This is a genomic window from Mycobacterium neglectum (assembly GCF_002591975.1).
In the GTDB taxonomy this organism is placed as follows: domain Bacteria; phylum Actinomycetota; class Actinomycetes; order Mycobacteriales; family Mycobacteriaceae; genus Mycobacterium; species Mycobacterium neglectum.
In genome coordinates this window covers 1-56821 of the sequence record NZ_NVQE01000018.1, presented here as the reverse complement: position 1 = coordinate 56821, position 56821 = coordinate 1, and the positions used below count along the sequence as shown (strand labels likewise).

The window sequence follows — 56821 nt, the reverse complement described above, 5'->3', positions numbered from 1 at the left end:
AAGAGGCCGTCGCCCGGCTGCAGCGAACAACGCTCAGTGCCGGTGACCGGGCAAAGATCGCCCACGCCAACGCCGAACGCATCCTCGCGATCTCAGCCCGTTGAGCCGCACCTATCCATCCAAGACGGTCGCGGCACAACAGCGTCGGGTTGGCCGTGGCGTCGCTGCCGATCCGAACCAGCCTCTCGGGTGGGGCCGCCCTGCCGGCGAGCTGACGTCGACTGAGTCGCAGGCTGCTGGCTGATCAGCGCCGTCGCGCCTATGGGTTGCGCCGGTAAGCACTGACGTGCCCGAGCGCCATGTTCAGGGCGAGTTCGACGGGGCGGGCGCTGCGCATGGTCTGCGCCATCAGCAGACCGCCTTGCAGCGCGCTCATCATTGTCAACGCGAGCTCGGCCGGGTCGGCCTCGGCGGCCAGTTCGCCGTTGTCGCGCATGGCCACAAAGCCCGCGGACAGATACGATTCCCATTCGGCAAAGCACTGCGCGAGCACGTGTCGCGCAGTCTCGGATCGCTCAGCGAGTTCACCGACCAGCGAGCCAAGGGGGCAGCCGCCGACACCCTGCCTCGCGCGGGTCATGGCAACGAGGTGATCACACCAGCGCTGCAGACCCTCCCACGACGAGACCTCGCGAAGGTCGGGCTCCTGGGCGGCGATCACGCGGCCGAGCTGGATGGTGATCACCTCGCGAATGAGCGCGTCCTTGTTGGCGAAGTAGTGATACAGCTGCGACTTGCTGGTGGCGGTGACGGCCATGACATCGTCCAGGCTGGTTCCGGCCACCCCGTGCTCCTGCACCAGCGACGCCGCCGCCGCGACGATGCGGGCTCTAGTCGCCGCGCCGCGAGCCGTCAGCCGCGAACCAGCAGGGCCCTCCGTTGACACCATGACCGCAGCCTACCGACACTGGACTTGCCAGTCCACTCCTATGTCATCATGATGGACCGAGTAGTCCACCCAACCCCTCGGAAGGATGCCGATGTCCCGACTCGATTATGGTCAGCTGTTTCCCCGGATCGAGGTTCCCGCCGTCGGCGGCGCCACGATCTCCCTGCCCGGCGATCTCGCCGGGTCCTACGGCGTCATCTTGATCTACCGCGGGTCGTGGTGCCCATACTGCAATGCCCAGCTGGCCGGGTTCTCCCGCGCGCTCGACACGCTCAGTGAACTCAACGTCAAGGTGATCGCCTTGTCGGTGGATGATGAGCAGACCTCGGCTGCGCTGGTCGCCAAGCACAAGCTGCGTTTCCCGGTTGGCCATAGCGCCGACGCCGACGCGATCGCTGCGGCGACGGGTGCCTACGTCAACGACCATCCCCGTTATCTGCAATCGACGGGCTTCGTGCTGGCACCTGATGGGACGGTGCGGCTCGCGGTGTACTCGAGCGGGGCCATCGGGCGGCTGGTTGCCGACGACGTCATCGGTTTCGTCCGGTACCTGTCCGAGCACCCCGACGCGCGATGAGCAACGCCGCACACCGCTGCAGGCCGCTGCCGTGCCGCCAGACCAGCCCGACGGAACACATGCAGCCGAGCCGCCTGGTGCCCGCCGCCTCTTCCCCGGCCAAGCGGCGCGGGCGGTGAGGATGTCGAGCCCGATCCCGGCCAGCATCCGGGTGCTTATTGACGGACCGAATTACGCGCACCTGTCCACAGTTTCGGCCGGCGGTCATCCCCGCAATTGGGTGGTGTGGGTCGCGCGCGAGGACGACAACGTCCTGATCTGCACCCATGCCAAGGCCCCGAAGGCCAAGGACATGCGCCGCGACCCTCGCGTCGGCCTGTCGATCACCGCGTTCGACAACCCCTACCGGATGGCCGCCCTGCAGGGCAGGGTCATCGCAGTCCGCGACGACGCCGCCTGCCACTACATGGACCCGATCTCAATCAAATACACCGGCGCCGCCTTCCCGAGCCGCGGCCCCGGACGCGTGTGCTTTGTCATCGCGATCGACAACGCCAACCAGCACACGCTGGACTTCACCCACAACCCAACGGAAGCCGGATGAGCACCGCAACCAAAGCAACACATCGGGGCAAGACACATCGAAGTGCGGTGTGGCCCTAGCGGAAAGGGGCCGGGTCCGAACGTGGTCGACGACGACGACGCGGGCGTGGACCCTCCGGCCCCCCAACGAACTCCCCGCCCGGCACACTACGAGCCGACGAGGCGAGTGAACGCCCGCCGGCACCGAATTGATCGTCGACGGTGGGCATCTGCTCGCCCGACCTGACCATCGGCCCATCAGTAGAAGGAGATCATCATGGCCCGCACGGCCCCAGCACGATCCAAGCGCGTCACTGTCGGCGAGCAGTTCCCCACCCTGCTGCTTAGGGGACTCAACGACGAACCCGTACAGATTCCCGACCCCACGGGCGCGCTAACGCACCTGCAGTTCCGGCGTTTCGCAGGCTGCCCGGTATGCAATCTGCACCTGCGCTCGATCAGCGGACGAATCGAGGAGATCAACACCGCAGGCATCCGCGAAGTGGTGGTGTTCCACTCCACCGCCGCCGAGCTGCGCAAATACCAAGACGATATGCCCTTTGCGGTGGTCGGCGACCCCGACAAGGATCTCTACCGCCGATTCGGGGTGGAAGCCTCGACAAAAGCCCTCAGACTCGCGGCCTGGCGCGCGCTGCCCGGCGGATACTGGCACGCCATCAAGACCGCGATCGCCAAACGCCGCTCACCACTGCCCGCCTCACCGACCAACGGCAACCTCGGACTGCCCGCCGATCTGCTCATCGGGCCCGATGGACGAATCCTCGCCGCCAAGTACGGCAGCCACGCCTACGACCAATGGACGGTGGACGAAATACTCGCCACCGCACGCCAACAGTGATCGCCATCAACAACGCCCACCGGGCGCGCAGGACTTCACCCACAACCCCAAGGAAACGCGATGAGCACCCAAGCCGACACTTCGCCACGCTTCAGCGTCACACGCACCACCCCTGCACTGTGGCGGGTCACGTTCGACAACCCGCCCATCAACCTCGTCGACCCGCTGATGGTCGTCGAACTTCACCAACTCCTCACCGAAATCGAACAAGACCACCACGTTGCCGTCATCGTGTTCGAAAGCGCCAACCCCGACTTCTTCCTTAACCACGTTGACGTCGCAGCCGACCCCTCACCACTCACGGCGCTGCCCACCGCGCCCTCGCCGTTTCATCACTGGACCAATCTGCTGATCCGGATCAGCAAATTGCCAGCCGTGACGATCAGCGCCATCCGCGGCCGAGCGCGTGCCGCCGGCAGCGAGCTAGCGCTGGCCACCGACATCCGCTTCGCCAGCCGCGAACGGGCGATCCTCGGACAATTCGAAGTCGGCTTCGCCGCCATCCCAGGCGGTGGTCCATCCAGCCGGCTACCCACGATAGTCGGCCGCGGACGGGCCCTGGAGATCCTCCTCGGCGGCCACGATTTCACCGGTGAGCTGGCCGAGCGCTACGGATACGTCAACAGGGCCATCCCCGATGCCGAATTCGACGCATTCGTCGACGCATTCGCACATCGGGTGTCACGCTTCGACCTGCTCGCCCTCGCCGACATCAAACGGTTCGTGAACAACGCGTCACTACCTGCCGACGCGACCCTGCTCTCCGAAATGGACACACTCATCGGGGCCTTTGCGCGCCCCGCCGCCGCATCGATCATCGCCCAAGCACTCAAAGACGGCTTCCAACAGCCCGGCCCACTCGAGCTCACACTCGGCGACTACATCAACGACGTCCGCGCCGCGCCGGGCACACTGCCAACCCGGTGACCTGTAAGCTCCCAGCGGAGATCGAGCATCGCGGCGGGCAGCTTGGGGCTGAGGGTGAAGTCGAAGTCTTCGAAGGTGTTGTGCTGTTCGAAGCGAGCGCGACCGACTCGCCGTGCCAGGGCCGCGGTCATAGGACTCGGGTGCAAAGGTTTAATCAATAGTGGAGTACGAAAAGGAGCCGTGACGAGGAGCTATGTGACGGCGAGGCCGCCGTCCACGGCGAGAACTTGACCGGTGACCCAGTCCGAACCGGGATCGGTCAGCTTGATGATCCAGGCTGCGACGTCGTCGGGGACGCCGCGCCGCCCCAGCGGAATGGTTGCCGTCTCCAGGGCTTTGACTTCCTTTATCGCGTCCTCGCTGAGTCCCATCCTTTCCTTTAGAAATGCCGTTTCGACAGGCCCCGATGCGATCGCATTCACCCGGATGCCTGTGGAGGCCAGTTCAAGCGCCCAGCAGCGCGTGAGATGCTCGACCGCGGCTTTACTTGCCGCATAGTGAGACAAGCCAGCAGCAGGTTTCGACCCGTATGTACTGGACACATTGATGATGCTGCCGTGTGATCGGGCCAGATGCGGAAGGGCCGCCTTAGCCATGAGAGTAGGGCCGATCACGTTGATTCGGAATGTGTTGAATATTGCTTCGATCGAAACGTCGGCGAGCGCGGCGAGGACGCCCGCTCCGGCGTTGTTCACGATGACGTCTAGGCGCCCCCACCGCGCCATCGCGAAATCGATGGTCCGATAAACGTCGTCAGCATCGCCAGCATCGGCGACGAGCCCCACGATGGCTCGGTCATCGCGTGCGATGTCGTCGAGTCTGTCCTGTCGGCGGCCGGTGATAAGAACGTTGGCCCCCTGGGCGGCGTATAGTTTAGCAGCGGCGAGACCGATGCCCGCGGCGCCACCCGTGATGATCACAGTCTTCTCGGAGAATTTCGGCATAATACTTTCCCATACTTTCGAAAGTGCAAGTCCAACAACAGACCAAGCGCTGACCCCATGGTCGCGACCCGCGCGGTCGACGAGGTGATGAATGATTCAGTGACCGCAACGTTCTCGCCAGGGGTCGGCACATGCCTAACCGACCATCGGTTCCTCCATTCCGCACCGTCGACGGATCACGCATTAAGTCGAGCGTCCATGGCTCGAGATATCTGATCGACATCGAGTTCCCCGGGTTGGGAAGGATCCTGGTGGTTCATGCTCCTCCATGACGATGTTGCGGAGCTCGCTTTCCTTCTTCTTGGTGTGCTCACGCAACGGGAACGCGGTGTTGTCATACAGGCTCATCGAACCGAACAGCGCGCCGTCCTGGAACATGACGCCGAACAGTGTGCGGATGTCGTAGAGCTCCTTGGCCGAGCACTCGATGATGTTGGTGCCGTCGACGATGATCTTGCCGCGCTCGGGGCGCAGCAGACCGATCAAAGACTTCAAGTACACCGATTTACCGGTACCCGAGCCCAGCAGGACGCTGACCTCACCGGCGGGGATCTCCATCGTGACGTCTTCCCAAATTCGCTGGGCCCCAAACGACTTCGTCAACCCCTCAACCGAAACATCAATACCCACCGGACATCCCTTCGTGCATGGCGCCTATCCTCAACCGCCTTACCACCAGTTGCCTTGTGTGCTCACCCGTGAGCCACATCGGCGATGCCGATGGTGTCGCCGATCCGGGGACGACCACCGGCATATGTGGCTCTTCCTGAGTCAGATCCACGTCGTCCTCCAGTTCCGGAACGATTGGTATGAACTGGCACAAGAACGTCGCCGCCAACGAACACGGATTATCGGTGTCGGCGCGTGCCGTAGACGGCGCCGCGCATGTGAGAATCGTGGCGAGCGCACCTGCGGTAGTGGCGGCCGGAGTTCGTCCGCGCCGGAGTACTTGGGCCGCCCGGTTGCGATCGATGGTCATCGGATGGTAGCGGTCATGTCGGGGGCCATGGCTGCCAGCTGGGGAGCCCAGCTGTTCCAGTCGTGTTGCCCACCCTGGGCAATGTCAAAGTGCCCGTTGCGTCCGCCTGCGCTGCGGTAGTGGTTATAAAAGGATCGATTCGAGCCCTGCGCCTGATCGCAATGGCCGATCATCGCCGCCGGATCACTGCATGTCAGAGTGGATGGGCTGTAGACCCACAACCGGGTGTCATTGTCGACAAGCAGCGGTACGTGCACGTCAGGGTCATGCCACTTCCAACGACCTAACTGCGCGGCCCCCCACATGGCCTGGTGTTGGACGTCTCGTCAGGTGATGACGGTGGAGGGGTTTCTCGTCACTTGTGCTGAGGATGTGGTGGGAGAGGGGGCGACCCTCAAACCCGCGTTGGACAAACTCAACGGCGTACTGGCGACGCTGGACAACCGAAAAGCTGAGATCCAGCAGTCGATCAAGGGACTGAACTCCTATGCGATGAGTTTCGGCGAGGTGTTGTCCGGGGGGCCCTTCTTCAAGGCCTACATCGCCAATCTCATTCCAGGCCAATTCATTCAGCCATTTGTCGACTCCGCATTCTCCGACCTCGGGTTGGACCCCAACGTCCTGCTGCCGTCGCAACGCACCGACCCGCAGACGGGTCAGCCGGGAACCCCGGCTCTTCCGGCGCCCTACCCGCGCACCGGGCAGGCTGGCGAACCGCGGATGACGCTGCCCGACGCGATCACCGGAAACCCCGGCGACCAGGCATGTGGTCCGCCCGCAATTGCGCTACCTGGTCCCGGCTGCTATCCCTACCGGGAGCCGTCACCCGCGCCTGCGCCTGGCGGTCCACCTCCCGGTCCACCGGCGAAGCAGGTACCCGATCCCAACGCATCAACGCCGCCGACGCCAAGCCCGGTGTTCGTACCCGCACCCGGCGAACCGACGGCCTCCAGTGAGGCGGGCAATGATCAATAACCGCAGAGTCAAGGCAGCGCTGACGGCGGCGCTGGTCGTCCTCGTCGTGGTCGGGGGATACGTTGTCGTGCAATTCATTCGAGCTTCGAATCGCACGCATGTCGTTGCCTATTTCGACAACAGCAACGGCATCTTCCCCGGTGACGATGTCCGCATCCGTGGTGTCAACGTCGGCAAGATCGACAAGATCGAGCCAGAACCCACCCGGGTGAAAATCAGCTTCTGGCTGGACAGCGAGTACGCGGTTCCCGCCGACGCCAAGGCCGTGATCGTATCGCCGACGTTGGTGACCGCACGTGCCGTCCAACTCACCCCGCCCTACACCGGCGGCGCCACCCTGCAGAACGACGCGGTCATCCCCCAGGAGCGCACCGCGGTTCCGGTGGAATGGGACGACGTCCGCGTTCAGCTTGAACGCCTCACCCAGGCGTTGCAGCCCACCGAGCCTGGCGGCAGCAGCACCTTGGGAGCGTTGGTTCACACCGCCGCGGACAATCTCCGCGGTCAGGGCCCAGCGATCCGGGACGCGGTCATCAAACTGTCCCAGGCACTTTCGGCGCTCGGCGATCACAGCGGCGACATCTTCACCAGCGTCAAGAACATCGCAACGCTGGTGACCGCGCTGAAGGACAGCGCCGGACTGCTCGAGACCCTCAACGGAAACCTCGCTTCGGTCACCGGACTGCTCGCGGACGAGCCCGGCGAGGTCGCCGGCGCCGTCAAAGACCTCAATGATGTGGTCGGCAAGGTCAGCAGTTTCGTTGCAGACAACCGCGAAGCGCTGGGCACCACCTCCGACAAACTCGCATCGGTTTCGACTGCTCTGAACGAGAGCCTGGACGACATCAAACAGCTCCTGCATATCCTGCCGACGACGGCGGCCAACGCCGCCAACCTCTATCAGCCCGCACAAGGCAGCCTCACCGGCATCGCCGCGGTCAACAACTTCGCCGACCCCATCAATTTCCTGTGCGGCGCCATTCAGGCGGCATCACGCCTGGGTGCCGAACAGTCGGCGAAGCTGTGCGTGCAGTACCTGGCGCCGATCGTGAAAAACCGCCAGTACAACTTCCCGCCGCTTGGCTTCAACCCGTTCGTCGGCGCCACGGCACGCCCGAACGAGATCTCCTACAGCGAGGACTGGATGCGCCCGGATTACGTTCCGCCGCAACCGGCTCCAGCTGCGCCGCCCGCCCCACCCGGCCCCCCGTTGGCCGCCGAACAGGCAGCACCCACAGATGCGGCGGCCATAGTCGGCGGGCCGGCGCCGCAGACCACCGACCCGGCAGCCGGGCTGGCGGGAATGATGCTGCCTGCGGGGACGGGGTCATGACGATGCGCAGCTGGCGACGGATACCGGCCGCTGTCCTGACGTGCATCCTGGCGGCCACCGCGGTCGCAGGCTGTGGGTGGCGAGGGCTGAATTCCCTGCCACTCCCCGGAACCGAAGGCGGTGGGCCCGGGGCTTACACCATCCAGGCGCAGATGCCTGATGTGAACAACATCCAGCCCAATTCACGCGTGCGCGTCGGTGACGTCACGGTGGGCACAGTCACCAAAATCGAGCGCCAGGATTGGCACGCGCTGGTGACCATGAAGCTCAACGGCGATGTCACGCTACCCGCCAATTCGACAGTGACACTGGGCCAGACGGCATTGCTGGGATCGCTGCACATCGAGCTGGCGCCGCCGACCGACGAAGCGCCTGAGGGCAGGCTTCATCAGGGCTCGCTGATACCGCTGTCATCGGGAAAGGCCTACCCATCGACCGAGCAGACACTGGCGACCGCCTCGTTGCTGCTCAATGGCGGAGGTATCGCCAAGGTACAGGACATCACCACCGCGCTGAGCACCGCGTTATCCGGGCGGGAGGGAGACCTCCGCAGCCTGATGGATCAGTTGAACACATTCGTCACCCGGGTCAACGATCAAACCGGCGACATCATCGCGGCCAGCGACAGTCTCAACCGCCTGCTGGGCCAATTCGCCGAGCAGAAGCCGGTTCTCGACAAGGGCCTTGACACAATCCCCGACGCCCTGGCGGTGGTCAATCGAGAACGGGAGAATCTCATCGACGCGGTCGACCAGTTGGGCAAATTCAGCGCGCTGGCTGCCGATTCGGTCAACAAGACCAAAGCACCGTTGGTCCAGGAACTCAAAGACCTTGGGCCGGTGCTGGAATCACTGGCCAACGCCGGCCCGGCGCTGACACATGCGTTGGACCTGATACCCACGTTCCCGTTCCCGAAATCCACCTTGACCAAGTGGTTCCGCGGCGACTACGCCAACGTGAGTCTGGTCGTCGACCTGACGCTGAGCCGGATCGACAGCTCCATCTTCACCGGAACCAGATGGGAATGCGATCTGACATGGCTGGAGATGCAGTGGGGCCGAACCATTGGCCAGCTGCCCAGTCCGTGCACCAACAGTGCGCCGCCCAACGGCGCCGGTAACCCCCTACTGGCGCCCTACCGCTACAACCAGGGACCGTAACCGTGTATCTCAGCAAGCTGGTCAGACGCCAACTGTCGGTCTTCTCCGTCGTCGCAGTCGTCGCCGGAGGCACGATGGCCATCGGATACCTCGACCTGCCCAAGGCGCTGTTCGGAATCGGCCACTACCAGGTGACGGTGAACCTGCCATCGTCTGGGGGGCTGTACAAAGACGGCAACGTCACCTACCGCGGGGTTGAAGTCGGCCGCGTTGAGGACGTTCGGCTCAACGGCGGCGGAGTCGACGCGGTGCTGTCATTGAAGTCTGACACCAAGATTCCCGCCAACGTCGACGCCAATGTGCACAGTCAGACAGCTGTCGGCGAGTTGTTCATCGAGCTCGTCCCCCGCTCCGGCGACGGCCCCAAGCTCAAGGACGGTGACGTCATACCTGCCGACCACGCAACGCTGCCCCCCGATATCAACACCCTGCTGGCTCAGACCAACGCCGGACTGCAAGCCATCCCCCACGGCGATCTCAAGACTGTGATCGACGAGTCCTACACGGCGATAGGAGGATTAGGGCCAGAACTGGCGCGCATCGTCAAGGGGGCAACTACCCTTGCCGCCGATGCGCGCGCAAACCTCGACTCGCTGACCACCGTGATCGATCAATCCAAGCCCGTGCTGGACAGTCAGATCAACTCCTCGGACTCGATCCGGGCCTGGGCGGCCAACGTCGCTGAGGTCACCCGCCAACTGCAAGAACAGGATCCCGCGCTGAAAGGCGTGCTGGACAGAGGGCCTGCCGCAACAACCGAAGCACGCCAGCTGATTGACCGGCTCAAACCCACGCTGCCCGTGGTCCTGGCCAACCTCGTCAACCTCGAACAGGTGGCAGTCACCTACCAACCCAGTCTCGAACAGATCCTTGTCCTGTTCCCCAAGGACATCGAAATGCTCCAGGCGGCCCAACTCGCCAACCGCGATACCAAGCAGGACTACAAGGGACTGTTCCTGTCGTTCAACCTCAACGCCAACCTCCCTCCGCCGTGCACCACCGGTTTCCTCCCCGCTCAACAGGTACGCTCGCCCAGCGAAGTGGACTATCCCGAACGGCCGGCGGGCGACATGTACTGCCGGGTGCCGCAAGACTCGGCGTTGGACGTGCGCGGTGCGCGTAACGCCCCATGCATCACACGCCCAGGCAAGCGTGCACCCACCGTCAAGTTGTGCGAGAGCGACGAGGACTATGTGCCTCTCAACGACGGCTACAACTGGAAGGGCGACCCGAATGCCACGCTGTCCGGCCAGTCGGTACCCCAGCAGCCGCCGGGGACGCCGCCACCAGCCGGTCCCCCCGCACCGCCACCCATCGCGGTCGCCCAGTATGACCCCGCAACCGGCACGTACACCGGGCCCGACGGTAAGCAGTACACGCAGACCGATCTCGCTCGGGACGGGCGGCCGCGCGCGTGGCAGGACTTGCTCATCCCACGCGGTGGTGACTGATCGATCCGACGTGGAGCGCAGCGCATGCGAGCTACACCAATGTTCTAGGTAAAAACGTGAGATGTGTTGATGGGCATTAATACCCAATCGGTCGAAGACGCTCTTTGGACGCCGGAGGTGGCTAACCGATTGCAGGTCGAAACCCTGACCGGCACCCCTCGTCTAAACCTACGGCCACATCAATCCCACACGATTCCAGATCGGGTAACCCCTTGAAAAGGACGAGTAAACCATGAGCTATGTCGCCGCGGCCGGCGAATTCAATCGCGACACCAACTACATCAGCAGCCGCATCACCGCTGACGGCCGCGACGGCTATCCCGTCGAACCAGGCCGCTACCGCCTGATCGTCGCGCGGGCCTGTCCGTGGGCCAACCGCACGATCATTGTGCGACGACTGCTCGGCCTGGAAAAGGTTCTGTCTATTGGCTTTTGCGGACCAACGCACGATACACGCAGCTGGACCTTCGACCTCGACCCAGGTGGCCTCGACCCAGTGCTGAAGATCCATTTCTTACGCGACGCATACAACAAGCGCATACCGGACTATCCGAAGGGAGTCACGGTGCCCGCGATCGTGGACGCGCCGACGGGCGCAGTGGTCACCAACGACTTCGCCCAAATGACCGTGGACTTCTCGACGCAGTGGACCCATTTCCATCGCGAGGGCGCCCCCCAGCTCTATCCCGAGCGACGGCGCGACGAGATCGACGACGTCGCTCAGCGCATCTACACCGAGGTCAACGACGGCGTCTACCAATGCGGGTTCGCGAGCTCACAGGATGCATACGACAGAGCCTACGACCGATTATTCAGCGCACTCGATTGGCTTTCTGAGCGCCTACAGACCCAACGCTATCTCGTAGGCGACACCATCACCGAGGCAGACATCCGGCTGTTCACCACACTGGCCCGATTTGACTCCGTATATCACGGCCACTTCAAATGCAATCGGTCGAAACTCACAGAGATGCCGACGCTGTGGGCCTACGCGCGGGATCTGTTCCAGACACCGGGCTTTGGCGACACCATCGACTTCGTGCAGACCAAGCAGCACTACTACATCGTGCACACGGATATCAATCCGACACAAGTCGTGCCGAAGGGTCCTGACCTGTCAAACTGGCTCACGCCGCACGGCCGGGAAGAGTTAGGCGGTAGGCCGTTTGGAGACGGCACACCACCTGAGTCGACTCCCGAGGGGGAACACATGCCCGACGGGCCCGAAGCCCGATAGTGTCAGACGGTCTCGACACACCAGACAGCACGGCGTACCTGCTCCAGCTCACAGACCTCGTCCTCGCACATACAGTCCTCGCGGCCGCGCATTCGAGCTGTCTGAGTCGCGGTCATAGCGCTTCACTGCCACCACACACTCCTCGGGCGTGGTATGCCAGCCACCGTAAAGCGTTAAATCCCAGAGCCCACCCGCGAATGGGATGCTCTTGATCCGAATGGGATGCTCTTGATGTTGTCGGCGTTCCAGTCCTTGGCTACCTCATCGGCCCTGACCAGTCGGGTGACACCGGGCTCCACCGAGAAGTTGACGATGTCGGCGGGCTTGCGGTCGACAACGGCGCGCGGCTGATCACCCGAGGCGCCGTAGTAGAACGTGGTCACGGCCACTCCCCTGCCCTCCGGCGTGGCGGCGAAGGCGTGGATGGTCTTGCTCCAGCCGGGCTTCGGCGCGGCGTGGGCACCACGCGTAGCGTCGTCTCACCGGTCGGCCGCTTGTCGCCACCGGCGACATCACCTGGCGGCCCCCCGCCGTATCCCGCGAGCAGGGTTGCGGTAACGGCCAATGCGGCTGCGCTGCCCCATGACTTGCTGATGTGCCTCATGAACCGCTCGATGTGGTTTAACGGCAGCGGCCGCCCGCCGCGTCGCGTGCCCGACAGCAGCAAGGTTATTCGGGGTAGGGCAGTGATTCGGCGGCACGTTCGATCTGCAGCAGGCTGCGGCTGGTTGTCATGCGAGTCGATTCCTCACTGCTGAGCGCGCGCACGGTTTCGATCTGCACCTGCACGACCACTCCCTCCTCGGCGGCCAGCCGCGCGGCGGCGGCGAGGGTGTCGGGGTCGCTGACGTTGACCGCCAGAGGGGTTTTGGTGCCTGACGGGGTGAGGTATAGGCTGCCGAGGCTGCGGCGGAAACCGTCGATGGTGCCGATCGCCCATCCGCGTTCGCTGTCGTAGTTGTAGTTTTTCAGTTCGCTGCCAAGCAGCGCGGCTCCGGCCTGGGTGAAGGCGACTTCGGTAGATCCGAGGCCGCGCTGGCGTATCTGTCCGGCGATGTCCCATCCAGCTGTTCTCATTGCGGATGTGGAGCGCAGCAGGCCTCGTCGCGCTTTGATCGGTAGGTCACGCACGTCGCTGCCGACTCCGGCGGCACTGGAGCTAGCGTTGGTGAACAGCCGGGCGATTGTGCGCAGCGCCTCCGAATCGGGGCTTGAGGCGAATTGGCTTGTGCCGCCGAGTGGTACATGCTTCGCATCTCCGTCAAGTGGGGCGTCGGCGCGCAGCACAACCCGCACCGAGCCGGGACCGAGCCCGTGTATGAGAAGGTTTCGATTCAGCGCGTTCAGTTGAAGTCTCTCTCGAACGATCGCTTTGGTGGCGTCGTTGACTCCGGCGACGAAGGTTGCGAGTTTGTCCGCGCGGGTGGCATGGCCCCGCACCCCGGCGCCCTCCAAGTGCAGGTCGAGCTCGACTTGTTCAGGCGCGGTTTCTTCGGCCCAGACGCGTTCTGCGGCCGGATCACCTTGTACCGTGCCCGAATACAGCTGGCCGAGTGCGAAATCCGCGGTGTCGGGGAAATGCTCGTATTCATAGCGGATGGCGGCTCGAAGCAGGTCGTCGTCGCTGAGGCCGGAGAGGTGGCCGAGACCGGTCATTGATCGATCACCTCCACGAAGCCCTTTGTCGCACTGTCGATTATCTCACCATCGGGGCCGATCACCCGTGACCACCACCGGCGTTGCCGCTCAACGGCATATGGGTTGTCGCGGTTCACCACCAGGGCGTCGGTGAGCCCGCCCATGCAATGCAGCTTGTCTGTCTGCACAACCAGGTCACTGTGCCCGAGGGTGCCGGTGACCGAGCCGAGAGTCCACAGCGGCAGTGCGGCATCACCGTGTACCTGCTCCAACGCGTGAGCTGGCACCAGACAGGCGAAATCGCCGTCGCCGGGCGTGTCGTCTTTATAGGTGCAGAAGCCGCCGCTGAGCCAAATCGTGATCTCGTGACGATAGAACAACTGTCTGACAAGGGTGATGTGAATCCGGATCGCATCCAGAATCAAGCCACGCCGCTCGCGCGTGTGATCGGCAGCGTCATCGACGAATCGAGAGCGTACCTCGTCCAACGTCGCCCGATGGATGCCCGGCGGTAGTGTTCCGTGCTCGCCCATGCAGCGCGGAAGCATGTCTACCCCCCGTCGACGTCGATCCGCTCCTTCGTCCTGGTGCGAATGTACGCAGGCCAGGGGTCCCCGGCCGCGGCGGCCTCGTCCAGTTCGGCGTCGGTCATCTCCTCCGGCGGCTTGCCGTGCCAGGACGGAGGCATCGCGCTGGTGTTGCTCAAAATGTCCAGCGTCTCGTCGATGCAGCGCATCGCATCCTGTGCGGCGGCCACGAGTTGGCCCGTCGCGGGCTGAGCAACGTCGACCGCGCTCAACGCGGCCCCAAGCCGTTGCCGCGCATCGACGAGGTTGGTCAGGTCGCTGCGGGTCGCCACCGCGCCGGTGTCGTCGGCGATGAATGCCCGAATCAGCTCGTCGATCGCCTTGCACTGGCGGGTGTTCATGCGCTGGGCCTCAGACGGCGGCTCATACCCCACCGCACCCGGCGCCCTCACCCCAGCCGCCGCGAACGCGGTATTCTCCGACACGTCGGCCAGGTAGGCGATCGCCCGAATCGACGCATCCGAGGGCCGGGTGGCATACGTGCCCTGCCGCAGCCGGTTCAGCGTCGCGTGCGAAATGTCATGCCCGCCGTGTTGCGCCAGCTCGGCTAGCCTGCGCCCGGACGCCCCACCGTAACGTTGCGCGGCGACGTCGATCAAATCGATCAGCGATCTGCTGGTCTTACCCATAGTCAGCCCACCGCCCATTAGCTCGGTCTGTTGACGCGTCTGTATGTTCGCGCGACACCTAGTGTTCTGCCACTTGTAACGTGAGTCAAGCGCAACACACCGCATCGGCGGGCCTGCAATCGAACTACAACCCTGTAACCTGCCTCACGTGTCAGACGCCACTCGCCTTTCGGGTGGTCGCTCGGTGCTTGGAGCGGGGGCGGCTTTGCACGTCGTCACGTTCGGGCCACAGCCGTCGGCCCAGGGCCTGTTCCAGGCGGGCCAGGGAGCCGATGTCGCAGAGCACGGTGCCGGCCAGGATCCGTCCGATGGTGGTGTGGGCCACTCCGCTGGTCGCCGCGAGTGCTCGCTGGCCGGTGGCGGTCTCGGTCATGGCTGCGCGCAATGCACGCGCGAGCTGCTGCGCGGCAGGTGCCGACGGTGGCGCGTCGGGGTCCAGGTCGGCGTCCGGCCAGAACCCCCGCAAGACGTATGCGCTCGGTGGGCGGTCACCATTGCTGCGCGACACAGGCCCACGATATCCCGCCCCACCGTCGCCGCAGGCCGACGTGTCGGACCCCTCTGCTCCAATGGTGCATACACGCACCACTTGGGAAGGGGTCACCATGATGATCCAGCTGTCATCAACGGCGGCGCCGCATGCTGAGGCCCGGGGTGCAGCTGCTGCTGCCGCTGCAGTGGGGGCCGGCCATGGCTGACGGGAGCCTGGCCGCGGCGGTGCAGGCGGTGACCGGTGCGTGGATCGCCGATGGGGTGCTGGCCGCGCAGACGCTGGACAAGTTCGGTCTGCTGATCCGCCGATTCAGCCGATTCGCCGCAGTGCACGACGTCACCACCCTCGCCGCAGTCGATCACGCGCTGGTCGCGAAATTCGTTGCGGCCAAAGGCCGTACCCGCCACGGTGTCGTATCGGACGCGGCGGTGGCGACCATGCACAACCGCCGTGCGGCGCTGCGCGCGTTCTTTCGCACCGCGCGCCGGCTGCGGCTGACGCTGGACGACCCGACTATCGACATCGCCGTCCCCGCCCGACAGTCGTCCTGCCAGCGCCCACTGTCCGAGGATGAGGCCGCGCTGGTGCGGTTGTTTTCCGAACGCACCGCCCCGACTCGGCACGCCGCGACCGCGGCGTTGCTACTCGCCGGCGCGCACACCTCCGAGCTGGGACACATCACCGCCGCCGATCTGGATCCACAGGCCGCAACCGTGTGGATGCACGGCTCGAGCAAGTATCGCCCCCGCACACTGACGCTGGACCGCTGGTCGATGCGAGTGCTTTCCGAGCGCGCCGCCCACCTCACCCGCCCGCTACCCAGCCCCAAACCCTCGCCGGTGTTGTGCACCGGCGCCGGCGGAAGCGACGCACATAAGCAGGCCCGGGTGTGCGTGACCGTGCGCGAAATCCTCTCCCGCGCCGAGCTATCCGACGACTCCGGGGTGCGGCCGGCATCGCTGACCGCCTTCGCGGCGCGCCGCGAGTTCGACCGCACCGGCCGCATCGAAGACGCCGCGCGTCTCATCGGCTCACCCTCGCTGGACACCACCGCCGCCCTCATCGGCTACCACTGGCATGACCGGGCGGGCCCGTTATGAACCCCAAAGACCGGTCCCGTAAAAAGGCCGGCGCCTACGGCGCCGAACGCATCAAGCAACGCGAGCTGCGCCGGGTCGAAACGCCAATGGATCTCACGCTGCTGGAGATCGACACCATCGAGGCGATCGCCTCCCACGAGGTCATCTATCAACTCGCCGCGGTCCTGCCCGTCCACGAGCCGGGAACCCCGGGCCGGCGTCCGCACTACCCCCCATGGGTGCACGTGCTGCACAAGGCCCTAGCCGGGGTGCTGGGCTCGCACAGCAAGGCCGCCCGCGCGATGGCCCACCCCACCTACTGGCGCACCATCCGCCACCGGGCCGCCAAACATCAGCCACCAAGGGCGCCGCGGCGCCCACCACAGCGCTGGCACCACAACTACGCCCAACGGCTACTCGACGAGTACACCGACAAGCTGCTTGACACGTTTCGCCTGCTCGCGCGGCGGCTCGCGCGCGAACTCGGTTGTCTCGACCCAGACGCTGGGGTGTCCCACACCAGCCCGGCGCGCGGGCAGTACGTCGTCGGCGATGGCACCGTTGTCGCCGCACCAGTGCGCAAGGCCACCGCCGACCACTGGGCCGAACAAGGCGGACGCCACGTGCACGCCGGCATCGAAGCCCAAAACGGCGACAGCGACACCGAATTCCGCTACGGCACCAAGTTCGCCATGCTCAGTACCCGCCCCGACACCATCCGCAACAACAGGGTCATCCTCGACGTCGACGCCGTGCCAGCGGGCAAGGGCTACGGCGGTGAAGCTCGTGTCGCTCTCGACATGATCGACCGCGTCGTCGCCGACGCCGACGTACGGTGTGACGGCGTCTGCTACGACGGAGCGTTCCGCGGCAAGCACATCGACCGCGCCATGAAGCTCGGGTTGACCGTGCTCTCACCGATGCACGACAGCACCCGCGTACCCACCGCATTCGCCCGACTCGAGTGCTCGTGCGGCGACGTTCATGACCTGTGGACCGAAGATGGACGGATCTGCGAACGCCAGATCCTCGACGCCGGCGACAGACACATGCAGCCCTGCCCGGTGGCCAAGATCTACCCGCGCGGCAACGCCGACGACAGCCACCGCTGGTACATCGAGTTCGCCACCCCATCCTGCGGCACGGTGCATCGTACGCGTATCGACACCACCGACGCCGACCGCAGCTGCGGCTACAACCGCGCCGAGCACCTACGCCAGCACGTCAAGACCGACGACCGCGGCAGCGTCTACGACCGTTGCTATGGCTGGCGCGAAGACAGCGAAAGCCTCAACAACACCCTCGACCGCACCCTCTATGGCGGGCGGATGATCGCTTTTGCTGCGGTTCGCCAGTTGACCGTGATGCTCGGATTCGCTTTGGGCCGAAACGCAATAGCGGCTTACCTGCACCGCCGACGACACCCCGAAGAGCGAACCGCCTAACGCCGCCACCACGACAGCGAGGCTCACTCAGGCCGGCCACGGACGCCAGCGCGTCGCGTGGCTATCGTCGCGCCCGCTACACTCACACCCGCTACTCCCCGACGACCAGCTAATTCGCCGGGAACAACACCAGGACGCCACGAACACCGCCGAAAACCACCCCGCGCTCCCACCGGCTAGGTTTTAGTCAGGTATCCAAAGACGTCCCCGCGGTGCCCATCGCCGGACAGCATTTCCTTGCGGTAGTTGCGTTCCCGTACGCCGCCCAGATAGGGAGGGTCCACGTAGATCAGCGTTCGGCGTCTCTTGCCGTACGCCGCAATGACGTCGAGCGCAGGGCGGCATTCCAGCGAGACCGAACGCAGCCGGGCGGTAGCTGCCTCCATCCGGCGCACGTAGCCATCAAGACGGCGAGGCATCGACGTGTGCGCAGAATCTGCCGTGTCGAAGCGCCAGCCGGTGGGACGTAGGGTGCCTGTTCGCCCTTGGGCCAGACATACCCAGATGCGACGGGCGCGCTCAAGGTCATCCAACTCAGCGGGTCGGTTGAGCGCATCCTTGCGCTCTGTCCGCGAGTGCGGGGTCAACACGCATGCTCGCGCCAGCTCCTCGGGATGATCGCGCAGGATACGCCAGAAGTGCACAATGTCGCCGTCTAGGTCATTGACTGTTTCGAGTCGACTTGGCTTCTTAGCCAACAACACTGACAGTCCGCCCGCATACGGTTCGACGTAGTGGGTATGGTCGGGCAGCATCGCGGCGACGGTGGCGGCAATCTTCTGTTTGCCGCCGAAGTAGGCAAACGGCGGACGCAAGGTGGGCGATGCCAACGGTGCTTCTCCCGGGTTGGTTACGAATCATTCAGACAGTGGCGACGGTAGATCCGGCATATCCTCGTCGGTGCGCCAGTTCCATACCGGCAGTCCAGCTATCACCCTGTCTTCCTCGGACTCCTCGGACTCCTCGGACTCCTCGGACGACTCGCCGGCAGGGCGGTCGATGAAAGCGGCTATCGCTGGCGTGGTGTCGGTGAAGATGAGAGAGGCTAGCGCTGTGGTGCTCCCGTTGTAGGACAGCACTTTCCGGAAGCAGCGCTCTTCCTCGATAGCGGTGGTCATCAGGGTGCGGTCGGCATCGCTGGTGAATGGCAGCCAGTTGTGATCGGTAGTCATCAGGGATAGCTGTTCGACGTTCGCATATCCAGCCCGTGAAACCGAGAAGGTGGCGACCGCCACCAGTCGAACCTCGCCAGGATCGGCCATCTGCCAGAGTTCGAGTTCGGTGGCGAACCGTTTCGTGAGCTTGCGGTACAAGTCCTCATCGAGGAACCAGGGGTGCCCCGGCTGATGGCGTACCTGCATTTTGAATCCATGGCTGGCCGGCTCGATCGCCTTGATATCGCCCACCCCGATCAGGAATTTGGTCGTCTTGCCGGGTTGCCGGCGAGCTGGAGCCCAGGCCTTGATCCGGCGCTGCTCGATCTCGGTCTTGCGGTCCGACGAGAAAGGTTCGGGCACAAACAAAGACGCGGCAAGCGGGTTCTTCCGAACCAACTTCCCATCCGCGGCCGCCCTGAGTCTGCGGTACACGACGGCCCAGGGGCGGCGCCCGGCGAAGCCTGGATGCCACGTGGTTAGTTCCGCCTCGTCCCACAGATAGTGCAGGACGGCACGCAGCGATAGCTTGTTGCCGTCAGACTGCACCGTGCTCGACGGAGAATCCGACGCTTCAGGGGCAGCCCGATTGCCGGCCTTCGACAGCGAAAACCCTAGCCGCAGCGCCGTTGTGCCATCAGCGGGGTTGTCAACGATAGACCGCTCAGCAACAGCCCCATACCCCGAGAGCTCGCCGGGAGGCAGCCATGAGCGACACCGATGGTCATGTGCGGCCGCCGTGCCAGGCATCCGTTTCACGATGAGATCGTGCCCAGCGGCAGCGATGTACATCTGCACCCCTGGAGACTGGCACAAACACAGCGGACGCCGCCGGGCCGCCTTCGCTTCACCGAGTATCTGTTGCGCCTCCGGGGTGTGTACGTCGTCAACCACGTCTCCGTTGACCTCAAACGGGGTCTGCATCGTCATGGTCATCACCGCGTGAGGAACGGTCGGATGCCGTCCGCCGTGTGCGCCACTGTAGGGGGCAACCAGACTGTCGACGGACGACTGCTGCACGCGCAGACTTCGCAGGGACACCTCGGCGGGGTCGGCATGGGAACGGCTCGGGCTGCGCGGGCCACAAACTGTTTCACAGCCCACGTCCGTCCCGGTCCCCTGGACGGCTCGGACACATATACCGCCCGTGAGTTGTTGGTTGCCATACCGGTTCTCGATTCCCTTGGTTGTCTGCGCTACACAGATAGCTGCGCGTGCGTCTGAAACGCCGCGCGGGCGGCGTCGGTGATGCGGTCGGGGCGGTGTCCGGCCCAGCGTTGGCCGTCGGGGGTGACGATGACGGGCACGCTGAGGTAGCCCCAGTCGGTGAGCATGGCGGCGGCGGCGGGGTCGGTGCTGACGTCGATGATGTCGATGGCGACACCGGCCTTGGCGAATCCTCGGGCGGTGGCGCGGCACTGCACGCAACCGGGCTTGCTGTACATGGTGATGTTTCTCATGGTGAACTCTCCTATTCGCCTACGAACGCCCACTGAACTTTCCTTGGCCCCAAAGGGATCGCTCGGATGATCCCTTCGCGGGCGAGGCTCCTCAGGTGCCGGTAGATACCCGTTCGGGAATCTTGCGAGGACCGCGGCCGACTCACCAAGTGCCAGGTGCGATGACACTCGATCACCCGCATCGACGCCGACCGTCGGGGTGCTTGGCACACCAGCTCACACCCCACGTCCAGACGGTGGGTCAGCCACGGCAGCATGCTGGCCAGCTCGGCGCTGGTCATCGGCGCATCAGCGGCCCGCAACAGCGCGACCAGCCGTTCACGGACGGCGAGAGTATCCGCAGTGGTCATGGCGCACTCCCGCCGCAGTCGCGAAGCTCGAAGAGATGCTCCTGCATCGACAGCACCCGGTTCGACCACAAGTGCACCGCCGACCCCTCGCGTGGCTCCCCAACCGGGGTATACGTCCAGCCGCGCACCGCACTGGCCGCTACGGTGTCGCGCTCAGCGCGGATCACTACGGCAGCCTTGGCCCTGGACACCGCCCGCAGCACCTCGATCGGCTCCACGCGTGCCCGCTGGATCAGACTGGCGCCCTGCGCCCCGAACACATCTGTTCGCAGATCAAGGTAGATACACACCCCGAGCTGGCGTTCGAAGGCGCCGATCAACTCCACCGGATGCGCAGACTCCAAGCTGACACTCTTGATGCGGGCGGCGGCGTCGGCCATCTGATCGACCGCCGCGCCCAGACCCGATGCCATCTTGCGGTGCGCCGAAGCGCTCTGCCACTGCGGTCGCATCCGCGCCGTACCGACCTGACTGTGATTGAGACGCAACCACACTCGACGGGCGACCTCCACTTCGTCTACGTCGCCTGGGGCACGGGAACCGCTAACCGCGGCGGTGAAGTCCACCCGCGAGTGCGGCGTGAGGGTACATGCCCGCGCCAAGTCCGCCGGCCGATCGCGCAGCACCTTCCAGAACGTGAGCAGCTCGCGGTCCACATCGTTGACGGTCTCTAGCGGGCTGCACGGCTTGTGAAGCAGGACTTCCAATGTTCCCGACAGAGGCTGGACATAATGGGTATGCCGAGGCAAGAGCCCGGCGATCTGCCGACCGATCTGTTCGGCGCGAGGGCCCCGTTCTGCCAGCGGCGAACGAAGAGGCACAGCAGAACTCATTGGCACACCGCACCTTCGTCATCCGGCCGCAACCGGTCCGACCGTGCGGACCCGGACTCTTTGAGCTTGCGCGCGTCCACGGTCTGGCGCTGAGGGATCAGCAGGGCCAGGCCCCGGGCGATACTGCCGTCCTTGGTAGTGACCGCACTGATTTCCCGTAGCCACTGCCCCAAGCTGGGACGGTCGTAGGGCGTCAGTGCCGCCAGGGCCACCACCATCGCCATCAGGTCGTACCGATCGGCCCCCTGCATTGCCCGCCACAGTTCATCGGGGCTGGAATCACCATGGACGTCGGCAACGACAGTGAGCGCCTTGCTGTAGAGCTGTCGGCACTCGGCGACACGGCTGTCACCCTGGGAGTACACCAGCGGGATCTCGCCCACCCCGAGCAGATGTCGCAGATGAGCTGCCACAGTGGACTTTTCCAGCAGCAACCCCGCACGTACAACGGCACGGTCGGTCCAGAGGTCATGGCCGTCATGACGATGGCTCTGCGGCCGCCAACCATCCCGGCTGAACTCCTCGCGATACTTTTCGAGCACGGTCGCGAGGCGATGCTGACTCACTCCGTAGAACTCTGCGACCTCATCGAGGCAGCGTGGCTGCCGGTCACCGGGGGCGATCAGCTCATCAAGGACCGCCACCACGCGACTGAGCTTGTTGCGGATCTTTCGGTCACGTTTTTGCTGCGCCAATCGGCGCTGTTCTTCTCGCTCGCGGTCGGTGCGCCACTGCTGCCAGCACCCCTGATCGCCATCGTCACCTGGATGCACCGGTATCTCCTTGCAGCCTGGCGTGCCGTGCGGCTTTACGACTGACCAGCGCCGACCAGGACACTGGCCGAAGCCTGTCAAAACCCTTCGCGTTGTCGTGCCATGGCCGGGCGGCCAGCCGCGCGGGAGATTCGAACACCCAGTGATACTTGGGTTGTCCAGGGTTAAACGGTGTCGTTCCCCACGGCGCACAGCACCCCTGGGCGCGGTGTACGTCGACCAGCACCGACGCGCCCAGCCAGCCCTGCTGGTCGCAATGAAAGCTCATCTCCCTCATGCCGAGACGCTGACCGAGCTCGATGCCGGCCTGGTCGATGCGGGTACCGCCGTAGATGAGCACCGGACCTCGATAGTCGGTCGAATCGGTGCGGTTCTCTACGTTCTTCCCACCGATCTGGCTCGACACCAGCAGTAGCGATGCCCACGGGCGGCGCACGGTTAAACCCATCGCCAGCCCGGTATCCGAGCAGGGGTCGCTGGTGTGCAGGATGTCGTGCAGCACATGACGGACGCAGCCGGAAGCGCCAGGCGCACAGTCGCATTCAACGGTGGCGAGAACATGACGGACCTGCGCGAGGTCGTCAAGCCTGCCTGCCAGACGCACCGCATACTCGACTAGGCCCGCCCAGCGATGCGCGTCGGGGGCCTCGGAGGCGCACGGCACCGGGTGCAGAGCACTACCGCGCGATCGGGCCGGACCGCCGTGCGCTGCCCGTGCGCCGATGCGTGGTGCTGTGAGGAGTCCGTGTTCGCGGGCCAGACTGCGGCGGGCCACGTCGCTGGGCAGAGTTGGGCTGCTCATGTCCGCGCCCCCACCTTGCCCTGGCGAGCCCGCTGGTGCTCCAGGATCAGCCGCTCCAGCTCCCCGGTACCGCCGTCGGCGGCCACCATCGGTAGCTGTCGCGCGAGCAGCGCTGAGGTGGTCGAGTCAACGGCCGTGCCGCTGTGATACGGGACTTCCTCGGTGTCGTAGGGGCCGACCGCAACGAACCCTCGCTCATCGACACGAGTGATGCGCCACCCGTAGTCATCGGTCAGTGTGGTTGCCGCCCAGTAGGCACGGCGCACCGATGCCGGGGGCTGCACTTCGTGTTGATGGGGCAGGTACCACGCGCATTGGGCATCAGCGGAATGGGCACGCCCCGCGGGCACCCGCAGGCGCAGAAGCGCCGCGATCATCATGCTGGCCGACTGCACCTCCTGGCGCCCCTCGGCGGCGCACTGGCCGAGCAGTCGGCAGGCGTGCAGTGTCAGCAGCGGTGCATCGGATTCCGCTGGCCTGCGCCCCAGCGTCGATGGGGTGTTATCGATCGGATCGGCGGCGACGGGCAGGTCCACTCCCGTCGGAGTGCGAAGGCGCACCCAGCCACCGAAGTCGAGGCCGAACCCGCGAACCGACCACCCGTGATTGATCATTCGTGACATGGCCCAATAGGCCCGGCCAGCCGTGTTCAGTTCGGTGTTTCGGTGGGCGTACGTCGCAGTCATGATGTCCTCCCGTCCTGCGGCGGCTGCGGCTTGCGCCCCGGAGACGCCCCGTCCGGGGTGGTCGGGTTTGATGCCGGTGATGTCCCAGTCGATGTCCGGGGCTCAGAAGGCTGCCCCGCGGGCCCGCGTGTGGGCGGTGCTTGTGGTCTGTTGGTTGGGGCAGCCCCTGGACGTCCTGGTGCTGGAGGGGCGCCCTTGGGCGCCGTCGCGGTGTTGCTGGCGGACGGGCCGGAGTCGCGGCTCTTGGCTTGCTGCTTTTCGGCCATCTTCGACGCGACCACGGCCCCTGCGACCACGGGTGCGGCCGGGCCGGCCGCCGCGGCGGCTGCTGCTGTGCCACCGCCTGCTGCCGCGCCACCGGCCGCCGCGCCGCTGGCTGCCGCCCCACCGCCGGCCGCCCCACCACCGGCCGCGCCGCGCGCCGCCGCGCCGGTGGCCGCTGAGGAGCTTGCGTGGGTACCCGTCGCCGGTGCGGGGCTGGGCGGCGTGGGCTGGGCAGTCGGTGGTGTGCGTGGCGCGGTGCCGTTATCCGACGGAATACCACCGGGGTTGGGATGCGGCTTGCGGCCTTTGGCCGTGGGGGCGCGAGTCCCTTCATCGCTGGGCTTGCCTGAACTCGGCAAGCCCACGCCGTCGGCGTTGATATCGCGGCGCATCGAGCGACTCATGTCCCGCATCGCCGGGTAGAAGCTCATCGGACCGGCCCCGACGGCAGCAGTCTTGCGCAGCACCGCGCCCGGGCCGGGCAGCCCGCGATCACCGAAGCCCCGCATCAGCGCCCTGAACCCGAACACTGCCCCGCCGGCGAACAGCAGCATGAGCAGCAAGATCGCGATCGGATGCTGAACCTCGAATCCTTCAAGGCTTCCGGTGGACACTCGTGACATCAGCACGAGAACAATCCCGAACGCCGCTGTCGCGAACAGCATTTCCAGGGCGTGCACGATCAGCTTGATGGCGGTGCGCTTGGCGAACTCGCGCTGCGGACCGGGCGCGACAGCCACTGCCGCGGCCGGCACCAGCACGAGCACGTTCCAAAACGCCTTGAATCCGATCCGGATGACTTCGCAGCCGATGTAGCACAGCAGCATCAGCACGACCAGCACGACGCAGTTGATGAAGAACATCAGCCCGATCGTCTCGCCGCTGAGGAAATGGGCATGGGCGTATGCGTCGTTGGCGCCGCAGGACCGCATAGCTTCCACCGGCCCGTTGTGGCTGCCCGCCGGTGCCATCGCCTGGGTTACGGGAGTCAGCACGGTGGACGCGTTGAGCGCGGCATTCCAGGCTTGCGCGCACCCCCCAATGTCGTCGATCACACTGCCGAAGTTGGCGATCTGAATGGGGTGGCGAATCAGCGTGGTAGCCATCCACTGCGAGAGGAGCTCGACCTGGCTCTCGGCGTTTCCGGACGGGTCGAAGCTGCCGTTGTTCGCGATCCCCAGCGAAAGCTCGAACCCGATCGCCCGACCGGCGGCGAGCAAGCCATTGTCACCGAGTTCCTTCACCGGGTCATTGAGGAAGAAGCCGATCAGCAAGATCACCAGGAAGCCGCTGCACATCACCCCAGCGCCGCGCCCAAAGCCCTTTGTCAGCGCGATGATGCCGCCGATGAACACGCAGATGACCAGCGCCAGTGGAATGATCTGATATTCACCAAGAATGTTGTTGATCGCGACCAGTACCGGCCCCGCCAGAGCCGCCAGCCAGCCCAGCCACGCCGAGCCCAGTGCGATCTTGATGAACCAGATCCCGACGGCGCCCACCATCACCAAGAACCCGCAGAACCAGCCGAGGACAACGGCCAATTGGCTGTAGGTCATGGCGATTTCGAATCGGTCCGTCAACGCGGGAATCCACGATCCCGGATCGATAATGCTGACGTCGCTGCCTTGGGTGCGGATCGCGTCGAGCATCGACACCGTACTGATGAAGTAGGTGCCCACCGGCTGGCCGTAGGTGTCCACGATCGGGCTGGGCCAGTTGAGTGCGCCGGCGAACCCGGCAGCCACCGCATGCGGCGCGGTCAGCAAGGCCATCATCCAGCCCGCCCACAGCAGTTGAGCAATCACCCACGCCCGCCGAAGTCGTGGGTGCGCGTACAGCCAGGCCGAATAGGTGGACATCACCGCACCGACTCCAGCGCTTCGTCCTCAAGACCGCGGGTATCAAAGGCTCGGACGAGTTCGGGCTGGACGGGTTTCAGCATGTCCACCAGGCCGGTGCGCCCCGCATCATCAATCATGTAGGCGTAGCCGTGCCCCTCGACCGTCCGCAGGTTCAGCACCTCGGGGTACTCATCGGGGTCAATCCCGATACGTTTGAACTCTTCGGTGGCTTCGTCTCGGGCCGAAGCCTTGAACGGCGTGATCACCCGCGTCGGCAAATCCTTGGTGGGAATCCCGTCGAAATACTCGACATGCTGCGCAATACCGATCAGCCCATAGCGCTGCTTGCGGCCCTGGGTGATCAGTTCGGTAGCGTCCTCTCGACCCACCGGGGAGGCGAAGTAGGCACGGGCCTCCTCCGCAACGAACCAACCAAACTTGCCCGGCCGCCGGTTCGGCCCGGTGTAGCTCTCCCGTGTCAGCGCCGCGATCATCCCGTAGATCGCCAATCCCGCTCTCGCGCGCGCGGTCTGACGCTTGTAGAGGTGCAGATCCTCAGTCTGCGAAGTCGTCGGCAGCTCCAGATCACCGGTCAGCCAGATCACCGCGTCCTTCTCAGCGATCGGCGGCGTCGGCAGCGACTCATCGAACATCGCCCGCAGATAGTCGATATTCGCCCACATATCCAGGCGCGCGGCCAGCTCCGCATACTCCTTCTGAGCGCTGCCCTGCAAGCCGTTGAGGTAGCGCACCAGGCCGCCCATGCTCTCGGCCACCCGCTGATCAGGGCGCAGCAAAAACCGTAGCTGCCGGGCAATTTCGGCGTCGGGCTCGACACCCATCATGGGCAACAGATGATCGAGCGTGCGTTCCACCGCGATCTCACGGCGAAAGATCCGCAGCCCGTCGACCGAAATCTGCCCGCGTGTGGGATCAAGCACGGCCACCCGGTCCCCCAAATGCGCCAGCGCGGGCACCCACTCCCGATTGGAGCCGGGGTCAAGGATGCTGCACTGATTGCCCCGGGCGATCAGTCCGTCCACCACCCGCTTAGCACCCTGGGACTTGCCGCCACCGGGAGGCCCGTAGAACAGCATCCCGGGCGCCTGTCGCCGCCTGCCCGCACCTTCGGGTTCAATCAGGACAGGTGTCGGCCGCCGGGTGGACAAATTGCGGGCGAACAGAATCCCGGTGTCGTGACCGAGCTTGCTTGACACCAGCGGCGAAAAGCGTGCCCACTCTGTGGTGGTCGTGGGCTGGCTGAACTGGCTTCGGGGGCTGCGTTCTTCACTGCCTGCCAGCCCGGTCTGCCACAGCCCGAGTTGGGCGCTGCCGCGCGGCCTGCTCAAGGTGGTGTCGAGGTCTTCTGCGAAGTGCGTTTGCAACTGCTGGCAGGCCCCGTCGAGCTGGGCCCGTGAATGGGCTCCGACCGACACGACGGTGGTGGCCTCCACCTCCCGTTCCAGTTTCGACGCCCTCAGCTTGGCGTTGTACTCCTCGGCCGAGGAATAGCGCTCAATCAGGTCACTGTCGCTGGACCGTCGCCCAGCCCGCTGAAATGCCTGATCATCGAGATTGCGCTGAGCGCGGTCGATCCGGATCAGCGCCTGCTCGGCCGGGCGCGTTGAAATGTGCTGCACCCAGTCGATGTCGATGTCGGCAGGTGCGTCGACGTCGTAGAGCGACAGCAGATACTCCGCGCGCGGGTAGGCCAATCCGCCGCGCGGCATCTGCGCCACGGCCAACGTGCTTTGGAAACTCACCCGATCCTGGGTGCCTCGGATCACCAGCACCGCGGCCAGCGACGGCACCACCCGCCGCCACCACAGGCGATGTCGTCTCCGGGTCTGCTGGTCACCGCAATCGAAATGTGCAGGCACCACGGCCGCGAAGTCCACCTCGGTAAGCCGTTCGGGCCCCCCGGAACCGTGCGGAAACGGATCATCGACTGCACCCATCGCCAAGCGCCGCCTATACCACCAGTGGATCTGTCGCGGCGTGGCCGGTCGCGCGTTGAACTCAGCGGGAATCTTCGACAGGATCGAGGCCGACATTTCCTGGTAACCCGCAAGCGATCTCGGGTCATCGGGGTCACGACCGGCGACCACGGTGGCGGCCTTGGCCAGCCCACCCACCCCGGTTCGGCCGGCCTGACCGGAGTCCACCGGAACTCGTATGCCGAACACCTGCTCGTAGAAGGGCTCGATCGCCAAGAAGTCTTCCCAGTCCCGGACTTCCTGCACCCACGCAGGCTCATTGGCGTAGCCCGAGAGCATCCACCGCAACAGCCGCCGGTGGTCGAGGCGCACGCAGCAGCCCCACAGCAGTAGCCCAGAGGGAAGTTGGCGCACCAGAGGGCGGTGACGCATCGCAACGGCGTCCTTGAGCGCGTAGGGCATCATCCCGCCGGGCTGCCCGTCGACGATGAACTCCGCGTAGACACCCCCGGAGGTGAAACTCAGATTCCCGATCACCTCTTTGGGCGGCGACAGTGCGGCCTCGCCGTCACCGTTGATACCGGCCTTGCGTTGGGTGTGGAACAGCCCACCCAGCAGCCAGCCGATGCGATACAGCGGGCTGGGCCGCGACACGGGGACCTGCCGGGCTGCCACCGTCAGCGCTGCGGTCAGCGCCACACCGAACAGCGCGATGGCGACCGCATGCCCGGAATCAAGCCACTTGCGGGTGGCCCAGACTGTGGTGGTGATACCGATCAGGAAGGTGGCGCCGTCCCAGATGCGCCACGGTGCGAACCACAGGCGGGTGTTGTCGTCAATGTGGGAGACATAGATGGGGAAGTCGCGCACATCGGCGTAAACCCGCGCCGTTTGTCCGCGAAAAGTGTTCTCACCCATCACATATTCCTCACTGACTGTCGTGAACCGTGCTGTTCCACCCGCGCGGTAGCTACGCGAAGTGACCTAGCCGAACTGTCCGGTGGTGATGCCGCCCCCGTGCTTGTCCACCGTGCCCTTCACTGAGACGGCCAAGCCGACCGCGCCGAGGATGATCGCCGCGACGGCGACCCCGCCGAGCACCTTGCCCATCGCCGCGCCGAACCCGCGCACCAACGCGAACGCACCGGCGACGCCACCAACCGCGATGGCGATGATCGCCAGCGGTATCTGAGCCGATTCCCACAGTGACGGGATTGCGGTGAACAAATCCCCTGCGGCCAAGGTGGTTTCAATCATTTCTGTTCCCTTTCCTTGTGGCACGGCCGCTGGATGGACGTGCCGGTCAGTTCGGTGTTGCTGAACTCCAGTCGGTGGCCACCGCGGCCGGTACGAGACTGTCGTCGGTAGATACCGCTGGCGCCTTATCGATCGCGGCCACAAGCCAGCGACCGCCAACCCCACGAAGCGTCAAGGGGTAGACCAGCGGCGAGGGGGCGAACTGAGAGTTCACTGCCGTCACACGGACCAACACGCGGGCCAGCTCGCCGTCTGCGGGCACCGAGGGGGGAAACCCAAGCGCGGTAACCCCGTGCACCGCAATGCTTTCGTATGCATTGCCCAGCCCGGCAATCATCGAGTCAGTGGTCACGTATTGCTCCACCCCGCCAGCTGTCGTCAGATACGCCTTCAAGAACCCGGTCGCGGTGCTGTAGGCCGCATCGGACTCACTGAGGGTGCTCGGGTAGCTCAGTGGGAGGTCCGCGCCTGCGCCGGGCCCGCCGATACGCGCCGGAAAGCTGGCCGCGCGGGGACCGAAGCGTGACCACAGGACCGGGACGCGGTACAGCGCGCGATGCGGTGCGGCCGATTCGTAGGGTCGCTGGGTCACCCCTACCACCACGGAATAGACTTCGGCGTCGGCGTCCTGCCCGGCGACGCCCTCCAGGGACACCGCCACGATGGTGGGGGTGTTGATCACCACCGCCGGAGTTGAGGGAAGCTCCAGCGTTGCCGGATCGGCGCTGATGAACTGAGTCAAACTGGCGGCGTCCTGGGTGTTGGCCTCCAACCACACCGCGACGAAATCCTGAGCGAACGCACCGACCACCGCCGAGCGGTTAACCACCGCCCGCGACGGCTCGCTAAGGTCCGGTGGTGTGGCAAACAGGAACTGCCACACCACGTTTATCCCCGCCAGTGCGGCCAGAATCAAGATTGCAGGCGTTCCGAACTTCACCAGCGCACCCTGGGTGCCGCTGATTCGTTGTTGCCAGATACGACTCATCGCCATGGGTCAGTCCCGTCAGTCCCTCGCCGTTACACCGGCTTGTGGCCGATGATCTTCAAACTCTTGATCGCAAAAGCCGCGTCGACCGGATCGCTGTTCTGTTGCCCACCACCGAGCACCCCGGGCAATTGCGGAAGCTCCAGACCCAAAGGGCCACTCGGCTTATTCGTGGCGCTCGCCCCGCCCTCGGGCTGCGCCGGCGGACGGGAGGTCTCCCGGACCAGCATGCGGATCTTGGATGCCAGCACGCGTTTGATCGGCTGCACCGCCTCGCCGTGGACGTTCTTGGTTTCCTGGGTCACCAGCGTGCCGTCGGTGTCGTTGAACGTGTACTGCACGGTGGTGACCACCCGATACTGCGACCACGGCTTCGTTCCGCTCGCATCGGTCCCCACCCAGCCGAACTCGCCCGAAATGGCGGTGATCAGGTGAGTGCCGGGCAACTCGATGTCAATGAACTGGCCGTCGCCGCCGCCGCGCACACACACGAACGCCGCGTGAGGGTCAGTGCCCGCCATGGTCTGCGCCGAGGTCGAGCCTTCCGCGCAGGAACCCATCGCATCGGCGGTGTAGGAAATCGGGCGGTCCAGGGTGGGAGAGGCGGCCGGGGCTGGCGCTGCCGGGCGCGGCGGTGGCAGCGCCACGGCGTCGGCCCCGTTCGGAGTGCCTGTCGGCTTGGACTCATCCGAGCCGTACACAGCGACTGCTCCGACGATTGCCACCAACACGGCCACCAGCCCGGCGCCGGCGAAGCCCATGGCAACCTTGCCGTCGAACCGCCGTGCCCGGCGCGGTTCCGCCGCGCCGTCCTGGCCATCGTCAACCGGCCCGGTGAGGGCTTGCCCGTCGACCGGATAGTCGTCGTAGTCGGACACGTCGTCATCGCCGGGGCCCGCTTCCCCATCCTCCGGGTCGCGGCAATCCCCGAACCCTTGCTCGGCAGGCGCGTCGTCGCCAGCATCGTCGTCGGGATCGCCGCCGATGTCGTCGTAGCCGTCCTCATCCTCATCGAGGGCGGTGTACGTGCTTTCGGCTCCCGGCGGCAGGTCAAAAGCTGGTGCCTGCGGATAGCCGAACCCATCGTCGTCCTCAGCGGTCAGATTGTTCGACCACTGATCATTGGTGAGCGTCATCGCTGTCCCCGTCCGGCGCCGTGCTGCAAGGTCGATGCACTACGTGAGCTGAGGTGGCGGCGCTGACCTCTACGGCTAAACCGCTTGCTGGATCGCCGGGCCGGTTGCGGCTCCGGAACCTGGCAGACCAGCGCGGCTGGCCATAGCGGAGAGCCCCCTACGGGCGTGTAGCCGCCCATAGCGCCGGTGTTTACCGATGAGTCAGTCCGTGGTGCTGCGCCGGCCGGATCGTCCCGGCGGCAGATACGGCGCACCAGAAGCACCATCAACACCACAAACAGCAAGGTCAGAAGGCCAATCGCAACGATTGCGACGAGAAGCGCGGCGATGGGGTAGACCATCGCACTGCCCATCGCTACGCTGTCCGTCATGATCATCATGCTGACAGAATACGCAGTGGAAGGCAACACGTAAACAAATGGTGTTCACTTCGAGTGTTGACCGGTACGACGAGCTCCGCCGTGAGTGGATTGCCGAGCACGCGGGCATCTTTTCGATGCAGATCCGCCGCGCCGAGCTGCTCAATCGCAAAATCCGCCGCCGAACCCGTGACGTGGCCGGCGCCAGGCCCAGCCCGTACAACGACCACCCCAGCCATCCGCTGCTGACCCGCGGCGTCAAAACCGTCGAGGGTGTCCTGGAAGTCAGCATCGTCATCGCGGCCGCCATCTTGGCCCCCATCGGCTGGCCGCTGGGCAAGCTCATCTACCACCGCAGCGAGGCGCTGATCCCCGGCCGACTGCGCTCCTACCCCATCCCCGCCTTCCTGTGGTCAGCCGTCGCCCTGGGTGCCCTCCTGGTGCTGCTGTACCGACCCGCAGACACCTTGACGAACACCGTCCTGGCGCCCTGGCTGCTCGCACAGCTCCCCGCGGCAGCCCTGACCGCCGGAATCTACGGAATCCTCAACGGCTGGTTAGCAATAGACGGGTCGACCGACTGGTGGCCCCTCGCCCCGACTGCCCCGACGGTGACCCTGACCCTGCCGCTTCTCCCGGACGACATGACCGCCCCATCGCCGTTTCGCACCATCGAGCCAGCAGACCCCATCGACCGCACCCCACTGGGTGCCGGTGCGGTGCGCCCCATGCCTCGTTCAGGCAAGCTCATCGTTGTCGGCCTCATCCTCAACGCCGCCGGTATCGTGTGGACGCTGGCCGCAGTAGGAGTAGGCATCAAAACCTTTGCCGAACAAGCATTCACACCCAGTAGCACCATCGGATCAAGCTACTGAGCCTCGGGCACCGCCGCTCACACCTGTGATGCCCACCGCGCAGCTACACCCCGGAAGCCGCGAGGAACTGTTCGCGGCTGTCGGCGTCAAGTTCGAGCAACAGGCTGGTCAGTCGACGGACATCGGGGTTGCGGGCGAGATCAAGCCAATCGAGTTCAGCATTGAGAGCCTGCCGATAGCCCGAATCGGTGAAGTAATCGGCACGGATACCGAAGAATTCGGCGATCATCTCGATCACCTCACGTGACGGCTGCGTACGCTGGCCCGTCCGCAGTTGCGACAGGTACGGTGCCGACAAGCGCATCCCGCCACGCTCAATCCACTGAATCAGCTCCTGGCTGGTCAACCGACCACGGTCAGGCGGATAGATGCTGGCGAACAACCGGTTGAGCCCCACAGCAAAACTGCCGTCATCGCCTGACCGACCTTGGACATGCGAGGGCTCCGATGTTTGCGCCTCAACCCCTATACCCACGATCCCCCGATTCCCTTCTCCGTAAACCGAATTGAGCTTCCATGCCAGGCAGCGAACATGTTGCGACTACACCGAGGGCCACTGATCCGCAGGTTCCACGGTGTCGTCCGCACAGGTGCGCGCTCGCGGACTGGTCAGCGGAGTCAACGTCTGCCCGCCGGCAGGCGAGGTCGGCTCGAAGGTCTCAATGCAGTGCTGCAGGTGCGCGGCAGCTGCGCGAAATCGGCGGACGATCTCCCATACGACGAACACCACTGCACCAACACCGATGACCCAACCGACTGCCGTCACGAGCACGCTCCCGACGCTCGTGCCGCGACACTGCGACGAGTGCTATTGCCATGAAGCGCGATGGTGGTGTCCCGTTGCCGAACAACGACGACCCGTCGGCGAACCCCGCAGATAGGAAACGCACGCGAAAGTCGCTTGATGAAGCGATGTTCGACGCGGCACGACCGAAGCCCCGATGATGGACTTCCCCCGTTAATACTGGCCGTGAGCATCAGCGACGCTCAGGCGGGTTGCACACGTGCATGGCCCGGATCTCATTGAGGCCGCCAGCATCACGCATTATGCGCAGAAGGTGAAGCTGTGCGTCGATGCCGGTACGCGATCCTGTCTCGGTGAGATAAATTGCCGGTACACCGAAGAACTCGGCGGCCGCACTGAGCTCTGCGCGGCTGGTATCGCCGCTCACCCCTGATCGCAACGCCTCCAGGCCCACGGCACTGACCGGCACACCACCTCGCGCCGTGATCGCGGCTGCAGCTGCGGCCGTGGTCAGAGGGGGCTCTGCACGCTTGTGAATCACGTCAAAGAGCAGATTTATCCGCCGTGCAAGCTCAGGATCAGCGCGCATTGTCACGATCCGCCCACATGCGCCGCACCATACGGCGAAGCTTGCCCGGTCCGACGGTGCCAGGATCGGTACCTTGGCCTCGCGCTCTGGCGAGGATCGCTTGGCTGGTCTGATCGTAGAGCTCCAAAAAGACTGACCAGTCCGGTATCTCGACGCAGGTACCCACCCCACCACGAATCAACAGGCGCGCATGCTCGCGCGTAGGCGGCAGAAGCTCCTGCCAGCGCAGCGTCGCACCCAGATCGTTGTTCAGGTTCTTCCCGCCGTCGTTCTGGCTGAAGCCTTGCGGCCGACGGTTGGTCAGCCCAGACCAGTGCTCGGCGGCGGTGAGGAGCTCTTCTTCGCGCGCACCGAACATGATGATCGAGGCCGGGAAGATATCGCGCAACTCATTGGCGTACACCGACCCGTAGACCGTATCGAGCTGAGAGGATGCCTGTACCGCGACCATCAGGTTGATACCGAGGCCGCGGCCTTCTCCCACGATGCGCCGGAGGTTGGGAATGGGTGCGGTATTGGGCAATTCGTCAATAACCATCAGCAGGCGGTGCATAGGCTCCCTGGCTGAGGTTTTCTCGCGCCACCGCCGCACCAGAGAGTCCAGCAGGGTCACCGCTGAACCGGCCACAGTGCCATCGGCCGGCGCCAGAATGAACAGGGTTGCCAGGGGATCATCGAGAAAATCAGGGGTGAACGGCTCGAAGCCCTCACGGTTGAGCAGCGAGGTGCGCAGCCACGGCGTGATCGCCTTGCGCATGGTGATGGCCACCGAGTCCCGTTGGCGCGGATCCATTTCCATGATCCGGGCCATGCCCATTGCCAGCGTCGGGTACTCGTAGCACAGCGCTGCGGCCTGCACCCACCCCGGCTCGGTGCTGTTCTCCGGGTCGATATTGTCGACCGCAGTAAGCACCCAGGACATCCCCTTGGAATTACCCTCCGGGGAGGCTGCGTAGAGGAACGCGGCCAGCGGCCCAGCCGCCTGGGACTCCCACACCCCGCCATCGGACACCTGGTCCGCACCGGAGCCCAAACCGACCGTCGACATCTGCATGATCGTCTCGGCCACGGTCAACGCTTCGTACGGACTGTGGATGCTGACGGTCGGATCGTAGGTATTGGCGACCACCCCGTCGGGATAGACAGGCGAATTCAGCGGACGCAAGTCCAGCAGCGCCTTGGGTCCCCACCTTCGCTCCATCACGTACTGCATGAGGTCGTCCTTGGACGATACGACCACCGCCGGCCCGCCCCACAGCGTGGCCGCGGGCGCTAAGAGCCGCCGACTTTTACCCGTCTCGGTCGGGGCCGAGACCAGCACATGCGCTGCACTGCTAGGCACAAACATCTCATTGCCACCGGCACGACGACCGAAGCCGCAATACGGAGTGGATGGCTTGACGTACATAGCGTTTGGCCTTTCGCTTAGCCGCGAGCCGACTCGGCCATCGCATTGGGGAACTCGTCCAGCGCCGTACGCAGCGCCAACACCAGGCAGTCTCGCTGGCGCCCATCGAGCCCGGTCAGGCGTGCCACCGAACTCGCCATCAGCGGGTGGCGGGTCGCGCACAGCAGTGCCGCACGCGCCCACCCGGGCCGCACGGTGTCCTCGGAATCAGCGTTGTCGACCGCAGCACGTACCCACGGCTCCCCCTCGCCGCAGCCCTGCGGGCCCGCAGCGAAGAGGATCACTGCCAGCGGGTCGACCGCGCGCACCTCCCAGATGGTGGCCTCAGAAACCTTGCCCAAGCCGCCCTTGCCGAGCTTGAGCAGGCGGTGCGCCAAATCCACCGCCGCATCCATGCCGGACAGAGATCCGACCGCTTCACCCAACGACATGACCATACAGTGACACAATTAGTCATAAGTAGTCAACACGAACACATTACGCGCACAATTGCGCAAGGTGGTCTGCGCGCCAGCCCGGCAGCGGACATCACGAGTTCCCGGGCGGGCCTACCTGTGGATTGGCGACGACGGACGTCGTAGATCGACACTGCTACTGCCCCCGTCGAGCATGACCGGGCGCACGCCCTGTCGACCGCAGAAGTCTACGTACCGCCGCCAACGGGCCTCGTCATCGCAGAACGGACAGGTCTGCGGGTCTATGCCCTTCCGGTCGTGAGCCGTGCACTCCTCGAAATGCTGGAACCGGGCGGCGAGCTTCGTCACGACTTCTTGCCAGGAGCAACCGGACTGCCCGGGTGACTTGGCCTCGTAGAGCCGCAGTGCGGCGGTGTCGCGGAAATAGGGGCAATCATCCCGAAGTTCAACGTGATCCGTGCAGATCTTGTCGCTAAGCCCCGCGGCGAAAATCGTCGCCAACCGCTTCCACGTTGTTCGCGCCGTCATCCTCACACCTCAAGTAGCGGCCGTCGCCGGTACCCGCCCCTACCGATACCTCACACCGCGAACGAGCGCGGTGGTTGGGGCGCAGCAGCGCATCACGAGTTCACCCGTTGGCCAGGTACGTCATTGGCTCCTTCGGTCGTCAGAGCTGAGGCCAGTGCACGGGCCATGTCGTCGTCGGTGACGTCGAACGCGGCGCGATCGGAGGTGGCCAGTTCTCTCAACCCCGCAGAGCCCAGCGTGTGCATCCGGCGGGCACGTTCCCGCTTGCACGCCAACACCACCTTGCGGGCGTAGCGACCGTTGCCCGCGGCGTCGAGAGCGGTGCCCGCCTTGGCGGGAATGGCGCGAAGACGATCCGTTTCTTGCCGCAATAACTCCCACGCACTCTCGGCAACGGTCACCTTTTCCTGATCCGCGATTGACCGGCCGATAGCGACGATCTCGTCAGCGTTGTAACTGTCGAAGGTCAACGTGAAGTGGAACCTGCCCGCGAGGCCGGGATTGGTTGCCATGAACCGGCGCATCTCAACCGGGTACCCCGCCACGATGACCACGAGCTGGTCGCGGTAGTCCTCCATGTATTTGAGCAATGTGTTGATGGCGTCCTTGCCGAAAGAATGCCCCTCCGTTACAGGCGCGAGCCGGTAGGCCTCATCGAGGAACAGAACCCCGCCCAGCGCTTCTTCGCAAATGTCGCGCATCTTCTCAGCGGTCTTCGATACGTAGCCGACCACGATGTCTTCCTCGGTCACTTCCAGTGGCTTAGGACGATCGATTTTCCCCAGCCCGAACAGGATTTCGGCGACAATCCGCGCATAACTTGTTTTCGCTGTGCCCGGTGGACCTTCAAAGACCATATGGTTCTCATTGGCGGTGCCGACATCCTCCCCTTGCTCTGCAAGAAGAAGATCAATCTCTATTTCCGTGCGCCACACCGCGATCTGTTCCTTGGGCCCCTCTAGACCGATGAACGCCGCCAGCCGTTCCTCCGCGCGGGCGAGCACTTCTTGACGGGTGGCGTCGCGGTCAGCTTGGTCGCGGGCGGCGCGGCTGGTGCCGGTGGCCGGATCCCACTTGTCGGTTCGAGTGGCGATCGTCTCCGGGTCGGTGATGTCCAACCCGAACGTTCGATCATTGAGTGCGACCTGAGCACGCTCGAAATCCGGCCACTGCACACGGATTCCGGTCAACACCGCCTCGGATTCCTCGTCCTCACCTTGATGGCGAAGTACCAAGGCCTGACAGAACAGGGCATCGCGTGTCAGCGGATCGTTAACGCCAGCCCCCCGCGCAGCCAACCCTTCCGTAGGCGTCGACTTCCCGTCGATAACGCGCTGCGCCGCCTGCAACGCCGGCTGGATCAAGCCAAGACTGGCCGCCGCCCAGGCCTCCAGCAGACTCGCCGCCCGAACCAGATATACATCCCTGGGGTTTTGGGTACATACTCCCACCGCGGCCAACACGTCGGGCCAGCGCTGTGTCTTCGTCGCCAGACACGCTCGCACATACCCGGTTTCGGGGTGATCAGCCGGTAATCGGTCGAGTACGTCACTGGCCTGTTGAAACTGATTCGTAGTGAGCAGCGCGGCCGCGTAGGCAAGCTGGGCGGTGGTCTGATCAACGATCGGGATGCGCGCGTACTCAATGTCGAAGAACGCACCCATCCTGGCAGGGGTCAGTTGCAGCCGGCTCAACCCTTCGCCCAGCCGGTCAGCGTGCTCGTAGAGCTTGGACAGCACCGTCAGCGTCCGCTCCCCGGTCGCGTATCGGCCTAACCATCCGTCTGCCAGCGCGGGATCATCCTGAGTGGCCAGTACGAATACTTGGGCCGCGCGCTCAGGCGCAGTCCCCACTACCTTCATCGCCGCACGCAGGGCATCCAAGGAACGCTGGCTGATCACGCCTGCACCACCAGATGGGATAGGAACTGTGCCTCATTGCGGGGCCGCATGATGCTCAGTCGGACTCCTTGCACACTTGGGGTGCTGAGCACGAGCTCATCGCCGGAATGCTGGATCAGCGTCACATCTGCATCCGGTTCGGCGACGTCGCTCAGCGTGATCAGGGTATGCCCACGCTCGCCGGCCGTGACGCCGTGTCCGATCCCGTCAGCGACAATGATGTTCGGAGAGCGCACGGGCTCGCGATCGCTGGCGATGCTGATGCGATGGGTGTTGTCGCACAAGGGTTGCCACACCTGCGGCCGGTCGGTATGGATCAGGATGACCGACCCTGCGGCACTGGCCCGCAACAGCAGCGGAATCACGGTGTCCAGCGCCGCACATAGCGAAATCTTGCTGGCGCGCAGCGGATCGGTGAGTGGCATCAGGAACGGAACGCCCGTCACCGTCATTCCCAGCATGGGCCCGCTGGGCCCGGCCGGCACTTTCAGCTCGGCCGGGTCGAGCAGCCGGCGCGGTGAAATCTCAAGGCGCAGCGCCCGATCGCCGAGTGGCAAGCTTGCCAGCAGCGAGTCGAAGCATTGCCCGATGACCGGTCGCAGCGTCAGCAGGGGCGGATGAGTGATCGGTGCCGGGGTGTGAAACCGCACGACTGCCCCGGCTGCGACCACTCCAGCCCGGTTGGCGGTCAGGCGAATCGAGGTGACCGTGGCATCAGAGCGCACCGTCCACACGTCGTTGAGCACCCGCGTGCTGAGATCCTTGCCCGCGATCCGATATGTCGTCACGTATTCAGACACCGTGTCCAGGTAGCTCCAGCCCTCCCGAATCCGGTTAAGCTCTGCACCGGCCAGCAGCGTCGCGGTGGCCTGGTTCATCTGATCGGCCGTGCACGTGATCGCCCGGCAGCCCGCTCGAAGCACCGACTGGCGGACCCGCTCGGTGGCCGCTGCTGCGGCGGCGGCCGCATCGCCGCGATACACCATCGCTGCCAGGCATGCTTGCGGGCGCAGTCGCAGCACCAGCCAGGTGCGTCGCTCCCCGACGGCAGCGCGGTCAGCGATAATCTCTTCGTATTTCGGGGTGTAACGCCCGTCATGGGCCACTCGGGCCCCCGCTGACACCACATCGGCCGAATGCAGCTCCAGTCCGGCGAACTGATGGAGCTGGTCGATAACTCCTTGCAGGGGAATCAGATTGGTCGTCTCTGCGCCAGCAGGTACCAGCACCGTCGGCGCGAATGCCTTGCCGTGCAACGCAATCATGGTCACCGCGTACTGGCCATCCCAACGCATCCCGACCGCGCCAGCCCCTGGCATATCCACGGTGAATGCAGGAGGAATGCCGGCACGTCGCAGGTGGGCCTTCGCGCTACGGCGGAAGTAGGCATAGCGTACGGCGCGGATAATCCATCCCCACGCCGTGGCGCCGTTATAGCTGAGCGTGACCAGCAGCAGGGCCGCCACCGCGATCAGCACCGCTGCCCACCAGGCCACCGGCGTGATGGCGACCAAGACAGTCAACGCGATGACCTCGGCAATGATCACCAAAGACAACCGCAAGTCCAAGCGCCACCGCCGGATCTGTTCGTTCAAACCGGCTTTCGGGCCGGGAATATGTTCCTCTAACATCACCATTGGAACGGCCCTTTCAGCCTCGTCGCGATTTCGACATAGCGCCGACTGCCAGCACCGCACCCAGTAGTACCGCCAACGTCGCGGTACCGACCAACGCCATGACCATCGGGCGGCGGTCGGGTTCAGCTGGAGCTGGCTGCGGGCCGAAGGGACGCGACAAGTTTTCCCTCGGCGTCGGGATCGGTGGAACGTCGTAGTTCAACGCCGCCACCGGGTCGATCACGCCGTAGCCGATTCGGTTGTCCACGACTGCGGCCGGCGAGTGCGCGGTCTGTTTGATCCGGTTGATCACCTGGTGGGCGGGCAGATCGGGATACTTCGCTCGGATCAGAGCCGCCAACCCCGAGACGTAGGCCGCCGAGAAGCTGGTGCCGCTCATCGGTTTAAGCGAGTTGGTCTGCGAATCGTGGGTACCGTCGATCAGGTTGCCTTCCTGGTTGACGCCTTCCACGAACAGCCCAGGTGCCCCCACTCCCACCCAGGGCCCACCCAAACTGATGTCGGTGCCCTGGTCATCAACGGCGGGCTGCCCCTCGTTGTTGGTGGCGCTGACCGACAGGACGTAATTAGAGAACCAGGACGGGGTGCTGATGGTCACGACCGAGCCCCAATTGCGTGGGTCTTCGACACTGGTGGCGTCCACATTGGGATTCTGCGCACATCCTGGATTGGCGGTGTTGCCCGATGCGGCGACCACCACTGCGTCCTTTTCCACCGCCGCGTACCGCAGCGCTGCCCCGAGCGTGGTCTGGTCGACGGGTTTAAGCACCGGGATGCAGGACACGATCGACATGTTGATCACGCGGGCTCCGCTGTCGGCCGCGGCGACTACGGCCCGCGCCAAGCTACTCACTGTGCCGGCGCGGCGGTCCTCCTCCGAGGTTGCCGACGGCGCCACCGGCTTGAACATCTGCGAGGACTGCCGGATGGATATCAACTCGGCCTCCGGCGCCACGCCGACCAACCCGTCACCTTCGGCGGCACTTCCGGCGATAATCGCTGCGACGGTCGTGCCATGAGAGTCGCAGTCCTGCAACCCATCCCCGCCAGCCATCACGAAATCGCCACCACCGCGCAGCTTGGGCAGCCGAGAGTTCGGCCATACCCCGGTGTCGATCAGCGCCACCGACACTCCTGCTCCCCGGCCGGCGGACTCCCACAGCCGGGGCAGGTTCATAAACGCTTGCGATCCTGGGACCGCCGCCGGGTCAGTACCGGCAATCAGCCCAGTGGCGATGCAGTCAAACTTTTGCTCCATCGGCTCGTCGGGTCCCGGGGTGCCGTCGGGCACCGCCAGCGGATCAACGACCGGCGGTGTGATAGCGGCCGCCGAAGGTGCACCGACCAGCGGCCACGCCGCCCCGATCATGGCCACGGCAGCCAGCGCCCCCGCACGTTGGCCTCTCATCACATGTTCCTCGCCAGGTAAATGAGGTTAAGCAGCCAGATCGTCATGGGCGGAATCATGACGATCAGCAGGTACTCGGCCCATTCGATGACCTTGCGGAAGACCGGCGAGAACACCTTGGCCGGGACAACCGCCGCGGCGACCAATCCGGCCACACCGAAACCGAACACCACCGCGGCCGCGACGTAGACACTCAAAGTGCCCTCACCCGCGAGCGCGTAGTTGGCCGCGGTAATGAGCACCATCAGCAACCCGGTCGCCACGACGATGATCGATTGCTCCCGGCTGGCGAACGCACGCCCCCGCATCACCAGGATGGCAACCAACACGCCGATGTACACCGTGGCCAGCCACCAGCGGCCCTGGCCGGGGATCACCGCCCAGACCGAGCCGCCCACGAAGAACACCCCGACCGTCACCAACAGTGCGGTCAGATAGATGTTCGCGGCCTCGGCCGAGCGCCGAAGCTGCTCGACGGTCGGCGTTCCCTGATGCTCAGCGGCGACCAATGCCTCCGCGGCAATCGCATCGGCATCGGAGAACGTGTCCTTGCCGGTAACGGTCGGAAACGGGGGTATCGGGATACCGGCCATCCGTGCCGCGATCTTCGGTGCACCGGTCAGCACGAACAAGTTGATCGCAAGCAACGCCACCGACAGGTTCTGCAGCGAAACCCCGGTCACCGCGTAGATCAGTGCCAGTACCGCCACCGCCGTGCCGATGAGCACCGTAGCCGATACCACCGTCCGTGGAGCAGGGCTCAACCGCCACAACGCCGCCGCCATGGCCGCTGTGACCACCGCCGCCAACATCAGATGCCACGACCCCGGATAACCCGGTGTCACCATCACCGCCGCTGCCGGGCAGGCGATCAGCACCCCCGAGAGCCACATCGCCGTCGCAGTCACCGAATCCCTGGCCCGCCACCACACCAGTGACCCGACCACCAACAACACCAATGCCAGGCCCGCTGTCGCTAAGCCCGGAATCAGGTTCCAATCCTGGCCGCTTTCCAGATTGCGCCACCAGGCCAACCCCAACAGCGCGGTGACCGCGGCCACCGCCGCCGCTGCGACCACTCCGGCCACCCGACGGGCGGTCTCAGCGGTCACCACCGAATACTGCTGCTGATTGAGCACCGCCACCGCCGAGGACGGCGACTCGAAAATTGGGGTGAACTCCACCTCGGCGTCGATGACGTCGAGCACCAGCAGCTCGCCATCGCGCACGCCCTGCTGTGTCAGGCTCTGCGTGCGGTCCAAGGGTTGTCCACTGATCAGCGTCATCCGCACCACGCCAGGGCTGATCATGCGATCGTCGTCGGGCTTGCGCATCCCGTCGTCGCTGCCCTCGCGAGTCAGCAGGACCCGCACCAATGAGTCAGCAACGGCCGCGACCGGCGAACTCGCAGGCAGGGTCAGATCGTGCTGGCGGCCCTCAAAGAGCACCGCCACACGCACCTGCTCAGCCAAGCGCACACGCTCAGCGGCAACCGTCCCAGCCGGGTGGTTCTCGGTCACCGCAACGTCTGTCGATGTCATCGCCGCCCCTGCCCGTCGTCGTCGCCCGGCGTCGGCCACTGCGGCCGATACCCCGGATCTTTGTCAGCCGCCCCCGCGAACCCGTCCACCAGGGAGGCCGCCGTCTCGATGAACGCCCGTTGGGTTTGCGGTGCCAGCCGATCGAAGCTGATCGCAGTGGCATCGCTGAGGTGCGGATCGTAGGGAATGTCATGAACTGCCCGCACGGCACGCTCAAACCCCTCATGAAGGTTGCGCACCGCCTTGGTGGGAGTGACCTTGTTGACATTGCTGACCACCATCACCGCCGAGCGCACCAGGTGCGGGTAACCATGCTGCATAAGCCAATCCAGCGTCTCGCGGGCAGCTTCGGCCCCGTCATAGCGCGTCGTCGTGGGAACGACCACCGCGTCAGCCATCGACAGGACAGCCGCAATCACATCGTCACGCATCTGATTTCCACAGTCGAGCAACGCGATCGGGTACTGCCGAGACAACCGTTGCCAGGTCATCACCAACTCCTTGCCGGTGATCACCTTGTCCCCAGGATCGCCGGCCAGCACCTCCAAACCCGACGAGCCATCCTTGCCCAGGTAATGCCGAAAATCGCTGTAGGAGTGCAAATTCGCGTCTGCCAACAGCCCTCGCCACGTCCCGGTGCTGGGCTCATTGACCCGCTTAGCGAGGTTGCCGCTGGCGGGGTTGGCATCGATGGCGACCACTTTGTCGTCGCGGTAACGCGCCAGCGCCGCACCGATTCCCACAGCGGTGGTCGTCTTGGACACTCCACCTTTCTGCTGCAACACCGCAATCGTGTAGGTGCCACGCAGATTCACCGTCAAACGCCGCCGCAAGTCATTCCACTCACGCTCGGCGGGACTGAGGCCCAAATTGATCCGCGTCGTCTTGTACACCCTGCGCCGCCACCCACGTTCGGGAACCTGCTTGTAGGGAGTGACGAAATCCGCCTCGCGGACCTGAGACTGCATTGCTCCCACCGATTCGTGCCGCTGCGCGGGCCACCCGATGGGTCCAGGCTCAGGCGGGCGTGGGGGCGGTGGCGCTGGCTGCTGCTGTGGTTGCGGCGACGCAGCCGGGTAGGCAGCCGCCGGCCCGGACTGCCAGTCGCGCCGTTCGACCGGATCGGGACGCGGCACCGGGCCGCGTGGATCGTACTGTCGCGGTGGGGGTGGCGGGACCGGCGCGCGCCGTGGTGCCGGCGCTGCATACCCGGACTGAGCGGCGTAGTACCCGTCGGGGTCGCCGACGGGCCCGTCACCACCTGCTGGTGGCTGTGCGTGCCGAGGAGTCGACTCCCCGCCCGGGCGCCCTGCCGTAGGCGGCTCGCCCATCGGTGGCGGTGTGGGGTACGCGCTCGGCGGTGCCTGGCCGCCGTCGAACCCGCCCTCGGCCGCCCAGGGGGGCGTGCTGGCCGGTGGCGGTGTGGGGTACGCGCTCGGCGGTGCCTGTCCGCTGTCGAACCCGCCCTCGGCCGCCCAGGGGGGCGTGCTGGCCGGTGGCGGTGTGGGGTACGCGCTCGGCGGTGCCTGTCCGCTGTCGAACCCGCCCTCGGCCGCCCAGGGGGGCGTGCTGGCCGGTGGCGGTGTGGGGTACGCGCTCGGCGGTGCCTGGCCGCCGTCGAACCCGCCCTCGGCCGCCCAGGGGGGCGTGCTGGCCGGTGGCGGTGTGGGGTACGCGCTCGGCGGTGCCTGGCCGCTGTCGAATCCGCCTTCGGCCGCCGGGCCCGTGGTGTACGACGGGGGCGGCGGCGTTGCGCTGCCGTCGTGCGGGTCGGCCTGCGGGACAGGCATTCTCGAATTGGTATGGGCCTCGCCATCCTCACGCGCGATGTCATCGGGCGATGTTGGTGTCGCGGCGTCCTCCCCGGCGGGCGTACCCGTCGGTTGCAGATACTGGCTGAAAAAGTCCTGATCGCTCACGGGCTCTCGATTCTCCTGCGCCACAAGTGGCCTACCTCCTCGGACTGATTCACAACAGTACATGATTAAGCACTTTTAGGCATCACGTAAACACCTGTTTTGACTGATTTTTATGTCGGGCTCAGCACCCGACAGCGGACCAGTCGTGGCCCATCTAACGCCCGATCCGGGGCGTGGACGACCAGTCCGCGAGCCCCACCGTCGCCATCACCGCATTCAGCGCTGAAGTGATCGCCGCGGTAGTGCCCGGAGCAATCAGCGTCCACCACGACCCGCTCTCGCTGCGCACAGGCCCACTGATGAGCCTTCCTGCGCTGGTGTCGGTGACCGTGGCTGCTGCCTTGCTGACCTGCATCTGATGATTGCTGCCGTGAGTCACCACAGCCATCGACAACTCCATGATCGGATGATCGGCGGCCTGCGTCACGATGCGATGCTGATCGGCATCCATGCCCAGGCGACCCAACGCCACCATCGGGCTGTGCTCGCCGCGCAGAACCTGCGCCAAACTGCTCAGCAGGTCGGCCGTGGGGACAGTCACCGCATCGAAGCGGGCCGGCTCCAGCACCGGCCCGCACAGCGGCAGCACGCGCTCTACCACGCCCGCGATCGTCATTCCCGAACCCAGACTTTCCACCGTGACGTTTTCGCCGTGCCGCGCGGCCGCGATCGTCATATCACCGCGGCGTGCGATAGCTACCCGTAGATGCTCGCCCCCGCGATGGATCAGACACGCCAACACCACATCCGGGTTGCCCAGCGCCTCGACCCACAGTTTCACCTGCGGGTGCACGGCCTGACCGTCGAGAAGTACCCCGGCTTCCTCGAGCACCGCATAGCCGGGGTGGCTCTCGGGCAGCCCGCATTCACTGACGAACGGACGGCAGACCAGCACCGCGGGCAGGGTCTCCACCCCGCACAACGCCTGCACCAGCCACAGCCCCTCGGCCGTGATCTCCAAGCTCGACGCCGGCCGCGGTCCCGCCATGCGCGGACCCGGCCGACCCACAAATGCCGCCCCGGTCATCTCTACCCTCTCCCGTCGTGAGATCTCTCGTACAACCCGCCCTCAAGCACTCGGCCCGGCCTGTCGACATAATCGCCAGACCGGGCCGAATACCCGTCACCGAAGGTGCTTTCCACCTACACGTACTGCGCCTTGATCGCCCCGTCCTTGGCGACCATCCCGTCGGCACCGGTCAGCAGGGCCGTCTCGGCTTCGTTGAGCTTGCCGCTCAACGCATCGACCAGTGTGATGGCCTGGGTGTAGTTCTCGCGGAATGAGTCGCCGCCGCCACCCTGAAAGTGCGCCTCGGTCATTCCCCTGAGCTTCGCGGCTTCGGCGGCGACTTCGGCTGTCATCGTCTTGCAGGCCGCGATCTGCTGAGCGCAGTCCTGAATCAACGGGATGTTGTACTCGATCAAACTCATGATGTGCTCCTTTTAGATTCGTTCCTGGATGCGGGGATGTCGGGGTGTGCCGGTCAGACGGTGAAGGCGTCGATGGCGCTGAGCCCGGAGGCGGCGTCCTCGTCGCCTTCCTGCAGGCTGGCCTTCGAAACGCCCATCTTTTGACCGTGCTCTTCCTGCATCATCGCTTGCTGGTTGCCCATGGTCTGCAGGTCTTCACCGATCCGCATCAACGCGACCTGGGCGCTGCCCTTGAAGCCCGGTGCAACGCCTTCGAGCGCCGAACCGAGCTGCTGAACCATGGACTGCAGGCGGTCCTGCTTTTCGAAGAGACCCTGTTGGGTGGTCTCCATGAGTTCCATATCGCCGGCGATTTGCATGTCTTCTCAGCCTTTCATCAACGGCCGCAGCACTTTTCGGGTGCGGCACCTGGAGGTATCTGTCGAATATGTGTTGTGCCCGCAACGCGCTCAGGGCACCCCCTTGCCCCCGGTGTTGGCAGTCAGCAGACCGCCGCCTCCGGTAATCACCGGCATCGTGTCAGTGCCGCTGTAGAGGTTCGACGCGGCGGCCATCACAGTTGCCCCGTCGACCTGCTTCTTCTCGCTGTCGTGCTGACCGGCGCCGCCTGCCGCGGCGGCCCCATGAGCCATCGGGCCCATCATTCCCCCGCCGCCCATGCTGGCCGGCATCGTCGTGCCGACTCGCGCCTGCTCGATACGTGATCCCGTGTCGGCGCTGACCGGACTCGCCGCGCTCACCGAGGACGCCCACGAGCCGGGACTGCGCAGCGCTGAGGCGGCCGACACCGCTCCTCCCATACCGCCGCCCCCGCCGGCACCACCGAGGGAGGCCGCCACCGCGCCACCGGCCTGCGGTGTTTGCGTCACCCAGTCTGCGTCGCCGCCGGCGAACTCGCCACCGGAGTCCTCTGGCGCGAGATCCACCGAGGACGCCAGCGAACTGATCTGACCCAGCGCCTGCTGAGGTATCTCGGTGAGGCTCTTGAACGGGCCGCCGCCACTGAGTGCCTGCATCGGCATGCTCAACAGTTGCGGGAACAGCCCAGTCGCGGTGTTCATCATCTGACTGGGATCAGCGGCCTGGGCCAGCCCTTCACCTGGCTGGGAGCCACCACCGGCAGCACCGACGGTGCTGGGCGGCGGTGGTGGTAGCGGCGGAATCGCCTGCACTCCGGCCATGGATGCGGCCTCGTAGGCCGACTTGTTGGCCGACCCCCTCATCCACATCTCGGTGTACTGGCCGCGATTGGCGATGATGAGCGGAGTCAGCATCCCCAGGAAATTGGCCCCGACCAGTGCGCCGTGCTCGGTTTGATTGCCGACAACCTCACCAGGATTGGGGGTGGCCGCCCGCAGTGTCTCGAAGGCTTCCCCGGTGGCCATGATGCTGGCGCCAGCATGGTTGAGCATGGTCGCCACGGTCGCTAGCCACGCCAGATGCGGCACGTGCGCCACCCGGGCGACCTCCCCGGTCACCGAGGGCCAGTTGATGGACATCGCGGACTCCACGGCCGCGTGCCCACCCAGCATGCCGATGACGGCAGCCGCCAACGCTTGAAGCTGCGCGGCCGACGCGAAAAACGAGGCAGCCGACGGCCCCAACCAGAACCCCGCCGACGTCAGTTCCGGCGGTTCAGCTTGATAGGCCCCCGGTGGCATAACGCTCCCCAGTCTCCCCGCGCGGCCCTACAGCACCGCGTTCATCAACACGGCGTTGGCGGCATCCTCCAGCGACATCACCGTGCCGGCCACCGAGTTCGCCACGCCGTACATCGCCTGCATCGCTGAGGCCCCGGACAACACCGACGTCACCTCCGCGCTGTACGCGACGATCTTCGCAGCGTTGGTCGCCGAAATCTCCTCCATCCCCGGCGGCACCACCGCAGCGGCTGCAGCAGCCTGCGCAGTATGCCCAGCAGCCTGTGCCGACAGTCCGGTGGTGGCCGCCGCCGCAGCGGCAAGCCCGATCGGATTGACAACTACCGACGTCATGTACGCCCTCCCTAACTAATCAGGATTCCTGCACGATAACACAGGAATAGTCACCACGTACACATAAAGTGAACAGCCTTTGTTCTATCTATGTGTTTGCCAGCCGTATGCGGCCAGCCTGCCCCTTTGATACCACCATGGTTTGACGACGTTGTCATGCGCGAATTTCCCGGTTCACCACGAGTCACGACCAGAATCCGGACTGTAGCCTTCCGGTAGCGGTGCGGTAGCCACCTGAATCACCTGGCGGCCCCCCTTCGGGTAGATCAACTCACCGCGACCCGGAGCCCGGGGAGTAGCGCGAATGCCGTCGACAATGGGGCCGTCGCTGCGCTCACCATCCAGGATCAACACCCCGGCTCCCGCTGCACTCATCCCGGAGATGATCTTGTTGCCTCCGGTGCTGGACATCCAATTCTTGACGGCCGAGGCCACCAGCAGGTGAACACCGATCTGGCGGCCTCGCGCAATCACGGGCTCCAACGGGGCCACCAACGACATCGAGCTGTACCCCGGCACATTGAGCTGGGTGAAGTCGTCAATCACGATGAAATAGCGCGGTCCGCTGAACCGCCACCGCGCCTTCTCCTCGCGACTCGCATCCGCCGGCGCGGTGCGCTCGGCGAATTTGGCCGCCAGCTTCTTGGCCGCCGCGCCGATCTGCTGAGCCTCCGAGCTGTAGAACGCCAAGTAAGCCGGATCGATGAACGCCCCCAACTCCAGGCCCACGTCAAAGCTGATGATCTGAGCTTCTTCTGGCGTGAAACTCTGCTGGATCGACGCGACGAGCGTCTTGAGCACAGTGGTACGGCCCGACTGCGCGCTGCCCACTGCGTAAAAGTGCGGGCACTCAGCCAGGTTGACCCCCACCGTCTGCAGCGCCTGCTCCCCGACCCCGAGCTTCAACGTACCGCGCGGCACATCGCCCAACTCGGCATAGCTCACCTCCGCAGGCAGGGTCGGCAAGGTCGGTGCCGGGGCCACGCCCAGAGCGCTCCACCGCTGGGCAAGAAGTGCACACGTCTGCACAACGACGTCCTGGCTGTAGTCACTAGACCCCACCCGAGCGCCCAGCACTGCCGAAGCCGCAGGCACCCCCGACAGGAAGTGCAGCACCTTGCCCTTGATGTTGGTCAGTCCTCGTCCAGGCTGCTCCGGCACTTTCTTGGCCTTGTCACGATCGCCGGCCTCGCTGTCGGTGGCGCTTTGCACCCGCAGCTCGATGCGCGTCCCGAACTTGTCCTTGAGCGTATGGTTCGCCGTCATCCACTGGTCGTTGGTCACCAGCAGATGAACACCGTAGTTCAGTGCCGACCCGCTACCCATCGCCACGATCCGGCCGTGCAGTTCGAAATCCTGATCTTTAAGCCCACCAAGGTTGTCCACGATGAGGAACACATCGCCGTGACCGTCGTCGGGGAACTCGCCGGGCTTGCCGGCGAACTTGCGGGCACGGAACTCATCCAGATCGATGCCGGCCAATTCCCAGCTACGCACCCGGTCCTTGAGCAGCCGCTCGACCTCACTCACCACCCGCGCGATCTTCTCCGCGTTCCCCTGACCCGCCACCCCGGCCACATGCGGCAAACCAGCCAATGACGCCACCTTGCCGCCACCGAAATCGATGCCGTAAAACTGCACCCGCTGCGGACTGTGCGACATCGCCAACGACGCCACCACCGCCTGCACCGCGGTGGACTTTCCGCTCTGCGGGGCCCCGACCACCATCACGTTGCCTTTGGCCCCGGACAGGTCCGCCACGACCAAGTCCTGGGTGTGAGCGAACGGGTCATCTGCACGGCCGTAGGGCACTCGCAGACCCGCGTCCGCGGTCACATCCAGCCAGTCGCGTCCCCACATCTCCTGGGCCATCGTGTCCAAGGGGATCGTGGCAATATCCTCCAGCGGCGGCAGATGCATGCGGTGCATCGGCCGACACGTACGGCCTGCTTCGGCGAGCCGCCCGACGACGGTCGAGACCACCGTCGGGGAATCAATGTCTGTCTGGGCGAGCGCCTCTTTCTGGGCCTGCTCTTGAGCGGCACGGTCGTCCTCGTCCTCCAGCAGCTCGATGTCGATCGGCAGGGAATGCACCTGCGCCTCGAAGCGGTGCGCGTCGATGAACTGCCCCTCTTGGCGTCGGCGCTGAGCCTTGCCCACAACCGGCGGAATGAACGGCGCCGACACGTAGAACGACCGGAACAGATGGTGTTCACCCTCGTACACCAAAAAGCCGGTGCCCACCGGGGCTCCGATCAAATCGGTGTACGCCTTCGGTGACCCGATCGCCTGCCGCGACTGCCCGGCGTCTTTGACTTTCATCCCGATCGAGTAGGTCTGCTGGGCGATCATCCCGCCCATCCGACCCGTCTCCACCCGCTGAGAAGCATTGAGAATGTGCATCCACAAACCGCGACCTTTAAGGGCGATCCTGTCGAACGTCTCGACCACTGTGGGACGGATCTTCAACAGCTCGGAGAACTCATCGATCACGATCAGCAGCGTGCCCAGCGGCTCCAGTTCAGGACGTGTGGTCGCCCGCGCCCGCTCATAGTTGCGGACATCCTTGTACCCCGCCTTTTTCAAGATCGTCTCTCGCCGCACCACCTCACCATTGAGCATGTCCTGTAGACGATCCAGCCGAGACTCGGACTCTTCCAGGTTGGAAACAACGCCCTGGACCTGGGGCAAGTCGGCCAGCGCCATCATCGCGGTCTCACCCTTGAAGTCACCCAGAATCAACTGCAGCACTTCGGGACTGTGCGTCATGGACAACGCCAAGATCAGCGCCACCAGCGTCTCGGACTTCCCAGATCCAATCTGTCCGGTCAGCATCCCGTGCGGCCCCATGCCGCTTTCCTTGTCCTCCTTCAAATCCAGCCACACCGTCTTGCCGGAGGTCGGGTTCTTCCCCAGCGGTGCCCGCAACCTGCTCTGCGCGGTGACCTTCGACCACAACGTGTGCGGATCCCACTGCCGGGCATCTGCGACCTCAAAGAAGTCGAGGAAATCCTGACCCGCGCGAGCATCGGCGGCCCGCTCAGCGAGCAGCCGTGTGGCGGCATCTTCACGCTCAAAGCGGGCGACCGCCCGGGCGAACACCTCAAACTCCACCTGCGACATCACGTCGGGCTTCGCCGCGAACTTCAAGCCTTTCGCATACCGACTCGACACCTCGGCCATCACAGCACCTCCTCAGCCCGCAGCAAGTGATCCTGGTCATCAAGCACGAAGGCCGTCGCCGACGTCGCCAACGCCGAGAACGTATCTCCAGTCGCCTCCAACACACACAGCCCCGCGAACCCCATGGCATCCACGGCTTCACCGAGCTCACCGCTTTTCAGCACCCCGAGCAGCGGAGCGCAGTTGGCGCCGGGTAAATCCACCACCACCACCATGTGATCATCGGGGGCCGGCATCCCCTCCATACGGGCCGACCACGGACCCTTGGCCTGCAACTGGGCGCCGTGGCGTTCCATGAAGTCGCCCACATCGGAGTAGATCATCCGTACCGGTCCAGACGCATCGACCAATACCGGATCCCCAACGTGGGGAAGCCATTTGGCGCCCTGCCACGCCGCCTCGTCGTCGGTGATGATCGCCAGCCGCACCACATCAGGGCCATGGAAGGCACACAACTGACACACCATCGCCCGAAGCAACCCCTGCACGATGGAACGTTGATCATCATCGGCGGTGAAGAACGTCCACCCCATCTGGTCGAACAGATGCAACGGACGTGCGACGTCATGAACCACGTTCTGCGTCAGCATGAAGTCCCGCGCCGCAATCGCGGTCGCAGTCTCCCGGAACTCCGGGGGCGGAACTTTCTGTGGTGGAAGAATTTTCGTCCTCAACCGCGTCACCCCGACGCCTATACGCACATGCCCAAAATTTCGGTCATTCGGGGATCGCTCCCACATCCGGGCCGTTCCGACCAGCGTCAACAACGCACCCTCAGCAGGGTTGGGATGGTGGTAGGCAATCTCGCGAGCCTGTGCTCGTGCTCCCTCATGCACATCTTCGCGCAGCTCATCGAGCGTGCGCGCATAATCCACCCGGCTCTGCGCCAATGCAGCCGGGCGCGCCTTCTCGTTCTGCCCGCCGCCGCGGTTGCGCATCATCATGAACACCGACATCAGCATGATCGGCAAAATGAACAGGCCGCCCATCCCCATCGTGCGCGCACCGCTGCGGATCATGATCACCAGCAACGTCACCACGGCGACGACGAAGACCAATATCCACACCCACATCGGCGGCTTCGACTGCGGCGGACGCACCAGCTCGGCCAGCTCGGGCAATGTCAGGCTGCGCTCGCCAAGGTCTGGTGCGCGCACCTTGTCCTTATCGAATCCCTGCTTGGTCATCGTTATCGGTTCCCCTGCCCCTGTAGCCGTTCACCCGGAATGTTGATCACCGTGTCCCGCTGCACGCGCGCCGCCTGCTCCGAGAGCAACGGCCCAGCCGGCAACCACCGGATGACCGTCCAGGGAGCTCGCGTCGGGGTGGTGTCCTTCAACCCGAGCGCCTGCTGAGTCGCATTGTTCTGGCCGGCCACGTCAATACCGAACCGCACCCCGGTGTCGCCGATCCACCACAGCGATTCGCGGCGCAGAGAGTCCGGTTCCACACCGGTCACCTGCACAAAGTTCGCGCTATCGGAGTCCAGGTAGACCGCATCGGCAGCATCGCTGGCCTGCCCGGAGACCATCTGCATCACCTTGGGCTCCTCACTGACCGGGATAGGTAGTCGCCGCCCCGATACCGTTCTCACGCTGGCCAGCGGTTCGTTGGCATCCTTGCGCCACACCACGCACGTGACAGGCTCCACGGCCTTGTCCAACAACGTCAACGGCCCGCGCGGATACTTCGACACGTCGAAGCCCACAGCCTGCGGAGCGTCAGCCACAATGTGCGGGGCGGCTTCAAGCACACGGCCCTGCCCGGACGGATCAGCATTGCTCAACATCAATGCCACCGTCTCGGGAATCAACTGCATGCCGGCAGGCAAGGCCACAAAGAACTGTTGCTGACCGTCGGCGGACTCCGACCGAACCACCGATCCCGACACCACCGGCAGCTGCGGTGTGGTGTATCCCACGGGGCCACCAGGGCTCGGTACCGCCGGAACCCGCAGCGGCGCAGTGGGAATCAAGGCTTCAAAGAGTGCCTTGGACATCGGGGCTGGCCGCACACCACCGGCCTGGATGCCCAGCGCCAGCATCACCGGCCGATCGGCGAGGTCGATCAGTGACCGATGGCCATCGGTCACCAGATACACCGAACCGCCATAATTCATCAGCACCGCCTGCGGCGAGTGCATCTCACGCGACCAGTCGCCCAACTCCAAATCCCCGGCCAGAACCGTCACCGACGGCTTACTCTGCGGACCACCCGAGCCCAGCCTGTCGCACAATCCCCAACCGGTGGTCTGCGGTGTGCGCGGCACCAAATCGTTAGGCGCACCGACAATCCCGACCATCGGTCCCATTGGGCGATCCTCGATCTGCGCCATCGGCACCAACTTGGGTGACACATCCTGGCCCAGGATCAGTCGCGCTGACGCCAAATTCAGCACCGGGTGCATGGCGCCGCCGATATCGACATACAGTGCCCCACTGCCACGATCGGCCACCAGCTTCGATTCGCCGATCTGACCTGCGGGTCGCAACCACGCCAGCACAAAGCAGACCCCCAGCGCGAGTGCAGCAACCACTACGCCCACCAAGGTCGACGCGCCGTAGTTCTTCGACGGATCGTGCACCAGCCGCACCGAATGCCGTGCCACCGCCACCGCCATCCGATGCCACAGAAACCGCCACGCGGCGACCTGCTCCAACGAGGTATAGGTCAGCCCAGTCCCGCGCCGCCGAGACGGCCGCAGCTCCTCAGGCTCGTTCGATCCCGCCACCCGCTTCTACCTTCCCCCGCCGATCGAGACCGCGTGTACGTGATCCATATGGTTCTGCGTCGCGCTACCGCGACCACCCATCATTGATGCGCTTCCATCGGGCTGAATCATCTGCTGCCGCCAGATCATGTGATCGAGCCCCAGCTCTGTTCTATTGCGGACCAGGAAGTTGACGACCTCATTGCCCAACTGCCGGCCTTCGGGGGTGTCCCAGTTAGGGATCATGATGTCGAGGGCCAACCCGTCGGGATGCCAGTGCAGCGAATCTTGCCGTACCCCACCGATCTCCTTGATCTCGGGGAACGCGGCACTGATGGCGCGGTTCATCAGCTTGGTGTACTTCTGCAACCCACGCTCATCAGCGCGGCCGGGACCACTGGTATCCAGCCCGCGGTCAGCACCACCACCTGGCTTTGTCGACGCGGCTTTGGTGACGGACTGTGCTGCCGGGGAGGCCAGCCCGCTCAATGCGCTCAGCGGTTGCCCCAGCGCAGAGAACCCGCCCATGCCCGGCATGCCGCCACCACCGGGCATACCGCCACCCATGCCCGGCATGCCGCCACCGCCGGGCATGGCACCGCCGAACCCGGCCAGCGGCGACGGACCGCGAGCAACGCCGCCAATATCGTTGTAGCCACCCACATTCGCCGCCGTCGAGGCAGCATGAGTGCCAGCATCAGCAGACCCAGCATCCGCGGTACCGCGGGTCTCCTCCAGCCGCTGCATGATCGCGGTGATCAACGCCCGCTTGCCTTCTGGAGTATTAGTCGCCAAACCCATCGACTGCACATCGACCACAGCCTGATCGATGATCGCGGTCATCTCACCCTGATGCAACCCAGACGAGCCCGCCGCCGATTCCAACTCCGACTGCGCGGCGCTGTCCTGATCGGCAAGGGCGGCAACCTCATTGCTGATCTGCCAACCGCTGTTCTCCTGACCATCAGCGGCCTGCCCGCTACCGGGCGGTAGGGCCGGTGGAGCCGGTGGCGGACTGGCCGGGACCGGCAACAACGCCGAACCGCCAGTCGCCCCGAAGCCGTCACGCACACCACCCATCACCCCCCCAGCCGACCGCACAAACGTCTCCACAGACATCAGTAACCACCTCCAGCAGAACCCGGGTTGAACTGAGCCACCTTCGTCAGGTTGCTGCCATCACGGGAGACGTTGTACCGGTCCATCACGTAGTTCATGGCGGCGCTGATATTGGCCACCGGGTCATAAATGTTGGTCGAGGTGCCGGGCTGGTGGTTTGCAGCGAACGTCGTCGGAATCGTCTGCAACCCACCCCGCGACGAATTACCGAAGTACCCATCAGCCGCAGGCGCACCGTGGGCATTGGAATCACTGAGATTGATCGCCAGCGGATTGAAGCTCGATTCCCGCGCCGCCGCCGTCATCAAACCGTCCGCCCACTGCTGCCGCGCCTGCGGATCAGTGATGCCCATGACGTCGAGCGCCTCGGCCACATAGCCCTTGTAGGCCTCCCGGCCGACGGCAAACCCCTCGCGGTCAAACCGGACATCGCTGACAGGGATACGCCCGGCCGACGAAACGGCACCACCAGCCCCAGTACCCGACCCCCGCCCAGACGTGGAGCTCGACGCGGCTTTGGTGACGGACTGTGCAGCCGGGGAGACCAGCCCGCTCAATGCGCTCAACGGTTGCCCCAGCGCAGAGAACCCACCCATGCCCGGCATGCCGCCACCACCGGGCATACCGCCACCCATGGGCATGCCGCCACCGCCGGGCATGGCACCGCCGAACCCGGCCAGCGGCGACGGACCGCGAGCAACGCCGCCAATATCGTTGTAGCCACCCACATTCGCCGCCGTCGAGGCAGCATGAGTGCTCGCGTGCGCAGTGCCGGCATCGGCGGTACCGCGGGTCTCCTCCAGTCGCTGCATGATCGCGGTGATCAACGCCCGCTTGCCTTCTGGAGTGTTAGTCGCCAAACCCATCGACTGCACATCGACCACTGCCTGATCGATGATCGCGGTCATCTCACCCTGATGCTCGTCGGAGCACCCCAAAGTGGACGACAGCTCCGACTGCGCGGTGCTGTCCTGATCGGCAAGGGCGGCAACCTTATTGCTGATCTGCCAACCGCTGTTCTCCTGACCATCAGCGGCCTGCCCGCTACCGGGCGGTTGGGCAGGTGGGGCCGGTGGCGGACTGGCCGGGACCGGCAACAGCGCCGAACCGCCAGTCGCCCCGAAGCCGTCACGCACACCACCCATCACACCCCCAGCCGACCGCACAAACGTCTCCACAGACACGATCTACACCGCTGCCGGGGTCTTACCTGTTGCGGTCGGATCGAACCAGCCCAGGAAGTCAGGCCCTGAACTGACACTCTCCAACGGCTGCTCCTGGCCCGAGACCAGCACCTTGCCATTGCCCAAGGACATCACCTGGTGGTCTTTCCACATGCCCACATCGCCGGCCTGCAACTTCGTCGGCGGGATCGGTTCTGTGACCGGAGTTCCCGCGGGCGGCAACGTGATCCCGGACTTCTGATACGACTCAGACACCGACGCGCCGTTCAACGCGGCTCGCACCGCCTCAGCCCCCACAGGCGATCGCGCCTCTGTCACCTCGCCACTGGGCAATGTGACCTCAGTCGACTTCGGCGGCTCCACGACCGGCGCAGCGGCGCCCGCCTCACCGTCACCGGCCCCCGCGCCACCGGCACCGGCCGGCTGCGTTCCCGCGCCCTCACCGTCACCTTCCGCGTCGCCGCTACCCTCGCCGCCCTCGCCCTCGCCCTCGTGGTCGGCGTCCTCGAACTCCGGAGGCTCGGATTCCTTCTCATCGTCCTTATCGGCCGGCTCGTCGCTGAACCCCAGCCCTGCCCGCTCCTGATCAGCCAGCCCTGCCAACGACGACGCCAACGGATCAACGAACCCCGCACCCGGTAGCCCGCCTCCCCCGCCGCCGAACGG

At 65.1% G+C, this 56821-nt stretch carries 53 protein-coding genes and 6 pseudogenes (1 of these 59 cut by a window edge); 13 read left to right on the top strand and 46 right to left on the bottom strand.

All coding sequences use genetic code 11. The annotated features are described in order from the left end of the window. A protein-coding gene (locus tag CSQ99_RS31685) for an amidohydrolase family protein (RefSeq protein ID WP_023363454.1) crosses the window boundary here: on the top strand, positions 1–104 show its final stretch. The gene continues 220 nt to the left of window position 1, outside the view; 104 of the gene's 324 nt are visible here — the last part of the coding sequence; its start codon lies beyond the left edge, outside the window; its stop codon occupies positions 102–104. A 155-nt stretch (positions 105–259) separates the two neighbouring features. On the opposite strand, the gene CSQ99_RS15880 is transcribed toward CSQ99_RS31685, so the two are convergent. Further along, positions 260–889 carry a TetR/AcrR family transcriptional regulator gene (locus CSQ99_RS15880; RefSeq protein WP_023363456.1) on the bottom strand — a complete coding sequence of 210 codons (630 nt, stop codon included), beginning with the start codon at positions 887–889 and terminating at the stop codon, positions 260–262. Positions 890–980: 91 nt separating this feature from the next. On the opposite strand from CSQ99_RS15880, the gene CSQ99_RS15875 reads away from it, so the two are divergent. From CSQ99_RS15875 to CSQ99_RS15860, 4 genes are all read left to right on the top strand, one after another. Next, on the top strand, positions 981–1466 hold the full coding sequence (locus CSQ99_RS15875; protein WP_033718792.1) for a peroxiredoxin family protein: 486 nt from the start codon (positions 981–983) through the stop codon (positions 1464–1466). A gap of 31 nt (positions 1467–1497) precedes the next feature. Continuing rightward, positions 1498–2010, top strand: coding sequence for a pyridoxamine 5'-phosphate oxidase family protein (locus tag CSQ99_RS31010; protein ID WP_218014593.1), 513 nt, complete (start codon positions 1498–1500; stop codon positions 2008–2010). A gap of 255 nt (positions 2011–2265) precedes the next feature. Beyond that, positions 2266–2847 carry a peroxiredoxin-like family protein gene (locus tag CSQ99_RS15865; RefSeq protein ID WP_023363462.1) on the top strand — a complete coding sequence of 194 codons (582 nt, stop codon included), beginning with the start codon at positions 2266–2268 and terminating at the stop codon, positions 2845–2847. 60 nt (positions 2848–2907) lie between these two features. Next, a complete protein-coding gene (locus CSQ99_RS15860) occupies positions 2908–3774 on the top strand; it encodes an enoyl-CoA hydratase/isomerase family protein (protein WP_023363464.1) in 867 nt (288 codons plus the stop codon). Here the strand turns inward: CSQ99_RS15860 and CSQ99_RS31895 are convergent. From CSQ99_RS31895 to CSQ99_RS15840, 4 genes and pseudogenes are all read right to left on the bottom strand, one after another. After that, a pseudogene (locus tag CSQ99_RS31895) lies at positions 3765–3902 on the bottom strand (ATP-binding protein); the annotation flags it as partial. The gene CSQ99_RS15860 and the pseudogene CSQ99_RS31895 sit on opposite strands and share 10 nt — an antisense overlap. 63 nt (positions 3903–3965) lie before the next feature. Beyond that, positions 3966–4718: an SDR family NAD(P)-dependent oxidoreductase gene (locus CSQ99_RS15850; RefSeq protein WP_023363468.1), complete on the bottom strand. Its 753-nt coding sequence runs from the start codon at positions 4716–4718 to the stop codon at positions 3966–3968. Between the two features lie 246 nt (positions 4719–4964). Beyond that, a pseudogene (locus CSQ99_RS15845) lies at positions 4965–5348 on the bottom strand (ATP-binding cassette domain-containing protein); the annotation flags it as partial. A gap of 345 nt (positions 5349–5693) precedes the next feature. Next, positions 5694–6017: pseudogene (locus CSQ99_RS15840) on the bottom strand (alpha/beta hydrolase-fold protein); the annotation flags it as partial. Positions 6018–6087: 70 nt separating this feature from the next. On the opposite strand from CSQ99_RS15840, the pseudogene CSQ99_RS15835 reads away from it, so the two are divergent. The 5 genes and pseudogenes from CSQ99_RS15835 to CSQ99_RS15815 form a co-directional block, all read left to right on the top strand. Beyond that, positions 6088–6672: pseudogene (locus CSQ99_RS15835) on the top strand (mammalian cell entry protein); the annotation flags it as partial. Next, complete coding sequence (locus CSQ99_RS15830) at positions 6662–8005, top strand: MCE family protein (RefSeq protein ID WP_023363473.1); 1344 nt, start codon at positions 6662–6664, stop codon at positions 8003–8005. The pseudogene CSQ99_RS15835 and the gene CSQ99_RS15830, both read left to right, overlap by 11 nt. 2 nt (positions 8006–8007) lie before the next feature. Further along, positions 8008–9165, top strand: a complete 1158-nt coding sequence (locus CSQ99_RS15825; protein WP_079457956.1) for a virulence factor Mce family protein — start codon at positions 8008–8010, stop codon at positions 9163–9165. 2 nt (positions 9166–9167) lie between these two features. Continuing rightward, on the top strand, positions 9168–10616 hold the full coding sequence (locus tag CSQ99_RS15820; RefSeq protein WP_023363477.1) for an MCE family protein: 1449 nt from the start codon (positions 9168–9170) through the stop codon (positions 10614–10616). Between the two features lie 232 nt (positions 10617–10848). After that, positions 10849–11853: a glutathione S-transferase family protein gene (locus tag CSQ99_RS15815; protein WP_023363479.1), complete on the top strand. Its 1005-nt coding sequence runs from the start codon at positions 10849–10851 to the stop codon at positions 11851–11853. Between the two features lie 48 nt (positions 11854–11901). On the opposite strand, the gene CSQ99_RS31890 is transcribed toward CSQ99_RS15815, so the two are convergent. From CSQ99_RS31890 to CSQ99_RS15790, 6 genes and pseudogenes are all read right to left on the bottom strand, one after another. Beyond that, the gene (locus CSQ99_RS31890) at positions 11902–12057 is read right to left on the bottom strand and encodes a deazapurine DNA modification protein DpdA family protein (RefSeq protein WP_418887908.1); all 156 of its coding nucleotides are present in this window, start codon (positions 12055–12057) and stop codon (positions 11902–11904) included. Continuing rightward, positions 12054–12457, bottom strand: a pseudogene (locus CSQ99_RS15810) (sulfate ABC transporter substrate-binding protein); the annotation flags it as partial. The pseudogene CSQ99_RS15810 and the gene CSQ99_RS31890, both read right to left, overlap by 4 nt. 65 nt (positions 12458–12522) lie before the next feature. Beyond that, positions 12523–13509: a hypothetical protein gene (locus CSQ99_RS15805; protein WP_023363483.1), complete on the bottom strand. Its 987-nt coding sequence runs from the start codon at positions 13507–13509 to the stop codon at positions 12523–12525. After that, on the bottom strand, positions 13506–14024 hold the full coding sequence (locus CSQ99_RS15800) for a DUF6932 family protein (RefSeq protein ID WP_023363485.1): 519 nt from the start codon (positions 14022–14024) through the stop codon (positions 13506–13508). Before CSQ99_RS15800 ends, CSQ99_RS15805 begins: the two co-directional genes overlap by 4 nt. A 17-nt stretch (positions 14025–14041) precedes the next feature. Then, complete coding sequence (locus tag CSQ99_RS31390) at positions 14042–14707, bottom strand: hypothetical protein (RefSeq protein WP_023363487.1); 666 nt, start codon at positions 14705–14707, stop codon at positions 14042–14044. 151 nt (positions 14708–14858) lie between these two features. Continuing rightward, entirely contained in the window at positions 14859–15215 is a 357-nt protein-coding gene (locus CSQ99_RS15790) for a helix-turn-helix domain-containing protein (protein ID WP_023363488.1), read from the bottom strand. 131 nt (positions 15216–15346) lie between these two features. On the opposite strand from CSQ99_RS15790, the gene CSQ99_RS15785 reads away from it, so the two are divergent. Both CSQ99_RS15785 and CSQ99_RS31385 read left to right on the top strand, forming a co-directional pair. Then, positions 15347–16300, top strand: coding sequence for a site-specific integrase (locus tag CSQ99_RS15785; RefSeq protein WP_225332378.1), 954 nt, complete (start codon positions 15347–15349; stop codon positions 16298–16300). Further along, positions 16297–17724: a hypothetical protein gene (locus CSQ99_RS31385; RefSeq protein ID WP_023363492.1), complete on the top strand. Its 1428-nt coding sequence runs from the start codon at positions 16297–16299 to the stop codon at positions 17722–17724. Before CSQ99_RS15785 ends, CSQ99_RS31385 begins: the two co-directional genes overlap by 4 nt. Before the next feature lie 176 nt (positions 17725–17900). Here CSQ99_RS31385 and CSQ99_RS15770 read toward each other — a convergent pair whose 3' ends face one another. The 13 genes from CSQ99_RS15770 to CSQ99_RS15705 form a co-directional block, all read right to left on the bottom strand. After that, positions 17901–18554, bottom strand: coding sequence for a DNA adenine methylase (locus CSQ99_RS15770; protein ID WP_245908934.1), 654 nt, complete (start codon positions 18552–18554; stop codon positions 17901–17903). Positions 18555–18581: 27 nt separating this feature from the next. After that, positions 18582–19808: a DUF1173 family protein gene (locus tag CSQ99_RS15765; RefSeq protein WP_245908933.1), complete on the bottom strand. Its 1227-nt coding sequence runs from the start codon at positions 19806–19808 to the stop codon at positions 18582–18584. Between the two features lie 266 nt (positions 19809–20074). Continuing rightward, positions 20075–20338 (bottom strand): glutaredoxin family protein, encoded by a 264-nt coding sequence (locus CSQ99_RS15760; protein WP_099039983.1) that lies wholly within the window; start codon positions 20336–20338, stop codon positions 20075–20077. Positions 20339–20349: 11 nt separating this feature from the next. Continuing rightward, positions 20350–20688 (bottom strand): hypothetical protein, encoded by a 339-nt coding sequence (locus CSQ99_RS15755; RefSeq protein ID WP_099039982.1) that lies wholly within the window; start codon positions 20686–20688, stop codon positions 20350–20352. Further along, on the bottom strand, positions 20685–21521 hold the full coding sequence (locus CSQ99_RS15750) for a DNA adenine methylase (RefSeq protein WP_141562685.1): 837 nt from the start codon (positions 21519–21521) through the stop codon (positions 20685–20687). Before CSQ99_RS15750 ends, CSQ99_RS15755 begins: the two co-directional genes overlap by 4 nt. After that, positions 21518–22294: a hypothetical protein gene (locus CSQ99_RS30715; RefSeq protein WP_141562684.1), complete on the bottom strand. Its 777-nt coding sequence runs from the start codon at positions 22292–22294 to the stop codon at positions 21518–21520. Before CSQ99_RS30715 ends, CSQ99_RS15750 begins: the two co-directional genes overlap by 4 nt. After that, the gene (locus CSQ99_RS30710) at positions 22281–23096 is read right to left on the bottom strand and encodes an ASCH domain-containing protein (protein WP_141562683.1); all 816 of its coding nucleotides are present in this window, start codon (positions 23094–23096) and stop codon (positions 22281–22283) included. Before CSQ99_RS30710 ends, CSQ99_RS30715 begins: the two co-directional genes overlap by 14 nt. Next, positions 23093–23782: a hypothetical protein gene (locus CSQ99_RS15730; protein ID WP_099039977.1), complete on the bottom strand. Its 690-nt coding sequence runs from the start codon at positions 23780–23782 to the stop codon at positions 23093–23095. The genes CSQ99_RS30710 and CSQ99_RS15730 overlap by 4 nt, the downstream gene beginning before the upstream one ends. After that, on the bottom strand, positions 23779–25908 hold the full coding sequence (locus CSQ99_RS15725) for a hypothetical protein (RefSeq protein ID WP_099039976.1): 2130 nt from the start codon (positions 25906–25908) through the stop codon (positions 23779–23781). The genes CSQ99_RS15730 and CSQ99_RS15725 overlap by 4 nt, the downstream gene beginning before the upstream one ends. Then, positions 25908–28745: an ATP-binding protein gene (locus CSQ99_RS15720; RefSeq protein WP_099039975.1), complete on the bottom strand. Its 2838-nt coding sequence runs from the start codon at positions 28743–28745 to the stop codon at positions 25908–25910. Before CSQ99_RS15720 ends, CSQ99_RS15725 begins: the two co-directional genes overlap by 1 nt. A 66-nt stretch (positions 28746–28811) precedes the next feature. Next, positions 28812–29084 (bottom strand): hypothetical protein, encoded by a 273-nt coding sequence (locus CSQ99_RS15715; RefSeq protein ID WP_099039974.1) that lies wholly within the window; start codon positions 29082–29084, stop codon positions 28812–28814. Positions 29085–29130: 46 nt separating this feature from the next. Beyond that, complete coding sequence (locus tag CSQ99_RS15710; protein WP_099039973.1) at positions 29131–30078, bottom strand: conjugal transfer protein; 948 nt, start codon at positions 30076–30078, stop codon at positions 29131–29133. A 26-nt stretch (positions 30079–30104) separates the two neighbouring features. Beyond that, the gene (locus CSQ99_RS15705) at positions 30105–31208 is read right to left on the bottom strand and encodes a hypothetical protein (RefSeq protein ID WP_099039972.1); all 1104 of its coding nucleotides are present in this window, start codon (positions 31206–31208) and stop codon (positions 30105–30107) included. A gap of 418 nt (positions 31209–31626) precedes the next feature. Between CSQ99_RS15705 and CSQ99_RS15695 the strand changes: the two genes are divergently transcribed. Further along, positions 31627–32442 carry a hypothetical protein gene (locus CSQ99_RS15695; protein ID WP_099039970.1) on the top strand — a complete coding sequence of 272 codons (816 nt, stop codon included), beginning with the start codon at positions 31627–31629 and terminating at the stop codon, positions 32440–32442. Positions 32443–32485: 43 nt separating this feature from the next. Here the strand turns inward: CSQ99_RS15695 and CSQ99_RS15690 are convergent, their stop codons facing one another. The 22 genes and pseudogenes from CSQ99_RS15690 to CSQ99_RS31005 form a co-directional block, all read right to left on the bottom strand. Further along, the gene (locus CSQ99_RS15690) at positions 32486–32788 is read right to left on the bottom strand and encodes a transcriptional regulator (RefSeq protein ID WP_141562682.1); all 303 of its coding nucleotides are present in this window, start codon (positions 32786–32788) and stop codon (positions 32486–32488) included. A 195-nt stretch (positions 32789–32983) separates the two neighbouring features. After that, a complete protein-coding gene (locus CSQ99_RS15685; protein WP_141562681.1) occupies positions 32984–33208 on the bottom strand; it encodes a hypothetical protein in 225 nt (74 codons plus the stop codon). Positions 33209–33419: 211 nt separating this feature from the next. Further along, entirely contained in the window at positions 33420–33776 is a 357-nt protein-coding gene (locus CSQ99_RS15680; protein WP_099039967.1) for a hypothetical protein, read from the bottom strand. Next, positions 33766–35184, bottom strand: a complete 1419-nt coding sequence (locus CSQ99_RS15675; protein WP_099039966.1) for a type IV secretory system conjugative DNA transfer family protein — start codon at positions 35182–35184, stop codon at positions 33766–33768. Before CSQ99_RS15675 ends, CSQ99_RS15680 begins: the two co-directional genes overlap by 11 nt. Before the next feature lie 17 nt (positions 35185–35201). After that, on the bottom strand, positions 35202–35615 hold the full coding sequence (locus CSQ99_RS15670) for a type IV secretion system protein VirD4 (protein WP_099040024.1): 414 nt from the start codon (positions 35613–35615) through the stop codon (positions 35202–35204). 117 nt (positions 35616–35732) lie between these two features. Continuing rightward, positions 35733–36128 (bottom strand): hypothetical protein, encoded by a 396-nt coding sequence (locus CSQ99_RS15665; protein ID WP_141562679.1) that lies wholly within the window; start codon positions 36126–36128, stop codon positions 35733–35735. Between the two features lie 92 nt (positions 36129–36220). Further along, on the bottom strand, positions 36221–37990 hold the full coding sequence (locus CSQ99_RS15660; RefSeq protein WP_099040023.1) for an AAA family ATPase: 1770 nt from the start codon (positions 37988–37990) through the stop codon (positions 36221–36223). Positions 37991–38025: 35 nt separating this feature from the next. Beyond that, positions 38026–39666 (bottom strand): type VII secretion protein EccE, encoded by a 1641-nt coding sequence (gene eccE, locus CSQ99_RS15655; protein WP_099039964.1) that lies wholly within the window; start codon positions 39664–39666, stop codon positions 38026–38028. Between the two features lie 13 nt (positions 39667–39679). Then, complete coding sequence (mycP, locus tag CSQ99_RS15650; protein WP_099039963.1) at positions 39680–41074, bottom strand: type VII secretion-associated serine protease mycosin; 1395 nt, start codon at positions 41072–41074, stop codon at positions 39680–39682. Next, complete coding sequence (gene eccD / locus CSQ99_RS15645; RefSeq protein ID WP_099040022.1) at positions 41074–42615, bottom strand: type VII secretion integral membrane protein EccD; 1542 nt, start codon at positions 42613–42615, stop codon at positions 41074–41076. The genes mycP and eccD overlap by 1 nt, the downstream gene beginning before the upstream one ends. After that, positions 42612–44534 carry a MinD/ParA family ATP-binding protein gene (locus CSQ99_RS31380; RefSeq protein ID WP_245908931.1) on the bottom strand — a complete coding sequence of 641 codons (1923 nt, stop codon included), beginning with the start codon at positions 44532–44534 and terminating at the stop codon, positions 42612–42614. Before CSQ99_RS31380 ends, eccD begins: the two co-directional genes overlap by 4 nt. Before the next feature lie 154 nt (positions 44535–44688). Then, on the bottom strand, positions 44689–45522 hold the full coding sequence (locus tag CSQ99_RS15630) for an ESX secretion-associated protein EspG (RefSeq protein ID WP_245908930.1): 834 nt from the start codon (positions 45520–45522) through the stop codon (positions 44689–44691). Between the two features lie 155 nt (positions 45523–45677). Continuing rightward, entirely contained in the window at positions 45678–45965 is a 288-nt protein-coding gene (locus tag CSQ99_RS15625; RefSeq protein ID WP_099039959.1) for a hypothetical protein, read from the bottom strand. Between the two features lie 53 nt (positions 45966–46018). Beyond that, positions 46019–46324 (bottom strand): hypothetical protein, encoded by a 306-nt coding sequence (locus tag CSQ99_RS15620; protein ID WP_099039958.1) that lies wholly within the window; start codon positions 46322–46324, stop codon positions 46019–46021. Positions 46325–46414: 90 nt separating this feature from the next. Next, positions 46415–47626: a PPE domain-containing protein gene (locus tag CSQ99_RS15615; RefSeq protein WP_099039957.1), complete on the bottom strand. Its 1212-nt coding sequence runs from the start codon at positions 47624–47626 to the stop codon at positions 46415–46417. 27 nt (positions 47627–47653) lie between these two features. After that, positions 47654–47959: a PE domain-containing protein gene (locus CSQ99_RS15610; protein ID WP_099039956.1), complete on the bottom strand. Its 306-nt coding sequence runs from the start codon at positions 47957–47959 to the stop codon at positions 47654–47656. A 174-nt stretch (positions 47960–48133) separates the two neighbouring features. Further along, the gene (gene eccCb, locus CSQ99_RS15605) at positions 48134–51142 is read right to left on the bottom strand and encodes a type VII secretion protein EccCb (protein ID WP_099039955.1); all 3009 of its coding nucleotides are present in this window, start codon (positions 51140–51142) and stop codon (positions 48134–48136) included. Continuing rightward, positions 51142–52329 (bottom strand): cell division protein FtsK, encoded by a 1188-nt coding sequence (locus tag CSQ99_RS15600; RefSeq protein ID WP_099039954.1) that lies wholly within the window; start codon positions 52327–52329, stop codon positions 51142–51144. The genes eccCb and CSQ99_RS15600 overlap by 1 nt, the downstream gene beginning before the upstream one ends. A gap of 2 nt (positions 52330–52331) precedes the next feature. Continuing rightward, positions 52332–53873, bottom strand: a complete 1542-nt coding sequence (gene eccB / locus CSQ99_RS15595; protein ID WP_245908929.1) for a type VII secretion protein EccB — start codon at positions 53871–53873, stop codon at positions 52332–52334. Between the two features lie 6 nt (positions 53874–53879). Then, complete coding sequence (locus tag CSQ99_RS15590) at positions 53880–54971, bottom strand: VldE C-terminal domain-containing protein (RefSeq protein WP_141562678.1); 1092 nt, start codon at positions 54969–54971, stop codon at positions 53880–53882. Then, entirely contained in the window at positions 54971–56155 is a 1185-nt protein-coding gene (locus tag CSQ99_RS31375) for a transglycosylase SLT domain-containing protein (RefSeq protein ID WP_245908928.1), read from the bottom strand. The genes CSQ99_RS15590 and CSQ99_RS31375 overlap by 1 nt, the downstream gene beginning before the upstream one ends. Before the next feature lie 3 nt (positions 56156–56158). Beyond that, a pseudogene (locus CSQ99_RS31005) lies at positions 56159–56821 on the bottom strand (hypothetical protein); the annotation flags it as partial.

Bases quoted from the DNA above. Each gene is read 5' to 3' on its own strand.
- CSQ99_RS15830 (WP_023363473.1), top strand. From the start codon at position 6,662: ATGATCAATAACCGCAGAGTCAAGGCAGCGCTGACGGCGGCGCTGGTC.
- eccCb (WP_099039955.1), bottom strand. From the start codon at position 51,142: ATGGCCGAGGTGTCGAGTCGGTATGCGAAAGGCTTGAAGTTCGCGGCG.
- CSQ99_RS15750 (WP_141562685.1), bottom strand. From the start codon at position 21,521: ATGAGTTCTGCTGTGCCTCTTCGTTCGCCGCTGGCAGAACGGGGCCCT.
- CSQ99_RS30710 (WP_141562683.1), bottom strand. From the start codon at position 23,096: ATGAGCAGCCCAACTCTGCCCAGCGACGTGGCCCGCCGCAGTCTGGCC.
- CSQ99_RS15610 (WP_099039956.1), bottom strand. From the start codon at position 47,959: ATGACGTCGGTAGTTGTCAATCCGATCGGGCTTGCCGCTGCGGCGGCG.
- CSQ99_RS15825 (WP_079457956.1), top strand. From the start codon at position 8,008: ATGCGCAGCTGGCGACGGATACCGGCCGCTGTCCTGACGTGCATCCTG.
- CSQ99_RS15660 (WP_099040023.1), bottom strand. From the start codon at position 37,990: ATGAAGGTAGTGGGGACTGCGCCTGAGCGCGCGGCCCAAGTATTCGTA.
- CSQ99_RS15715 (WP_099039974.1), bottom strand. From the start codon at position 29,084: ATGATTGAAACCACCTTGGCCGCAGGGGATTTGTTCACCGCAATCCCG.
- CSQ99_RS15815 (WP_023363479.1), top strand. From the start codon at position 10,849: ATGAGCTATGTCGCCGCGGCCGGCGAATTCAATCGCGACACCAACTAC.
- CSQ99_RS15675 (WP_099039966.1), bottom strand. From the start codon at position 35,184: ATGTACGTCAAGCCATCCACTCCGTATTGCGGCTTCGGTCGTCGTGCC.
- CSQ99_RS15860 (WP_023363464.1), top strand. From the start codon at position 2,908: ATGAGCACCCAAGCCGACACTTCGCCACGCTTCAGCGTCACACGCACC.
- CSQ99_RS15865 (WP_023363462.1), top strand. From the start codon at position 2,266: ATGGCCCGCACGGCCCCAGCACGATCCAAGCGCGTCACTGTCGGCGAG.
- CSQ99_RS15670 (WP_099040024.1), bottom strand. From the start codon at position 35,615: ATGTCGTTGGGTGAAGCGGTCGGATCTCTGTCCGGCATGGATGCGGCG.
- eccE (WP_099039964.1), bottom strand. From the start codon at position 39,666: ATGGTGATGTTAGAGGAACATATTCCCGGCCCGAAAGCCGGTTTGAAC.
- CSQ99_RS15710 (WP_099039973.1), bottom strand. From the start codon at position 30,078: ATGGCGATGAGTCGTATCTGGCAACAACGAATCAGCGGCACCCAGGGT.
- CSQ99_RS15800 (WP_023363485.1), bottom strand. From the start codon at position 14,024: ATGGGCGAGCACGGAACACTACCGCCGGGCATCCATCGGGCGACGTTG.
- CSQ99_RS15725 (WP_099039976.1), bottom strand. From the start codon at position 25,908: ATGTCCACCTATTCGGCCTGGCTGTACGCGCACCCACGACTTCGGCGG.
- CSQ99_RS15705 (WP_099039972.1), bottom strand. From the start codon at position 31,208: ATGACGCTCACCAATGATCAGTGGTCGAACAATCTGACCGCTGAGGAC.
- eccD (WP_099040022.1), bottom strand. From the start codon at position 42,615: ATGACATCGACAGACGTTGCGGTGACCGAGAACCACCCGGCTGGGACG.
- CSQ99_RS15755 (WP_099039982.1), bottom strand. From the start codon at position 20,688: ATGACCACTGCGGATACTCTCGCCGTCCGTGAACGGCTGGTCGCGCTG.
- CSQ99_RS15850 (WP_023363468.1), bottom strand. From the start codon at position 4,718: ATGCCGAAATTCTCCGAGAAGACTGTGATCATCACGGGTGGCGCCGCG.
- CSQ99_RS15730 (WP_099039977.1), bottom strand. From the start codon at position 23,782: ATGACTGCGACGTACGCCCACCGAAACACCGAACTGAACACGGCTGGC.
- CSQ99_RS15615 (WP_099039957.1), bottom strand. From the start codon at position 47,626: ATGCCACCGGGGGCCTATCAAGCTGAACCGCCGGAACTGACGTCGGCG.
- CSQ99_RS15805 (WP_023363483.1), bottom strand. From the start codon at position 13,509: ATGACCGGTCTCGGCCACCTCTCCGGCCTCAGCGACGACGACCTGCTT.
- CSQ99_RS15680 (WP_099039967.1), bottom strand. From the start codon at position 33,776: ATGCGCGCTGATCCTGAGCTTGCACGGCGGATAAATCTGCTCTTTGAC.
- CSQ99_RS15665 (WP_141562679.1), bottom strand. From the start codon at position 36,128: ATGACGGCGCGAACAACGTGGAAGCGGTTGGCGACGATTTTCGCCGCG.
- CSQ99_RS15720 (WP_099039975.1), bottom strand. From the start codon at position 28,745: ATGGGTGAGAACACTTTTCGCGGACAAACGGCGCGGGTTTACGCCGAT.
- mycP (WP_099039963.1), bottom strand. From the start codon at position 41,074: ATGAGAGGCCAACGTGCGGGGGCGCTGGCTGCCGTGGCCATGATCGGG.
- CSQ99_RS15785 (WP_225332378.1), top strand. From the start codon at position 15,347: ATGCTGAGGCCCGGGGTGCAGCTGCTGCTGCCGCTGCAGTGGGGGCCG.
- CSQ99_RS15590 (WP_141562678.1), bottom strand. From the start codon at position 54,971: ATGTCTGTGGAGACGTTTGTGCGGTCGGCTGGGGGGGTGATGGGTGGT.
- CSQ99_RS15765 (WP_245908933.1), bottom strand. From the start codon at position 19,808: ATGACGATGCAGACCCCGTTTGAGGTCAACGGAGACGTGGTTGACGAC.
- CSQ99_RS15880 (WP_023363456.1), bottom strand. From the start codon at position 889: ATGGTGTCAACGGAGGGCCCTGCTGGTTCGCGGCTGACGGCTCGCGGC.
- CSQ99_RS15760 (WP_099039983.1), bottom strand. From the start codon at position 20,338: ATGAGAAACATCACCATGTACAGCAAGCCCGGTTGCGTGCAGTGCCGC.
- CSQ99_RS15600 (WP_099039954.1), bottom strand. From the start codon at position 52,329: ATGACCAAGCAGGGATTCGATAAGGACAAGGTGCGCGCACCAGACCTT.
- CSQ99_RS31385 (WP_023363492.1), top strand. From the start codon at position 16,297: ATGAACCCCAAAGACCGGTCCCGTAAAAAGGCCGGCGCCTACGGCGCC.
- CSQ99_RS15620 (WP_099039958.1), bottom strand. From the start codon at position 46,324: ATGCAAATCGCCGGCGATATGGAACTCATGGAGACCACCCAACAGGGT.
- CSQ99_RS15695 (WP_099039970.1), top strand. From the start codon at position 31,627: ATGGTGTTCACTTCGAGTGTTGACCGGTACGACGAGCTCCGCCGTGAG.
- CSQ99_RS31390 (WP_023363487.1), bottom strand. From the start codon at position 14,707: ATGGGTAAGACCAGCAGATCGCTGATCGATTTGATCGACGTCGCCGCG.
- CSQ99_RS15875 (WP_033718792.1), top strand. From the start codon at position 981: ATGTCCCGACTCGATTATGGTCAGCTGTTTCCCCGGATCGAGGTTCCC.
- CSQ99_RS15630 (WP_245908930.1), bottom strand. From the start codon at position 45,522: ATGGCGGGACCGCGGCCGGCGTCGAGCTTGGAGATCACGGCCGAGGGG.
- CSQ99_RS15625 (WP_099039959.1), bottom strand. From the start codon at position 45,965: ATGAGTTTGATCGAGTACAACATCCCGTTGATTCAGGACTGCGCTCAG.